We start from the raw sequence: 57,503 nt of genomic DNA on the forward strand, positions 1-57,503 counted from the left end.
CCCGAGGCCACGTCCACCGCGTGCGGTGTGTGATGCTCCGCCTGCCGCACCACATACACCTGCAGCCCCGGCACGTTGCCGAATGCCACCGCGCCCCAGACCAGTACCGTGGCCAGTGCCAGCCATGGATTGCCGGCGGTGAAGGTCAGCACGAACAGCACTGCCGCGAGCAGGGCGAAGATGATTTTCAGCGCGCTGATCGGCCCGCGTCTGTCCGCCAGTTTGCCACCCCAGATGTTGCCGACCGCCACCGACACGCCGTACACCAGCAGCACCAGGCTGACGGTGCTGGCGCTGAAGCCGGAGATGTCCTGCAGGATCGGCGCGAGGAAGGTAAAGGCGATGAACGAGCCGCCGTAGCCGATGGCGGTCATTGCGTACACCAGCAACAGGCGCGGTTGTTTCAGCACTTGCAGTTGCTGCAGCAACGACGCCGGTTTGCTGTGGGCAATGGTGTTCGGCACGTACAGCAGGCTGCCGATAAAGGCGATCACACCCAGCGCCGAGACGGCAAGGAAGGTTTCCCGCCAGCCGAAATGCTGACCGATAAACGTGCCCAGCGGTACGCCGGTGACCAAGGCCACGGTGAGACCGGTGAACATGATCGCAATCGCACTGGCGGCTTTTTCCTTGGGCACCAGGCTGGTGGCGATGGTCGAGCCGATGGAGAAAAACACCCCATGCGCCAGACCCGTGACGATCCGCGCCAGCACCAGTGATTCATAACTCGGCGCCAGCCACGCCAACAGGTTGCCGAGGGTGAACAGCACCATCAGCGACAGCAGCAACAGTTTGCGCGGGACCTTGCCGGTGAGGGCGGTCAGCACCGGCGCGCCAACGGCAACGCCCAGCGCGTACAGACTGACCAGCAGCCCGGCGGACGGCAGACTGACGCCGAGATCGGCGCCGATGGTGGGGAGCAGGCCGACGATGACGAACTCGGTCGTCCCGATGGCGAATGCGCTGAGGGTCAGCGCGAGCAAGGCAATGGGCATGACAGCACTCCGGTAGTGGTTTGGATGGAGCGCAGTGTCGGGGTTTGGCAGGGGCGGAAAAATACGTTGGCGGGCATTTGATATTTGCTGCCTACGCAAATATGCCTCTGTGGCGAGGGAGCTTGTTGTGGCGAGGGGGCTCGCCCCCGTTCGACTGCGCAGCAGTCGTCAATCCAAATACCCTGGTGTCTCCGTAAATACGGGGCGCGGCTGGCTTGGGGCTGCTTTGCAGCCCAACGGGGGCAAGCCCCCTCGCCACAGCAAGCCCCCTCCCCATAAAGGTAGGTTCATTCAGGGGAATTCAGAGGGAGTTGATTCAGAGCAAAAACCGAACTTGTCCGCCATTCACCGATCAGTTCCTTACAGGTTCAGCCAACGGAGAGCGGAGTTTTGGTCAAGTTCAGGATCGCCATGCTGCTGGGAGCACTGTTGTTCCTCGGTGCCAGTGAAATCGACGCCGCTGCGCTGCCGGGTGTTCCGGCGGCCAGCGAAGAGGCGGCCAAACCTGAACCGATCGTGCAGGGCGGTCTGCTCGGCGCAATCAGTACCAGCATCGACGACGTGCAGGACAAGCTCGATCTCAACGAGCATCTGGTCGACGCCTGGCGCCTGCGGGCCGACCGTGCGGCGGATGAAGTCGACAGGCTGGTCAATCAGCCGTCGAATCGCTCGGGCTGGAGCGTCGCCGGGGATTTCCTCATGCTGTCCGGAGTGTGGCTTGGCGCCTTCGCCCTGCTGACGGTGCTCGGCGGCCTGCTCGCCGGGCGTCTCCGTGAGGGCCGCTGGCTGCGTACTCGCCAGCGCAGTCAGGACCTGCTCGGTTATGTGCTGCCGTACACGCTGCCGGCGCTGATCTGTCTGCCGCTGACGCTGTACGTCAGCCACTTTCTGCAGGCTTCGGTGGGCCGCGCGCTGGCGCTGTGTCTGGCGTATGCCACCAGCAGCGGCATTTTCTCCACCTCGATGTTGTTGTGCGTGGTGGTGATGTTCAATGTCGGACACAAACGGCCTGCGGCGCGGATCATCCGCGACTACTGCCCGAAACCGCTGTTTCTGATCGGCTTCCTCGCGGCCCTGAGTGACGCGCTGACCAGCCCGCAGATCGCCCGGCAACTGGGCGGCAACATCACCAGCAGCGTCGCGGTGTTCACCGGGTTGATCGCCTCGATCATTTTCGGTCTGCTGGTGATTCGCTTGCGTCGGCCGGTGGCGCACCTGATCCGCAATCGACCGCTGGCGCAGCGCTTGAAGCAGCCGTCGTTGCAAGAGTCGCTGCGGATTTTTTCCGGACTCTGGTACTGGCCGATCGTGTTGATGGTGCTGGTTTCGGCGGTCAATCTGATCGGCATTGGCGAGGACAATCAGAAAGCCCTGCGTTGCGCCTTGCTCACCACGGTGTTGCTGATCGGCACGGTGTTTCTCAGCACGATCCTGCAGCATTTGTTCAAGTCGCGAAAAGCCGCCGCGATCCAGCGCAGCAGCGCCTACAAGGAACGCTTTCTCAGCCTGTTGCACGCCTTGCTGCGGATTGTCATGGCGATTGTCTTTATCGATATTCTCGGGCGCATCTGGGGCGTGTCGCTGCTCGATTTTGCCCAGAGCAGCACGATCGGCCGGGCGATCAGCAATGCCTTGAGCAGCATCGGCCTGATCTTCCTGGTGACGTGGCTGTTGTGGGTGGTGCTCGACACGGCCATTCAGGAAGCGTTGAAACCACCGGTCAACAAACGCTCGTCGCGCCAGCCCAGCACCCGGGTGAAAACCATCCTGCCGCTGCTGCGCAACGCGATCAAAATCATCCTGGTGGTGATCTGCGCGATCACCACCATGGCCAACCTCGGGATCAATGTCGCGCCCTTGCTGGCCGGTGCCGGGGTGGTCGGTCTGGCCATCGGTTTCGGTTCGCAGCAACTGGTGCAGGACGTGATCACCGGGCTGTTCATCATCATCGAGGACACCCTGTCGATCGGCGACTGGGTGGTGCTCGACTCCGGGCACGCCGGCACGGTCGAGGGCCTGACCATTCGTACCCTGCGCCTGCGTGACGGCAAGGGCTTCGTGCACTCGGTGCCGTTCGGCCAGATCAAGGCCGTCACCAACCAGTCGCGGCAGTTCGCCTTTGCGTTTTTCTCGGTGCAGTTCACCTACGACACGGATGTCGACAAGGCCATCGAGCTGATCCGCGAGACTGGCGATTCGATCCGCGAAGACCCGTTCCTCAAATACAACCTGCAAGGGCCGCTGGATGTTTTCGGGGTGGACAAAATGGACCTGAATGGCGTGGTGCTGACGGCGCAATTCCGTACTGTGTCGGGCGGGCAGTATGCGGTGAGCCGGGCGTTCAACCAGCGTTTGAAAAAGCTTGTGGATAACAGCCCGGTGGTGCATTTCGCGCAGACTTATCCACAGCAGGTTTTGTTGCCCAAACGGCAGGAAGAACCCCCAGCCGAGCACTCGGCAGTGGTATTGCCGCAGGAGTCTCGGACTTAGCGCCGACGTGTGCTGGGTCCACCGGCCTCATCGCGAGCAGGCTCACTCCTACAGTTGGAATGCGTTCCCCTTGTAGGAGTGAGCCCTGCTCGCGATAGCGCCAGTGCGGACGACATCAATGCCGGATCAGCTTGCCACGCACCTGTTCCATGCCGACCTGATCCATCTCCGCCCACAACACCTGCTTGCCAGCCACTTCGGCCGCCACCGGCAAACCATCGCGATACACCAGCCGATTACTCGCCAGCGCCGGCACCTTCGCCCCCGGCAACAACGTCCCCGCCAGATTCAGCGGATCGACCCCACACACCGCGATCAGGCTGCCGTCATGCGGCCGGCGCCGAACTTCGCGCAGCAACGGAATCGCCTCGGGCAAGGCAAACTGTTCGCCCGCCAGACCGCTGACAAAACGTCCGCCGCGAATCTCGCCACGGGCCTCCAGTCGATGAAAGGTGCGCAGCAACTCGCGCCAGCTCGGCAGCCAGTCCGCTTCGCGTTCCAGCAGACGCCAGAACACCACGCCGTAGCGCCGCAGCAAAGTCATGGCCACGTGTTCGAGGGTTTCCGGCGCGGGCGTCTGGCCGCTTTCGCCCGGCGGCCCGCGGCGCAACAAGGCCCAGCGCCCGGCATCGTCCATGCCGCCGATAAATGCGCCGCGCCCGCGTCGGCTGCTGCGTTGCTGGCGCTTGCTGGCCGGAGTGATCAGCGCGCGCAGGCCGGCGAAGCTGTCGGCGTTCACCAGGCCGGCGCCGACCAGTTCCTGCAGGGCAATTTCCAGTTCGCTGCGCAGCAGGCGCGCCTCGTGAATCAGTTCATCGAAAAACAGCGCGCCATGCTGACTCAGCGCCTCATGGACCTTCTGCGTTTTCGGCGACAGTTCGCTGACCGGCGTCTGCTCGGCCAGCGCGCTCCACAACCCCACCTGACTGCGCGGCAGCAGCACAATCGGCGTGCTGCGCAGGGCGCTGCCGCTGACTTTCTGCCGGGCGCTGAGCCGCGTCCATACCAGTTTGCCGTTGCGGCACAGGTCATCCAGCCAGCTCGGCGAATAGTCCTTGATCCGCGCCGGGAGGATCTCGCTGTCCCACGCCGAAGCCGCCGCCGGGTAACCCTCGAACTGGCCGACAATCGCCGGCAACACCGCGCTGCCCTGACCGCGGGTGGTGCTGGACAAATGCTGCCAGTCGAACAGAAAACGCATGAAGTCCTGCAACGCCACCGGCTCGATTTCCCGGCGCAAACGCTTGACCGTGTAACGATGGATCCGCGCCAGCAGATGCCGCTCGCACCATTCCTCCACCGTCGCGCCCGGAGTGAATTGCCCGCGCAACACATAGCCTTCGCGCTCCAGTTGCGCGAGGGCTTGTGCGACTTGCGCAGTGGGCAGCGCCAGCGGTTCGGCAATCGCCGGTAACGGCAGCGGGCCAAACGCGCCGAGCCGTGCGCGGATCACTTCGACCAGCGCTTCCTCATACGTCCACGGTTCATCGAAACCGGGCAAGGCCGCCTGCGGCGGTTGCAGCGTGGCCTGTGGATAAAGGGTCAACAGACAGATCAGGCGTTCGCGCGCCAGCCACACGCAATGGTGTGCACCGATCAGCAGACGACAGGCGCGGCCACTGGCAGTCAAGGTGTCCAGCCATCCGCGCCACGCTGCGTTGGCCTGCACTTCGGCCTCGCTGACGCAGGCCAGGCTCATCAGCGCCTCGTGCATTTCGTCGACGTTGGCCGGCGTCGGCCATGCTTCCGCACGCACCGCGTTGATGGCGTCGACGTCCAGTGCGCCGAGATCATCGGTGGATTGCGGATCGCTCCAGCGCCGGTTGATTACCGCTTGCGTACGACGTTCTTCCAGCGGCGCATCGTCGAGAAAGGCGTACGGCTTGGCACTGAGAATTTCTGCCGCCAACGGTGACGGCGCCGGCAGATCGCGGCTGAGCAGACGCACCTCGCCACGCTCCATGCGCCGCAGCAGATTGAGCCAGCCTTCGCTGTCCATGGCCTCGTGCAGGCAGTCGTCGAGGGTTTGTTCCACCAGCGGGTGTTCGGGGATTTCGCGTTCGCCGGCGAGGTTTTCCAGGCAGGCGATCTGGTCCGGAAACACGCTGGCGATCAGGTCTTCGCTTTTCATCCGCTGCAACTGCGGCGCGACTTTGCGCCCGCCGGTAAAGCGTGGCAGTGCCAGTGCGACCCCGGCATTCCAGCGCCAGCGCACGCCGAACAGCGGCGCGTCGAGAATCGCCTGGATCAGAATGTGTTCGGCGCTGTTGCTGTGCAGGTAACGCCAGACCTCGTCCAGCTCAAAGCTGTGGCTGGTGGACAGCGACAGAACGATCGCGTCTTCGCTGGCGGCAGCCTGCAACTCGAAATTGAAGGTGCGACAGAAACGCTTGCGCAGCGCCAGACCCCAGGCGCGGTTGATGCGGCTGCCGAATGGCGAATGGATGATCAGTTGAGTGCCGCCGGACTCGTCGAAAAACCGCTCCATCAGCAGCGTGTCCTGCGAGGGCAGGGCGCCAAGGGTCAGGCGTGCGCGGGCGAGGTATTCCACCAGTTGTTCGGCGCTGGCGTGGTTCAGTCCGAGGGTCGTGGTCAGCCAGTCGAGCGCCGGTTGCAGATTGCCGGGGCTGACGCTGAGCAGTTCGTCGAGGGTCGCTTGCAGGCGTGCCACCGCCGAGGACAGTTCATCGCTGCGCCCCGGTGCTTCGCCGAGCCAGAACGGAATGGTCGGCGGCTGGCCCTGGGCATCCTCGACCCGCACCTTGCCGGCTTCCACGCGCAGGATCCGATACGACGTGTTGCCGAGCTGGAACACATCGCCGGCGATGCTTTCCACAGCAAAGTCTTCGTTGACGCTGCCGATGTTCAGGCCCTGCGGTTCCAGCAGCACGCTGTAATCGGCGTTGTCCGGGATGGTGCCGCCGCTGGTCACCGCGGTCAGTTGCGCGCCGCGGCGGCCACGCAGTGTGCGGCTGACGGCGTCGCGGTGCAGGTAGGCGCTGCGGATGCCCTGGCGACCGTTGTAGCCTTCGGCGAGCGTGGTCAGCAGCGCCTGATAGTGTTTTTCGTCGAGGTCGCGATAGGGCGAGGCTTTGCGGAAAATGGCCAGTAGCGCGTCCTCCGCCCATTCCTGGCAACTGACTTCGGCGATGATCTGCTGCGCCAGCACGTCCAGCGGCGCTTCGGGAATGTGCAGGGTGTCGAGCTCGCCCCGGCGCACGCAGTCGAGCAGGGCGGCGCATTCGATCAGGTCGTCGCGGGTGGTGGCGAACAAACGACCTTTGGGTGTGCCACCGACCTGGTGCCCGGAACGACCGACGCGTTGCAGAAAACCGGCAATCGAACGCGGCGAGGCGATCTGGCAGACCAGATCGACTTCGCCGATATCGATGCCCAACTCCAGCGAGGCGGTGGCGATCAGCACTTGCAACTCGCCACGCTTGAGTCGCTGTTCGGCGTCGAGGCGGAATTCCTTGGCCAGACTGCCGTGGTGCGCGGCGACGGCCTGTTTGCCGAGGCGTTCGCTGAGGTGGCGGCTCAAGCGTTCGGCCAGACGCCGGGTGTTGACGAAAATCAGCGTGGTGCGGTGTTCGCGGGCCAACTCGGCGAGGCGATCGTAGACCAGCTCCCAGACATCGTTGGCCATCACCGCCGACAACGGCACTGGCGGCACTTCAATGCCCAGATCTCGCGGACGGGCGTGGCCGATGTCGATGATCTCGCACGGCCGCTCGGTGCCGACCAGAAACCGCGCCACGGCATCGATGGGTTTTTGTGTGGCAGACAGACCGATGCGCGTCAGCGGTTCGGCGCACAGCGCCTGCAGGCGTTCGAGGCTCAGCGCCAGATGGCTGCCGCGCTTGCCGGCGGCGATCGCATGGATTTCGTCGATGATCACCGTGCGCGTGGTGCCGAGCATTTTGCGCCCGGATTCGGAACCGAGCAGCACGTACAGCGACTCCGGTGTGGTCACCAGAATGTGCGGCGCGCTTTTGCGCATCGCGGCGCGGTCTTTTTGTGGGGTGTCGCCGGTGCGCACCGCGGTGGTGATCTGCAATTCGGGCAGGCCCCGCTGGCGCAACTGCTCGGTGATCCCCGCCAGCGGATTTTGCAGGTTGATGCGGATGTCGTTAGACAGCGCCTTGAGCGGCGAAACGTAGACCACCAGGGTTTCGTCCGGCAGGCCTTCAGGGTTTTCCAGGCCACGGTGGACCAGATCATCAAGCACCGCGAGAAACGCGGTGAGGGTTTTGCCGGAACCGGTGGGCGCGGCAATCAGCGTCGAGCGGCGCTGACGGATCAACGGCCACGCGCGGGCCTGGGCGGCGGTGACCGTCGGGAACGTGCTGCTGAACCAGGCGCTGACGGCGGGGTGAAAGCCTGCCAGTGCGGCGTCCTTGGGGATGGGCAGATTCATGGCTTAAGTTATGCGGGTGGGGGCGGCAAGATGCAAGTACCGCTGAGGATCTCCGCTGTTCAGCAGGGCCTCATCGCTGGCAAGCCAGCTCCCACAGTGATTTTTGTTGTTCACAAATTTTGCAATCCACACTGAGCCTTGTGGGAGCTGGCTTGCCAGCGAAGAGGCCAGTGGTCATGGCACAAATCCCGGGGAGGTACACTTTACGGATGACGGTTGCGCACTAAACCCGCAAAATGCAACGATTCCGGCAATTATCGACGACGGCGCCACACCGGCCGTCGCTAAAGCCATCGTTCCAATCAGACTGGGCCTGCTGACTCTATGCGAATGCGCCTTATGTTACTGGGCGGCGGAAATGCCCTTGGGCAGGCGCTGATTCGCCTCGGTGCGGAGGAAGACATCGGTTTCCTCGCCCCCCGCCCGCCAGAAGACGGCTGGGATGCCGCGAGCCTCACGCAACTGCTGGACGACACCCGGCCGGATGCGTTGATCAACCTCGCCTACTATTTCGACTGGTTTCAGGCCGAAACTGTCAGCGAAAGCCGTCTGGCCGGCCAAGAACGCGCCATCGAGCGCCTGGCCGAACTGTGTCAGCACCACAACATCATCCTCGTGCAGCCCTCCAGTTACCGGGTGTTCGACGGTTCGCGGGCGACCGCCTACAGCGAGAAAGACGAGCCGGTGCCGCTGGGCCTGCGCGGTCAGGCGCTGTGGCGCATCGAACAAAGTGTGCGCGCGACCTGCCCGCAACATGTACTGGTGCGCTTCGGCTGGCTGCTCGATGACAGCCCTGATGGCACCCTCGGGCGCTTCCTGGCCCGCGCCGAACAGCCGGATGAATTGCTGATGGCCGATGATCGGCGGGGCAATCCCACTCCGGTGGATGACGCCGCGCGAGTGATCATTTCGGTACTCAAACAACTCGATTGCGCGGCGCCACTGTGGGGCACTTATCACTATGCCGGCCACGAGGCGACCACCCCGCTGGCGCTGGGCCAGGCGATTCTGACCGAGGCGCGCAGCCTGCATCCGCTGGCAATCGAAGCGCCGACCGCTCAGGCGCATGCCGCACGACCGGACGCCGCCGAGGAGCCGCAACACGCGGTGCTCGCCTGCAAGAAAATTCTGCACACGTTCGGAATCAAGCCCCGCGCCTGGCGCGCGGCGCTCCCGGCTTTACTGGATAGGTTTTATCGTCATGGCTGAAGGCCCTGTTTTAATCACCGGCGGCGCCGGTTTCATCGGCTCGCACCTGACGGATGCGTTGCTCGCCGCAGGCCATTCGGTACGGATCCTCGATGATCTGTCGACCGGCAAGCGCGCCAACCTGCCGCTGGACAATCCCAAGGTCGAGCTGATCGTCGGAGACGTCGCCGATGCCGCGCTGGTTGCGCAGGCAATGCAAGGCTGCAGCGCGGTGGCCCATCTGGCGGCGGTGGCCTCGGTGCAGGCGTCGGTGGACGATCCGGTGAAGACCCACCAGAGCAATTTCATCGGCACCCTGAATGTCTGCGAGGCCATGCGCCAGGCCGGGGTCAAACGTGTGCTGTTCGCTTCCAGTGCCGCGGTGTACGGCAACAACGGCGAAGGCCAGTCGATCGACGAGGAAACGCCCAAAGCGCCACTGACGCCTTACGCCTCGGACAAACTGGCGGGTGAATACTACTTCGACTTCTACCGCCGCCAGCACGGTCTGGAACCGGTGATCTTCCGTTTTTTCAACATCTTCGGCCCACGCCAGGATCCGTCCTCGCCGTACTCCGGGGTCATCAGCATCTTCAGCGAGCGGGCGCAGAAAGGCCTGCCGATCACCGTGTTCGGCGACGGCGAGCAGACCCGCGATTTCCTTTACGTTGAAGACCTGGTGGACCTGCTGGTGCAGGCCATCGAGAAACCGGAAGTGGCCGTCGGCGCGGTGAACGTCGGCTGGAATCAGGCGACCAATCTCAAGCAGATGCTGGCTGAACTGGAAGCGGTCGTCGGCGAGCTGCCACCGATCAGCTACGGCCCGGCACGCTCCGGCGACATCCGCCATTCGCGGGCGAATAACGCGCGTCTGCTGGAGCGCTTCAAGCTGCCGCAGCAGACGCCGATGCGCGTGGGGCTGGCGCGGTTGCTGGGACAATAATTTCTTATTGCCACAAAAAAAGGCGTCCAGAGCGGACGCCTTTTTTTGTGGCCGGAAATCGCTCTGATGGCGACATACTTCCTGCAGATAAGAAATTTGTGGCGAGGGGGCTTGCCCCCGTTGGGTTGCGAAGCAGCCCTGAAAAATGACGTAGAGAACGCCTACTCCGATTTTACGACTGCTGCGCAGCCGAACGGGGGCAAGCCCCCTCACCACAGTTATCTACTCTCACTGCAAAAGCCAGGTTCACCACCACGTGAACGTTCTTTTCAATCGAGGCTTAGAACTTGTAGCCCAGACCCACCATGTACACAAACGGATCGACATCCACATTCACCTTGGCCCGGGTGCCCGGCGCCACGGCGTTGTTCTCCACAGTGGCGCGGGTGTCGATGTCGATGTAGCGCACCTGGGCGTTGAGCATGATGTTGTCGGTCAGCATGTAGTCGGCGCCGACCTGCCAGGCCAGACCCCAGGAGTTTTTCGCCTTGAAGTTGCTGAAGCCGTTGGACTGGGCTTCGCTGCCGACGTGCTCGTCGTAGATCCAGGTGTAGTTGATGCCGCCACCGATGTACGGCTGGAATGGCGATTTCGCGTCCAGCGGGTAGTAGACGACGCTGAGGGTCGGCGGCAAGTGTTTCAGGGTGCCGAGTTTGCCGTTGGCGGCTGGCAGCGCGGTGCCTTTGATTTTCACGTCATGCTCGAACGGCGAGGCGGCCAGCAACTCGATACCGATGTTGTTGGTCAGCATGTACGCAAAGTTCAGACCCAGTTGGGTGTCGCTGCTCATGGTCGCCTTGCCACCCAGGTTGGCGCCGCTCAACGGACCCTGATCGACCTTGACGCTGGAGCTGTCGGCCTTCGGGTTGACGGTGATCGCACCGGCGCGAACGATGATGTCGCCAGCTTCGTGGGCGTGGGCGAGCGGGGCTGCGAGCGCGAATGCAAACAGCGAAGCGCTGAGCAAGGACTTGTTCATGGGAGCTCCAAAAGGACGTTAAAAATGTTTATGTCCTAATGGTACGAAGCCAACTGATACGGTCTTTTGACTCAGCTCAATGAAACAGTGAAGGGGTGGTTTTTTGTGCAACCTTCGCGCACGCCTTCGCGAGCAAGCTCGCTCCCACATTCGAACTCGGTCAACTGTGGGAGCGGGCTTGCTCGCGAAGGGGCCATTTAAAACAACACAGAACGGCCGGATTCACTCCGGCAGCTCATACACATAAATCTTGTCCGCCGCCATCTGATACCCGGCATCCGCCAGTTCGCTGGTAGACGCCTTGACCTGCAACGGCCCCTCGACCCAGTACGGCTGATACAGCTCGTCGAGCTTCACCCCCAGCTCGCTTTTTACATGCACGATCTGGTTCGACGGCGGTGGCGGTACGTGGATGCAGGCGCCGAAATACGGCACCAACAAAAAGTCCGTGGTACGCCCCTCTTCGTTGACCTCCAGCGGCACGATATAGCCCGGCAGACGAATGTTCTGGCCGTCGAGGCTCTGTACCACCGGGGCATTCGGCATGTCCTGTTTCGCCGCTGGCGCGGACTCCGCCGAAAGCGCGTCGCCCATCTTCGACATGTCGTGCAACGGCGTCATGTTCGGCACTTCCGGCGCGGCGTCCGGCGGGATCATCTCCGACCAGGTCAGGTCTTTCGGCGCCGCTGCCCACACGGGCAGGGCAACCAGCAGCAACAGCGCGAGAACGGCGCGGGGCATGGTGAACATCCTCATAAACGGATCGACAGGCCATCGGCCAATGATTGGCGATACGCGCGCCAGGCCGGCACGCTGCCCATCAGCAGCGCGGCGGCCAGAATGCCACCGAGCAGCGTCCATTCATACTCGCTCGGCCACGCCAGTGGCAGATACAGCCCGTAATTGGCCTGCACATAACCCTGCGCCGCAGCGATGCCGATGTACAGCAATGCCAGCCCGGCGATCACTCCGGTCAGCGCCAGAGCGAACGCCTCCAGCACCAACAGGCTTGCGATGTGCCACGGCCGCGCACCGACCGAACGCAGAATCGCCATCTCCCGACGACGCTCGTTGAGGCTGGTGAGAATCGCCGTGAGCATGCCGATCAAACCGGTCAGCACCACGAACAGCGAGACCACGAACAACGCTTTTTCCGCGGTGCTCATCAGGCTCCACAATTCCTGCAAGGCCACGCCCGGCAGGATTGCCAGCATCGGTTCGCCACGGTATTCGTTGATTTCGCGTTGCAGGGCGAAGGTGGAAATCTTGCTGTTGAGGCCGAGCATGAACGCGGTGATCGCTTGCGGGGTCAGGTCCATGTTGCGCGCCTGATCGGCGCTGATCCGCCCGTTGCCGCGCGCCGGCACGCCGTTGTGCCAGTCGATGTGGATCGCCTCCATGCCGCCGAGGCTGATGTGCAGCGTGCGGTCCACCGGGGTGCCGGTGCGCTTGAGAATGCCGACCACGGTGAACGGTTTGTCGTCGTGCTTGACCAGACTGATCGCCGCCACGCCGTGGGCCAGCACCAGTTTGTCACCGAGTTTGTAATGCAGTGCTTCGGCCACTTCGGCACCGAGCACCACTTCGAACGGATCGGTGGCGAACGCCCGGCCATCGGCCAGTTCCAGATGCTGCTGGCGGCCGTACTGGTAATGCTCGAAATACGCTTCGGTGGTGCCCATCACCCGGTAGCCGCGATGCGAGTCGCCGAGGGACATGGGGATCGCCCACTTCACTTTCGGGTTGCTGGCGAAGTGTTCGAAGCTGTCCCAGCGGATGTTGTTGGTGGCGTTGCCGATGCGGAATACCGAGTACAGCAGCAGGTTCACCGAGCCCGAGCGGGCGCCGACGATCAGGTCGGTGCCGCTGATGGTGCTAGCGAAACTGGCTTTGGCCTCGGTGCGCACCCGCTCGACGGCGAGCAGCAGGCACACCGACAGGGCGATGGCGAATGCGGTGAGCAGGGCGGTGAAGCGGCGGTTGGCCAGGCTGGCCATGGCCAGACGAAACAGATACATCTCAGACCTCGGCAGACGTGGCGGCGCGATTGAGCTCGGCCAGGGACAGGTGACGGTCGAACAGCGGCGCCAGACTCTGGTCGTGACTGACGAACAACAGGCTCGAACCGGCCTCGCGGCATTCGGCGAACAACAGGCGAATGAAGTTTTCCCGGGCGTCGTAATCCAGCGCCGAAGTCGGTTCGTCGGCGATCACCAGTTCCGGTTGGCCAATCAACGCGCGCGCGGCGGCGACCCGTTGTTGCTGGCCGATCGACAGCGAGTCGGCTCGCCGGCTGAGGATGCTTTCATCCTTCAGGCCCAGGTGAGCGAGCAACGTCGCGGCGGCCTGATCGACACTGCCGTGACGCTGTTTCGCCCGCTCGGCCCGCAGCTTGGAGAAGTGGCACGGCAGTTCGACGTTCTCGCGGACCGAGAGAAACGGCAGCAGGTTGAACTGCTGGAAGATGTAGCCGGTGTGATCGACACGAAAACGGTCGCGGGCGCCGGCACCGAGTTCGGTCAGCTCCTGGCCGAGCAGGCGAATGCTGCCGCGTCCGGGTTTCTGCACGCCACCGAGCAGGCCGAGCAGGGTGGTCTTGCCACTGCCGCTGGGGCCTTTGAGAAACAGGGTTTCGCCGGGCTCCAGGCGAAACGCCGGGATGTCCAGCAACGGCGGGTGACCGGGCCAGTTGAAGCCCAGGTCGGACAGTTCGATGAGTGCTTGGGTCATGGCACCAGTTTCATGGTTGTACACAGGCTTTTCTGTAGGAGCTGCCGAAGGCTGCGATCTTTTGATCCTGGTCTTTTACAAGCAAGATCAAAAGATCGCAGCCTTCGGCAGCTCCTACAGGGATTTTTCAGGCCATCAGAAATTCAGGGCAGGGGCCTTGGCCGTCACTTCCGTCCCTTGCTGCCCGCTCGGGCTGATCAGTTGTACCTGAATTTTCTGGGTCGCCGGGAATGTATTGAAGAGCGTCGCCAGATCCAGGGTTTTCAGCGCACCCGGTGCAGCGCAGGTGAACTGGTAGTGCGCGTGGATTTCGCTGTGATCGTGGTGATGCGCTTCGCCGCCCTTGGCATCTTCGTCGTGATCATCATCGTCATGCTCGTCGGCATCCGGCTTGTCGCCGAACAGCGGACTCTCCAGCTCCTGGCTGGCCACTTTGCACCCGGCGGCGGCTGGCAGATTGAACAGCGCCAGCGGGTTTTCCAGTTTGGCGCGAGCGGCGGCGACTTTGGCCTTGTCAGCGTCGCTGGTGGCGGCATGTTCGAAGCCGACCAGGTTCATCGCCGGGCTTTCCAGTTCCAGCTCCAGGGTCTGCCCGTCGAGTGCAGCGTTCAAGCGGCCGACACCATGTTCATGCGCGCCGAGGCTGCCGTGTTCATGATCGTGATCGTGCTCATCGGCAGCAAAGGCGACGGCCAGCGGCAACAGGGCAAACGGCAAAGCGAGCAGCAGACGACGCATGGCGGGTCTCCGGAAAGTAAAGTGAAGAGTTTGTTATGTAATCTTATAACGAAAGCCCGCAGAGTTTGCCCGTGCGCTTGGCGTTGCACAAGTCCCGTGGGAGCATGCAGGTCAGAAATGTGCAGGAGCGAAGCAGATGTTGCGGATACGCGGAACCGTCGGCGCGATGCCGGTGGATTTGACGGTGGAGCTGGATGACAGCGATTGGGCGAAGCTCGGTTCGGCGCTGAATGTGCAATCGCCGACTCAGCCGGAGATGGCGGCGCCAGTCGCCAAGGCGCAGAACCAGGACGATGCGTTGTGGCAGGTGGCGAAAGATCTGCTGCGCAAGGCCGGGCGGCTCAGCGGGCCGGATCTGCTCGATCAGCTTGAGGGTTTGACCGGCAGCGCGGCGGCGGGCAAGCGCTTGCTGGTGCGGCTGCGCCATAGTTCACAGGTGAAAGTGGTGAGTGGTGGGGATACGCCGCTCTATAGCTGGATCGAGTAAGCCGCAAAAGATCGCAGCCTTCGGCAGCTCCTACAGGTCTACCGCGCATTGCGGATGAACGACTGTAGGAGCTGCCGCAGGCTGCGATCTTTTGATCTTAATAAAGCGCAGCGAACACCTTACGGCGGTACATGGTCACCAGCGGATGATCATTACCCAGCAGTTCAAACACCTGCAGCAACGTCTTGTGCGGCAGACCTTCGCCATAGCTGCGGTTGCGGATGAACAGCTTGAGCAAAGCCTCTAGCGCCGCTTCGTATTGCTGGCGTGCCAGTTGCTGGATCGCCAATTGATACACCGCCTCATCGTCCTGCGGATCTTTCGCCAGGCGTGCTTTCAGATCGGCGGCATCCGGCAAGTCGCGCGCCAGACCAAGGAACTTGATCTGCGCCTTGGCCCCGGCCAGTGCGGCTTTGTGCTCATCACTCTTGACCGCATCAAGCACGGTCTGAGCTTCGTCTAGTTCGCCGCGCTCGGCCAGGCAGCGTGCATAGAGAATCAGCGCTTTGGCATTGCTGTTGTCTTCATTGAGCATCACCACCAGCGCGGCTTCGGCATCGGCGAAGCGTCCTTCATCGAACAGCGCCTGAGCCTGTTCGAACGGATCGGCTGCAGCCGGCGGCGGCATCTGCACATGCGGTTCGAGCAGGGCGCGTACGGCGGATTCCGGTTGCGCACCGGCAAAGCCGTCGACCGGTTGCCCGTCCTTGAACAGCACCACGGTCGGCAGGCTGCGAATGCCGAAGCGGGCGACGATGTCCTGCTCGATGTCGCAGTTGACCTTGGCCAGCAGCAGTTCGCCCTGATAGCTCTCGGCAATGCCCTGCAGCATCGGCATCAACGCCTTGCACGGCGCACACCACTCGGCCCAGAAATCCACCAGCACCGGTTTGTTGAAGGAAGCCTCGATCACCGACTGGTCGAAATCGGCAGTCGTGGCGTCGAAGATGTACGGCGTTTGCTGACTCATGGGGGATCTCGTAAAAGCGTGGATGGGGCAACTATACGGCTTGGCGGGGTGTGGCCGGAAGCGGGGGCAGATTTTAGCTAAGTGTCGTTCTGGAGGACGCCTTCGCGGGCAAGCCCGCTCCCACAGGGTTGCGTGTCGTACACAAGAAATCGGCTCGACGCGGCTACTGTAGGAGCTGCCGAAGGCTACGATCTTTTACCCGTTTCAATCACGCCGGGCGTGATACAGGCTCACATGCCGAAATTCTTCCGGCTCCGCCAGATCCGGCAAGGTCATGGCTTCAAGCATTTCGATCCGCTGATACAACGGATGACGGAAATCCCGCACCCGCGAATCCGCCACCAGCGCTTCCCGCCCGCGGCTGAGAAACGCATCGAGCAGCGGCAGGTTCTCGCGGTCGTAGAGCACGTCCGCCACCAGAATCAGATCGAATCGATCAGCCTCGGCAAAGAAGTCCGTCGAATAACTCATCTGCACATTATTCAGTTGGGCGTTGGCCCGGCACGCGGCGATCGCCAGTGGATCAAGGTCACAGGCCACCACTTCCAGCGCCCCGGCCTTGACGGCGGCGATCCCGGCAATCCCGGATCCGGCGCCGAAATCCAGCACGCGCTTGCCGCGCACCCATTCCGGGAACTCGGCCAGATAACGCGCCACCGCCAGACCGCTGGCCCAGCAAAAGCTCCAGTACGGCGGCTCATGCAGGATGCGTCGGGTTTCGTCGGGGCTGAATTCGCGGTGCATGTTGTCGCCGTCGATCAACCACAGCTGCAAGTCGGTCCCCGGCAATGCACAGGCCTTGAGCCGCGCATCGCCGAGCAATTCACCTAACGCCTGTTGCAGGTCGAGCGGTGCGGTCATGGTGCTTTGACAAATTGCAGCTGGCCCAGCGCCTGCGTGGTCGGCTGAGTGATGGTCTGCGCCGGCAGGTGCAGGATCAACTGGCCCGACTGCGTGGCACGCCCGCGCAACTCAACCCGGGCTCCGGCTGGAAAGGCTTCCGGATTGAAGCGCAGGCGGAACGGCAAAGCCTGGTTGTTGCCGATCAGGCTGGAACTGGCGAGCAGTTGCTGCGGACGCGACTTGTCGTCGATCACCAGCAGCGCCAGTTCGACTTCGGCACCGGCCGGCACACCTTGCAAGGTACCGCTCAGTTCCCTTTGATAAGCGGGCAGCGGACCCAGATCGGCGGCCTCGCGGGCTTTTTTCTGCGCCTGTTGCGGCGCCGGGCCTGGGGTGGGCGGTTGCGGTTGTGGCTTGGGCTTGTCGCTGCCGCAAGCCACCAGCAGGGCGAAAAGACTGAGCAAAACGAGCGGACGTAGCGGCATTGGCAGCTCCAGAAAATGAAATCCGTGGATCAAACGATCATGGCAGTCTGTATACCGCAAAGCCTATGGCTTGTCTTGCCACCGGGATGCGCTACCATGGCCCTCCCTTTTTTTGTTGCCAGCCACCATGCACTGTCCCTTCTGCGGTGCCAACGACACCAAGGTCATCGACTCGCGTCTGGTCGCCGAGGGCGAACAGGTGCGCCGCCGGCGTGAATGCCTGGCCTGCGGCGAACGTTTCACGACGTTCGAGACGGCCGAACTGGTGTTGCCGCGCCTGATCAAAACCGACGGCAGCCGCCAACCGTTCGACGAAGAAAAACTCCGCGCCGGCATGCAACGCGCCCTGGAGAAACGTCCGGTGAGCGTCGAGCGCCTCGAATCCTCTCTGGTCCACATCAAGCACAAGCTGCGCGCCACCGGCGAGCGCGAGGTCAAATCCCTCGTGGTCGGCGAACTGGTGATGGCCGAACTGCAAAAGCTCGATGAAGTGGCCTACATCCGTTTCGCCTCCGTGTACCGGCGCTTCCAGGATCTCAACGAGTTCCGCGAAGAGATCGACCGCCTCGCCCGCGAACCGGTGAAAGAATGACTCACGCCGCCGAGCAGGCCATCCTCGACGCGCACTTCATGGCGCGCGCGCTGCAACTGGCGCGTAAAGGCCACTACACCACGCACCCCAACCCACGGGTTGGCTGCGTGATCGTGCGCGACGGGCAGATTGTCGGCGAAGGCTTTCACGAGCGTGCCGGCGAACCTCACGCTGAAGTCCACGCGCTGCGCGCCGCCGGTGAACTGGCTCGTGGCGCGACGGCTTACGTCACCCTGGAACCGTGCAGCCACCATGGGCGCACGCCGCCTTGCGCCGATGCGCTGGTGAATGCCGGGGTGGGCCGGGTGGTTGCGGCGATGCGTGATCCGAATCCGCAGGTCGCGGGGCGTGGCTTGCAGCGGCTGACCGATGCCGGCATCGCCACGCAAAGCGGTGTGCTCGAAGCCGAAGCGCGCCAACTCAATCAAGGCTTTTTGAAACGCATGGAACACGGCCTGCCGTTCGTGCGGGTCAAATTGGCGATGAGTCTCGACGGGCGCACGGCGATGGACAGTGGCGAGAGCCAATGGATCACCGGCCCGGCCGCGCGCTCGGCGGTGCAGCGTTTGCGCGCGCAGGCCAGCGTGGTGCTGACCGGCGCCGACACCGTTTTGGCCGATGGCGCACGCCTGACCGTGCGCGCCGATGAACTGGGTCTGGACGCCGAACAAACCGCGTTGGCCATGAGCCGCCAACCGCTGCGCGTGCTGATCGACGGGCGCCTGCGGGTGCCGCTGGATGCGCCCTTCTTCAAGGCCGGGCCGGCGCTGGTCGCCACCTGCATGGCGGTCGAAGAGCAATACGCCAACGGCCCGGAATGCCTGATCGTGCCGGGCGATGACGGTCAGGTCGATCTGCATCAACTGCTCATCGAACTGGCCAGGCGTGGTGTCAACGAGGTGCTGGTCGAGGCCGGCCCGCGTCTTGCCGGCGCGTTTGCCCGGCTTGGTCTGGTTGACGAATTCGTGATCTTCATCGCCGGCAAGTTCCTCGGCTCCACAGCGCGTCCATTGCTGGACTGGCCGCTGGCCTACATGAAAGACGCGCCTGAACTGAAAATCACTGAAATCCGCGCGGTTGGCGATGACTGGCGAGTCACTGCGACGCCGGTCGTTTCGGCGAGCGTATAATTCCCGGCCATCGCCTCAGCGCTGGCTTCGTTCTCAAGGAGAACCGCATGTTTACCGGCATCATCGAATCCATCGGCAGTATCCGTGCACTGACCCCCAAGGGCGGTGATGTACGGGTGCACGTCGACACCGGCAAGCTCGACCTGAGCGACGTCAAACTCGGCGACAGCATCGCAGTCAACGGCGTGTGCCTGACCGCGGTTGAACTGCCGGGCAATGGCTTTGCCGCCGACGTCAGCCGCGAAACCCTCGATTGCACCGCCATGAATGACCTGAAAAGCGGCAGCCCGGTCAATCTGGAAAAAGCCCTGACCCCGACCACCCGTCTCGGCGGGCATCTGGTCAGCGGTCACGTCGACGGTGTCGGCGAAGTGGTGTCGCGCAGCGACAATGCCCGCGCCGTGGAATTTCGTATCCGCGCGCCGAAGGAACTGGCCAAGTACATCGCCCATAAAGGCTCGATCACCGTCGACGGCACCAGTCTCACCGTGAACGCAGTCGATGGCGCCGAATTCCTGCTGACGATCATTCCGCACACTCTGAGCGAAACCATCATGGCTTCCTACAAGCCGGGCCGCCGGGTGAACCTGGAAGTCGACTTGCTGGCGCGTTATCTGGAGCGCCTGTTGCTGGGTGACAAGGCCGCAGAGCCTGCATCCGGCGGCACGATCACTGAAAGCTTTCTGGCCGCCAATGGCTACCTCAAATCCTGACTGAAGGGGGTGCCTTGTGGCGCTCAATAGCATCGAAGAACTGGTTGAAGACATCCGCCAAGGCAAGATGGTCATCCTCATGGATGACGAAGACCGCGAGAACGAGGGCGACCTGATCATGGCCGCCGAATGCTGCCAGGCCGAGCACATCAACTTCATGGCCAAGCACGCCCGCGGCCTGATCTGCATGCCGATGAGCCGCGAGCGCTGCGAACTGTTGAAGCTGCCACTGATGGCCCCGCGCAACGGTTCCGGTTTCGGCACCAAATTCACCGTATCGATTGAAGCGGCCGAAGGCGTCACCACCGGCATCTCCGCCGCCGACCGCGCGCGCACCGTGCAAGCGGCCGCCGCCAAAGATGCCAAGGCTGAAGACATCGTCAGCCCTGGCCATATCTTCCCGCTGATGGCCCAGGCCGGCGGCACCCTGGCCCGTGCCGGCCACACCGAAGCCGCCTGCGACTTGGCGCGCATGGCCGGTTTCGAGCCGAGCGGGGTGATCTGCGAAGTGATGAACGATGACGGCACCATGTCCCGTCGTGCCGAACTGGAAGCCTTCGCCGCCGAACACAACATCAAGATCGGCACCATCGCCGACCTGATTCACTACCGGATGATCCACGAACGTACCGTTCAGCGGATTGCCGAGCAGCCGCTGGACAGCGAACTGGGCCAATTCAACCTGGTGACCTATCGTGATTCGGTGGAAGGCGACGTGCACATGGCCCTCACGCTGGGCACCGTTTGCGCCGAAGAACCGACCCTGGTTCGCGTGCACAACATGGACCCGCTGCGCGACCTGCTGATGGTCAAGCAACCGGGCCGCTGGAGCCTGCGCGCAGCGATGGCCGCGGTGGCCGAGGCCGGCAGCGGTGTGGTGCTGTTGCTCGGGCACCCGCTGGATGGCGACGTGTTGCTGGCGCATATCCGCGAAACCGGTGAGCAGGCCGCGCCGAAAAAACCGACCACCTACAGCATCGTCGGTGCCGGTTCGCAGATCCTGCGCGACCTCGGTGTACGCAAAATGCGCCTGATGTCGGCACCAATGAAATTTAATGCGATATCCGGTTTCGATCTGGAAGTTGTAGAATACGTGCCCTCCGAATAATGACCCGGTGAATCGTATTGCTGGTGTGTACCTTTGTGGTGAGGGGATTTATCCCCGATGGACTGCGCAGCAGTCCCAAAAACCGGGGCCGCTGCGCGGCCCGTCGGGGATAAATCCCCTCACCACTGGTTCTGATCAGGCAGCAATGCGGATTTTTCCGGCCATGTATTCGTGGCTAATATCACTGAGGGATGCGTACACGACGCGTCCCGGCTCTTTAAGAGAACTGACGAATGACCCTGAAGACCATCGAAGGTACCTTCATCGCCCCAAAAGGCCGCTACGCTCTGGTAGTGGGCCGTTTCAACAGCTTCGTGGTTGAAAGCCTGGTCAGCGGTGCAGTGGATGCCCTGGTTCGCCACGGCGTGAGCGAAAGCGACATCACCATCATCCGCGCACCTGGCGCCTTCGAAATCCCGCTGGTTGCGCAGAAAGTCGCCCAGAAAGGCGAGTTCGCAGCCATCATCGCCCTCGGCGCGGTCATTCGTGGCGGCACCCCGCACTTCGAATACGTCGCAGGCGAGTGCACCAAGGGCCTGGCCCAGGTGTCCATGGAATTCGGCGTGCCGGTCGCGTTCGGCGTCCTGACCGTTGACTCCATCGAGCAAGCCATCGAACGTTCCGGCACCAAGGCCGGCAACAAAGGTGCCGAAGCTGCCCTGTCCGCTCTGGAAATGGTCAGCCTGCTGGCGCAGTTGGAGGCCAAGTGATTAGCGACGATAGCGATCGTTTCAACCCGCGCGATCCAAAACCTGCGGATGCCGGCAAGCCCTCGAAAAGCGTCAAGCGTCGCGAAGCCCGTCAGCTCGCGACTCAAGCGCTGTACCAGTGGCACATGGCCAAGCAATCGCTGAACGAGATCGAAGCGCAGTTTCGCGTTGATAACGATTTCACTGATGTCGATGGCGCCTACTTCCGCGAGATCCTGCACGGGGTTCCGCAGTTCAAGACTGAAATCGACAGCGCGCTCAAGCCTTGCCTGGACATCGAAATCGAAGAGCTGGACCCGGTAGAACTGGCGGTTCTGCGCCTGTCCACCTGGGAACTGCTCAAGCGCGTCGACGTGCCGTACCGCGTGGTGATCAACGAAGGTATCGAGCTGGCGAAAGTCTTCGGTTCGACCGACGGCCACAAGTTCGTCAACGGCGTGCTCGACAAGTTGGCTCCGCGCCTGCGTGAAGCTGAAGTGAAGGCGTTCAAGCGCTGAAACGCGCTTGAAACCTCAATGGGCGAGTTCGAGCTGATCCGCAATTTCTTCGCCGCCGCGCCTTGTGCGCAGGGCGGCGAGGGCGTTGCCCTGGGGATCGGCGACGATTGCGCCTTGCTCGCGGTGCCCCCCGGGGAACAGCTGGCGATCTCCACCGATACGCTGGTGGCCGGCGTGCATTTCGCCGACCCCTGCGATCCGTTTCTGCTCGGTCAGCGCTCGCTGGCCGTCGCGGTCAGTGACCTGGCCGCCATGGGCGCCACGCCCGTTGCCTTTACCCTTGCCCTGACTGTGCCGACGGTGACCGCCGATTGGCTGCAAGCCTATGCCCGCGGTTTGAACCGCATGGCGCAGAGCTGCGGCGTGGCGCTGATCGGCGGCGACACCACCCGTGGGCCGTTGAGCCTGACCGTCACGGTGTTCGGTCGGGTGCCGGCCGGTCAGGCATTGACTCGCAGCGGCGCGCAACCGGGGGATCTGCTGTGTGTCGGCGGTGAACTGGGCAATGCCGCCGGGGCCTTGCCTTTGGTGCTTGGCCAGCGCGAGGCCGACGCGCCGATCGCCCAGCCATTGCTTGATCATTACTGGTCGCCGCAACCGCAACTGGCGCTCGGTCAGGCATTGCGTGGCAAAGCCACCGCGGCGCTGGACATCTCCGACGGCCTGCTCGCCGACTGCGGGCACATCGCCCTGGCGTCGCAGGTGCGACTGGAAGTTGAACGCGAGCGCGTACCGTTGTCCGATGCTTTAGTGGCGTTTCTCGGCCAGCGCGGTGCGGAGCGGGCAGCATTGAGCGGCGGCGATGACTACGTGTTGGCCTTCACCCTGCCGTCCATCGAGTTGTCGGCATTGCTTGCCGATGGCTGGCCGATCCATGTGATCGGGCGCGTGGCGCAAGGGCAGGGGGTGGTGCTGCTGGATCGCGAAGGCCGTGACATCACCCCGCAAATTCGCGGGTATCAACATTTTCAGGAGACACCGTGACAGATCACCCGAAACAGGTTCCGGCCGAATTCGTTCCGCCGTCGGTCTGGCGCAATCCCTGGCATTTCCTCGCGTTCGGCTTCGGTTCCGGCACCTTGCCGAAAGCGCCGGGCACATGGGGTTCGTTAGTTGCGCTACCGTTTATTCCGTTGTGGCAGATGCTGCCCGACTGGGGCTACTGGCTGATGCTCGGGATCACCATGCTGTTCGGCTTCTGGCTGTGCGGCAAGGTTGCCGATGATCTGCGGGTCCACGACCACGAAGGCATCGTCTGGGACGAAATGGTCGGGATGTGGATCACCCTGTGGCTGGTGCCGGAAGGCTGGTACTGGTTGCTCGCCGGGTTCCTGGTGTTCCGTTTCTTCGACATTCTCAAACCGTGGCCGATTCGCTGGATCGACCGGCATGTCCACGGTGGTGTCGGCATCATGCTGGATGACGTGCTGGCTGGTGTGTTCGCCTGGCTGGCGATGCAGGGGCTGGTGTGGATTTTCGCCTGATCCGCCGGGTTCGGGTTCAGTGAGGAGGCTGGGGATGGCTCGACGCTGGCTGGCGTTGATGTTTTTGACCTTGCTGGGCACTGTCGCCAGTGCGCAGGAGGCTGCGCATGCGCCGTCGGTGATCCATCTGGCCAGCGAAGACTGGGCAGACTACACCGGCGCCGATGGCAAGGGGCTGGGCTGGGACGTGCTGCGCAAGGTGTTCGAGCCGGCCGGGGTGAAGCTCGATATTCGCAGCGAGCCGTACACCCGTGCGGTTGGTCTGGCAGCGCGTGGCGAAATCGATGCTTGCGTCGGTTCCTACCGTGACGAAGCCAGCAATGTGCTGTATCCGCGCTGGAACTTCGACACCGACCACGTTTACGCCCTAGGCCTGGCGAGCAATCCGCCACCGACCGCAGAGACCCTCGGCAACTATCGACTGGCGTGGGTGCGCGGTTACGACTATCAGAAATACCTGCCCAATGTGCGCAACTATAACGAAGTCATTCGGCGCACCGGGATCCTGTCAATGCTCACCCACAATCGCGCCGACTATTACATCGATGCGCTGACTGAAGTCGATTACGTGCTGGGCCGGGCCAGGGAACCGGAGCAGTTCCGCAAGACGCATATCGCCGAATTGCCGCTGTACCTGTGCTTCGCCGACACCCCGCAGGCGCGGACGTTGATGGCGATTTTCGACAAGCGCATGGAGCAGTTGGTGAAGAGTGGCGAGCTGAAGCCGATCTTCGAGAAGTGGAAGCAGCCGTATCCGTTTGCCCCCGGCGCAACAAGTCCCCTGTAGGAGCTGCGGCACGCTGCGATCTTTTGATCTTGATTCTAAAAGCCAGATCAAAAGATCGCAGCCTCGTTTCACTCGACAGCTCCTACAGGGATCGCGATGGTCCGGGGTGTGATCAAACTTTTTGATCGTTATGCCCGACAATTCAGCCTAAGCGTCTGCAACAGCGTGCTGCTACAATGCCGGCCTGCGAATCTTCAGACTTTTTTAGATCAGGAGCACACCGGTGCCTGTCGTTTTTGTCGCCGCTTCCAAGCTGCCAACGCCTTTTGCGCAATTCACCATGCACGGTTTTCTCGATGAGGCCACGGGCCGCGAGCACGTTGTGCTGAGCCTCGGTGAAATCGACGACGGTGCCCCGGTCCTCGGCCGTCTGCATTCCGAATGCCTGACCGGTGACGCGTTGTTCAGCCAGCGCTGCGACTGTGGCTCGCAACTCGAAGCGGCACTCAAGGCCATCGCCCGTGAAGGCCGTGGCGTGTTGCTCTATCTGCGCCAGGAAGGGCGCGGCATCGGTCTGCTGAACAAGATCCGCGCCTACGAGTTGCAGGACGGCGGCGCCGACACCGTTGAAGCCAACGAGCGTCTGGGTTTCGCTGCCGACCAGCGCGACTACGCCATGTGCCTGCCGATGCTTGAGCACCTGGGCGTGAAGTCCCTGCGCCTGATGACCAACAACCCGCGCAAGGTCAAAGCCCTGACCGACATGAACATCGTCGTCGCCGAGCGCGTGCCGCTGCACACCGGCCACAACCCGCACAACAAACTGTACCTGGCGACCAAGGCCAGCAAGCTCGACCACATGATGGGCAACGAGCACCAGGGTGAGGTCGACCGCGCGTGACTCGCGGTCAGGTGCGCCGCCGACTGGCCATCGCCTGGTGGAAATACCTGGCGCTGGCGCTGGTACCGTTGTTTGTCCTTAACGGCCTGTTCGGCCAGGGCGAAGGCCTACTGCCGGTGCTGGCCATGCCGTTGTTCATCGCTGGCGTGGCCTCGATGTTTGTCAGCCTGAAGTTTTTCGGCCGCTACAAACACGCGCTGATCGCCACCCAGAAAGCTCTCGATACCCCGGATGAGGCGGCAGCCTGGATTGCCTTGGCGGCCCGGCGTCGCAGTGCCTTTCTCGCCGCCGCGTTGCCGGCGTGGATCGGTGCGCTGGCGGTGTTCGTCGGCCTCGAAGCGGTGCCGTTGATGTTGCTGGCGCTGTCCACCGCCGTGCTGTTCTACCTCTATCGCATCCCGCGTCAACTCGGCTGATGCGTCGCCTGTGGCTGGCGATTCTGCTGCTGGCCTGCGCCGCCCCGGCGCTGGCCAGCCTGCGGGTGGTCAGCCTCGCGCCTTCGCTGTCTGAAATCGTCGTTGAGCTGGATTCGGCTGACCTGTTGGTCGGCGTACTCGATGCGGGCGAGCGTCCTGCCGCCATTGCCGATATTCCCTCGGTCGGGCGCTATGGCCAACTCGACATGGAGCGCCTGCTCAGCCTCAAACCCGATTTGTTGCTGCTGTGGCCCGGCAGTGTCGGCCCGGCGCAACGTGATCAGCTCAAACACCTGAATATTCCGGTTTACCTGGCCGAGCCACACAATCTCGAACAGCTGGCTGCGCAGATTGCTGCGATTGCCACGCAATTGGGGCGACCTGAGCGCGGTCTGAAACGGGCGGCGGAGTTGCGCCAGAAACTTGATGACTTGCGCCAGCGCTATCGCCGGGAGACGCCGCTGAAGGTGTTCTACCAGGTCTGGGATAGACCGCTGTACACCGTCGGTGGCGGGCAGATCATCAGCGATGCGCTCGAGGTGTGCGGCGCGCGCAACGTGTTTGCCGACCTGCACCTGCCGGCGCCGCAGGTCAGCATCGAGGCGGTATTGCAGCGCAATCCCGAGCTGATTCTGGCCGGTGATCAGGCGCAGCTAGATGCGTGGAAGGCCTGGCCGCAGGTGGCGGCGGTGAAACAGGGGAAATTACTGCTGGTCAGCGACAAAGGCCTGGAGCGCCCGAGCGGACAAATGATCGAGGCTACCGCCAAGCTTTGCCAACTGATCGCGCCGGACAGATAACCTGTAGGAGCTGCCGCAGGCTGCGATCTTTTGACTTTGTTTTTTGACGAAATTGAGACCGCTGAAGAGCAAGACCAAAAGATCGCAGCCTTCGGCAGCTCCTACAGGGGATCTCAGTGGGTGTCGGGAGTCCAGGTCACTCCGAACATCCACGCCCGACCTTCCTCGCGATAGCCATACTGGCTGCCGTCATAGCTGTACAGCGCACGGCTGTAACCCTTGTCCAGCAGATTATCCAGTTTCAGCTCCAGCTTGACCTCACGGTTCAGCGCCCAGCTGCTGCGCAAGCCGAGCGTGCCGTAGCCGGGCAACGATTGAGTGTTGTTCAAGTCGTCGTAACTGCTGCTGACCAGTTGCCAACTGGCGCCCAGCCCCAATCGGTCAAACTGGCGATCCAGATCCCAACTGGCCGTGCGTCGGGCGCGACGCGCGAGGGTATGTCCGCTGTCGCGATCACGCGGGTCAATAATGGCCACACCGAGGTTGCTCTGCCAGCCGAACAGTTCCTGTTTCAGTGCCGCTTCGAAACCGTTGATCCGCGCCGAAGCAACGTTCTCCGGGCGCGAGTTGCTGCCGAAGATGATCGCGTCTTCCAGATCAGTACGGTAAATCGACGCTTCCAGACGGCTGCTATTGCTCAACTGGCTGCGCCATTGCAGTTCGTAGCTTTTCGAGGTTTCCGGCTTCAGGTCCGGGTTACTGAAGTCCGGGTAGTAGAGGTCGTTGAAGGTTGGTGCGCGGAAGCCTTCGCTGTAGCTCAGCAGCAGATCGTTGTCCGGGTTCAGCGGCAGGGTGAAGGTGCCGCTCCAGGTGTTCTGGCTACCGAACTGCTGATTGTCGTCGTGGCGCAGGCCGAGTTCCGTGGAGAAGCTGTCGGCCTGATAACGGTGCTGGATAAACGCGGCGCGGTTCCAGCGGCTGTCTTCGTTGAACGCGGTGCTGCTGTTGACCCGGTCCTGGTACCAGTCGCCGCCGAGGATCAAGCTGTTGCGCGCATCCAGGGTCAGGTCGTTCTGCCAGTTCACGGAGTCGCGGTAGGTGTTGAACACCGTGCGCTCGTCGCTGAGCTTGTCGAAGGTTTTCTCGCGGTTCTCGCTGTGGCCAAGCTCGACGCGGGTTTTCCAGATGTCGTTGACCCGTGCATCGACATAGCTGCTGAGACTGCTGACGTTGAAGTCGCTATAGGGCTGCTGCTGCACCGACTCGAAGGTGTTCGTGTCGAAGCGGCCGAACGGGTTGTCGAATTCGCTCTTGCCACGGTTATCCAGCAGATTGGCGCCGACTTCGATGTCATCGGTCAGCGCATGGCTGAGGCTCAGACTGATGGATTTGTTGCGGTAGGCATCGTGATCGCCGTCGCTGGGGTAGGACTGGTGAGTACGGTCGAGACCGGCGGTGTCATCGAGGCTGGCGCCGAGGTTGAAGCGGGTTCTGTCATCGCCACCCGACAAGCCGAGGCTGCGCTCCCAGGTCTGATTGCTGCCGAAACCAACGTGCAGGCGTGGCTGCAGGCCTTGCTCGTTGCCGCGTCGGGTGAAGATCTGGATCACCCCGCCAATCGCATCGCTGCCGTAAATCACCGAACGCGATCCGCGCAGTACTTCCACGCGCTCGATCTGATCGATGTTCAGGTGCTGCAGGTTGCTGTCGCCCGAGGTCGAGCTGCCGATGCGTTGCCCATCAACCAGCACCAGACTTTGCGCCGACTGCGTGCCACGAATGTAGATCCCCGGCAGACTGCCGCGCCCACCGGCCTGCGCCACTTGCACGCCGGGCACCCGTTGCAGCAGATCGGTGACGCTATTGGGTTGCAGGCGGTCGATGTCTTCGCGGGTGAACACGGTGTTGGCGGCGCTGCTGTCGTTGCGCGCTTCGATCTGGCGGTTGGCGCTGATCAGCGTGTCCGGCAGCTTCAGCGCGGCGTCGCGTTCGAAGGTGTCGGCGAGGGTGCCGGCAGCGGGAAGTAGAAGGAAGGGCAGGGCGAAGCGCGGGAGGTTCATGAACAGTCCATCGGGAGTTTCAGGTGTACACAAATTTTGGGCGTTCCACAAAACACTGTGGGAGCGGGCTTGCCCGCGAAAGGGCCGGCACATCCAACATTGATGTTGAATTTGCCGACGCCTTCGCGGGCAAGCCCGCTCCCACAGGGATTGTGTGTTTTGCGATTAGCGGTTGAGCAGTTCCAGCCGCTGGCGAATCGACGCCTCGATCCCGGCCTCGTCCAGCCCGCATTCGGCCAGCATCTGCGCCGGCTTGGCGTGCTCGACGTAAACGTCCGGCAGGCCCAGGTGCAACATCGACTTGAGGATGTTCTCCCGCGCCAGGAATTCGCTGACCGCACCGCCGGCGCCGCCCATGATCGCGTTTTCTTCGATGGTCACCAGCAACTCGTGGCTGCCGGCGATCTCGCGCACCAGCTGTTCATCCAGCGGTTTGACGAAGCGCATGTCGACCACCGTTGCATCGAGCTTCTCGGCGACTTTCAGCGCTTCGCTCAGTTGTACGCCGAACACCAGCATGGCGACGTTGCTGCCCTGACGACGGACGATGCCCTTGCCGATCTCGATTGGCTCGAGGTCTTTGTCGATGGTCGCGTTCGGCCCGGTACCGCGCGGGTAACGCACCGCCGCCGGGCCGTTGTACAGGTGGCCGGTGGTGAGCATCTTGCGCAGTTCGTTTTCATCGCTCGGGGTCATGATGACCATGCCCGGGATGCAACGCAGGTACGACAGATCGAAGCTGCCGGCGTGGGTCGGGCCGTCTTCGCCCACCAGGCCGGCGCGGTCGATGGCGAACAGCACGTCGAGGTTCTGCACCGCAACGTCGTGTACCAACTGGTCGTAGCCGCGTTGCAGGAATGTCGAGTAGATCGCCACCACCGGTTTGGCGCCTTCGCAGGCCATGCCGGCAGCGAACGTCACCGCGTGCTGCTCTGCAATCGCCACGTCGAAGTAACGCAGCGGGAAGCGTTCGCTGAACGCCACCAGGTCCGAGCCTTCCTTCATCGCCGGGGTGATCCCGACCAGACGCGGATCAGCCGCAGCCATGTCGCACAGCCATTCGCCAAACACCGCCGAATACTTCGGCCCGCCAGCCTTCTTCGGCGCAGCGGCCGGGGCATCCAGCGGTTCGAGTTTGGTGATCGCGTGGTAACCGATCGGGTCGACTTCCGCCGGAGCGAAACCTTTGCCTTTCTTGGTGACAATGTGCAGGAACTGCGGACCTTTCAGATCGCGCATGTTGCGCAGGGTGGCGATCAGGGTTGGCAGGTCGTGACCATCGATCGGGCCGATGTAGTTCCAGCCCAGCTCTTCGAACAGGGTGCCGGGCACCAGCATGCCCTTGGCGTATTCTTCGGTGCGGCGGGCGATTTCCCAGGCGCCGGGCAGGCGCGACAGGACTTTCTTGCTGCCCTCACGCATGCTCGCGTAAGTGCGGCTGGAAAGGATCTTCGCCAGATAATTCGACAGGCCACCGACGTTGCGCGAGATCGACATGTCGTTGTCGTTGAGGATCACCAGCATGTTGGCATCCACTTCCGGCGCGTGGTTCAGCGCCTCGAACGCCATGCCGGCGGTCAGCGCGCCGTCACCGATCACGGCAATCGCCTTGCGATCGCTGTTTTGCAGACGGGCGGCAATCGCCATGCCCAGTGCTGCACTGATCGAGGTGCTGGAGTGGCCGACGCCGAAGGTGTCGTACTCGCTCTCGGAGCGCCGCGGGAAGGCAGCGACGCCGTCCTTCTGGCGCAGGGTTTCCATGCGCTGGCGACGACCGGTGAGGATCTTGTGCGGATACGCCTGATGACCGACGTCCCACACCAGCCGGTCATCCGGGGTGTCGAAGACGTAATGCAACGCGATGGTCAGCTCGATGACGCCCAGACCGGCACCGAAATGCCCACCGGTCTGGCCGACCGTGTAGAGCAATTCCAGGCGCAACTCATCGGCCAGGGTTTCCAGCTCGGCTTCGCCTAACCGGCGCAGGCCGTCCGGCGTGTTCGCGCGGTCGAGCAGGGGCGTGGTCGGGCGCTTGCGGGGAATCTCATGAAACGTCGTGGGCATCAGGCGAATCGTTATAGGTATAAAAGATGCGGCAGTTTACCTGATGCATCGCCCCCTGCCCACGCGTTGGTCTTTTTTGGCAGGTTGGCGATCAGTTACGCCGCTCGACGATATACCGGGCCAGGTCGCGCAAAGGCTCGGCGGCCGCGTCAAACGGTCGCAGCGCCTGCAGCGCCTGATCGCGCAGTTCCAGGGCGTAGGCCTTGGCCGCGTCCAGCCCGAGCAGGGCCGGGTAGGTCGGCTTGTCGCGAGCGATGTCGGCGCCCTGGCGTTTGCCGAGGGTTTCGGTATCGCTTTCCACGTCGAGGATGTCGTCCTGAACCTGAAAGGCCAGACCAATGGCCTGGGCATAGGTCTGCAGGGCCGCCAGCTGATCCGCCTTGGCACGACCGCTGGCCAGGGCGCCGAGCTTGACGCTGACTTCGATCAGCGCGCCGGTCTTGTGCCGATGCATCTGCTCCAGCGCCTGCTGATCCAGCTTCAGACCGACCGAGCCGAGGTCGATGGCCTGTCCGCCGACCATGCCCGCCGGGCCTGCCGCGTGCGCCAGCGCCGTGACCTGTTGCAGACGGATATCCGCGCTCAGGTCGCTCAGGCGCGGATCGAGCAGGGCGCTGAACGCCAGACTCTGCAAGCCGTCACCGGCCAGAATCGCGCAGGCCTCGTCGAATTTCTTGTGGGTGGTGGGCTGGCCGCGACGCAGATCGTCGTCGTCCATCGCCGGCAAATCGTCGTGCACCAGCGAATAAGCGTGAATCAGCTCGACCGCGCACGCCGCGCCGTTCGCTTGCTCAGCCTTGCCGCCAAGTGCTTCGCATGCCGCGTAGGCCAGCAGGGGACGCACGCGTTTGCCGCCGATCATCACGCTGTAGTGCATCGCCTCATACAGACGCGACAACTCCGGAAGCGGCGCTTTGAAGAGAACTTCCAGCGCCGCATTGACCCGCGCCTGACTGGCCGCCGAATACGCGGCAATCATTCTGGCTGATCCGCGTCGAAGGGTTCCTCGGCGAGTTCGCCGTCGCGCTCCAACAGCACCTGCACTTTCTGCTCGGCCTGGGCCAGCGCTGCCTGGCAGTCACGGGTCAGCCCGATGCCCTGCTCGAAAGCGGTCAGCGAGTCTTCCAGCGACAACTCACCGTTCTCCAGACGCTCGACCAGTGTTTGCAGGTCGGCGAGGGACTGTTCGAAATCCAGTGCAGCTTTTTTGCGGGCCATGGCGGCGATTTCCGGTAGACGTTAAACCGGCGCGACACTAGCAGATAGGGGGTTTATGGGCAAATGAGCGGGGCTTTGACGATCCGTCGCCACGACGCCAGCCGTTCAGTTTGATGAGTTGTCCGGGTAATTGATTTTGTAGCGCGTGCTGCGTCCGCCGCCGGGTAACCGCTGCAGGCAACCCTTTTCCAGCAGCTCTGCCAGATGTCGCGTCGCCGTGGCTTTGGAGACCTTGGCCACCGCCTGATACTGCGCCGCACTGATCCCGTGTTCGAACCCGCGTTCGCCTCCTTCGAGCAGGCGATTGAGCACTTTGCTCTGCTCCACTGAAAGCTCGGACTCACGGTGTGCCTGCCAGAAGCGGGTTTTTCCCAACACGCTTTCGATCCGTGCAATGGCTTGCTGCAGACTGCGTAAAAGCGTCTGCAGAAACCAGGTGAGCCATTGGGTGAGGTCCAGTGTGGCTTTCTGGCTGGCCTCAAGCACTCGGTAATAGCCGCTTCGGTCATCGAGGATGCTGGCGGACATGGCGTAAAACCGGATGGCCTGCGCCTCGCCCTGTGCCAACGCCAGATCGGTGAGGGTACGAGTCAGACGACCGTTGCCGTCATCAAACGGATGCAGCGTGACAAACCAGAAGTGGGCAATGCCGGCCCGTAACAGTGGGTCCAAAGTTGTCTGTTGCCGACTGACCTCGAACCAGGCAAGAAACCTGTCGAGCTGTCGTTCGAGGCCTTGGCGTGGTGGAGCCTCGAAATGCACGGTCGGGCGGTCCAGGCGACCGGAAACCACCTGCATCGGTTCGTCACCGCGAAGCGCGCCGACGTGCATCGACCGTGCGGTGAAGTCACTTTCCTGATCCGGAAACAGCCAGCGGTGCCATTCCAGCAATCGCTCCAGCGTCAGAGGTTCAGCAAAGCGCCGGGTGGCATCGAGCATCAGTTGCGCCAGGCCTTCGCTGCGTTGGCTGACTTTTTCGCCGTCGGGCGATTCCAGCCCGAGGCGTCGCGCCAACGACGAGCGTACTGAGCCGACATTCAACTGCTCGCCCTCAATGGCTGAGGAAGTCACGATGTTTTGCAGCAATGCATCGAGTTCGGTCTGAGCGCTCAGGGAGTTGCCCACGGATCCGGCCATGCCCATCAACTGACCCTGAGCCTGAACACACTCGCGCAACAGCGGCGCCAAGCGATCGGTCTGCCAATTAAAATCAGGCCAGTCGGGTTGTTGCCAGATCCACTGAGTTGTCATCGTTGAATGCCTTTAATGAAAGCGTGAGCCGAATAAAAATGCTATTCGGCTCATTTTGTGAGCCGAATATGACGGCTATTCGGCTCACCGTCCACTTTCAGGCGTGATTTTCACCGCAAATCCAGATGTATCCGATTGTTAAAAAACTGCCGAATCGCTAATCTTCGCGCCTTCTACGACCCGCTGGTCAGGGTCATTCAGACGAAACGCAGTGACCGCCGCTGCGAAGTACCGAGGATCGGGTGCAAGGTTTCGTTCAGGCATGGCAGGAGGCATTACATGCGGTCATTTCTTTTGCTGCTGATCGGCCTGGCGAGCGCGTCTGCGCTGCTGGCGGCGCCGAGCGCGGAGCTGGCCGAACCGTCGGGCGGCTGGCGTTATCACGGCCTGCTCGATCGCAGTGAAAATCCGCAGGTCGCCTATCCGACGCCGCCGATCGATCGTGGTATCCAGCGCAATCGCACGATGATCGAGGGCCAGCTCAAGGCCATCGGCAATCAGCGCGGGCCGCACACCTTGGCGGTCAACGGCAATCCCTTGAATCTGTATACCGACGATGACGGACGATTTGCCCGGCCATATGCGTTCGGCGCCGGCTCCAACAGTGTCGAAGTGCGCAGTGCCGAGGGCCAGTCGCTCAAGCGTGTGCAGTTTTATGAAGCGAACAATCTGCGTACCCCGGCGAAGATTCGCGTGGTGCTCGGCTGGGACGATCCCAAGGCCGAGCTCGACCTGCACATTATTACGCCGGACGGCCAGCATGCGTTTTTCGCCCACACGGCGCTGACCAATGGCGGCGGGCTGGACCCGGATGGCGTCGATGGCCCCGGCCCGGAAATGTTCACCATGACCGCGCCGCTGCATGGCACTTATCTGGTTTACGTCAACTATTGGGGCAACTTCGGCGACGGCGGCTATAACTTCGAGGAGGCCAGCAATCAGAACGAGGTCATCACCTCGCAAATCACGCTGGTGCTCAACGAAAACACGGTCGACGAAAAACGCGAAACATTCATCGTGCCCCTGCGGGCGATCGGTGATCTGCTGCTGGTCAAGACTTTCAACTATTAAGCATCCCGCACCACGGATGAATTTCGGGTTTTGTGAATATGAGTGATAACGCTGCTTCTCCGACCGTCCCGACACCTGCCGGCCAACCTTCCCGGCGCTGGCCGGCGCTGCTGATCGGCCTGGCCCTGGTGGCCGGTGTCGCCGGTGGTCTCGGCTGGCTGCTGCACAAGCCCAAGGTGCCGGCAGCGGCCCTGGCCAGTGACAAACTCGGCCTGAGCCGTCCGGACGCGCTGCTGGAAACCCGCTCCCTGAGCCAGTTGCCCAAGGACTTGCTGACGGTGCCGTTCCTCAAGGCCACGCTGACCGAGGATTTCGTCTTCTATTACGAAACCCACGCTGACCGTCTGGGCCTGATCGGCAGCCTGCGGCGGATCATTTACGAGCACGACCTGAAGCTGCAGGACAGCCTGATCGAGCAGCTTTTCGATCAACCGGCCGACGTTGCGCTGTGGCGCGGTGCGGATGGCCGGCTCAAGGATTTCCTGCTGGTGATGGATCGTGGCGGGCTGGCAAAACTGCTCGAACCGCTGGCGAAAGTCGCGCTGGACGATGCGCAGCTCAGCGTGTTCGGCAGCCTCAAGGTTGGCAGCGACGAGGTGCCGCTGTACCAGCTCAGCTACAACGCCAGCAAATCGCTGCTGTTCGCTTCGCGCGGCGACAAACTGGTGGTGCTGTCCAACCCGAACAAGTACTACGACCCGGCCAACGGCGAGTCCGAAGAATCCGGGCATGTCTCGCCGCAAGCGCTGGCGGCGCTGCTCAACGGCGACAAATTGTTCCCCGAGGCCTTTGGGCTGCAGGCCAAGGCGCCGGAGATCAAACAGCGTCTGTCGGTCAATTCCAGCGTGCTCGCCATGGGCTACCAGCGCTTCATCCCGAACTTCGCCGGGCTGCGCTTCGACATGGACGACAAGGGCTGGCACAGCTTCCTCGCCATGGATGAACTGGATAACCAGCCGGACTTCGACTTCAAACCGGTGTGGCAAGCCATGCCGCTGGGCGCCAGTGCCTGTGTGACCTTGCCGGTGGCGGCCGAACCGCAGAAACCGTTGCTGGTGAAACTCGGCGCCGACGAAGCCGTGGCGCAGAAACTCACCGAACACGTCGCCGGTGCCGCAGGCCTGTGCTGGTACGCCGATTCGCGGCTGTACACGCCGTTGCTGGTCGCCAGCCTGAAGGACGAGGACAGCAGCAAGCTTGATGGCGATCTGGGTACCTTGTTCGGCTCAATGGTTGGCGCCTATGAGTCGAATGTCGACGAACACGCGTTCCCGGTGGTCGAAAAGCAGCAAGGCCAGAGCCATGTCTGGCAGCGTCAGGTCAGCTCCAACTTCGGCCCGTACGCGGCCAAGACTGCCGAGAACCCGGACGCCATCAGCGGCCGCGCGTTCATGAAAGTCAGTCTCGCGCGACACGGTTCGACGCTGCTGTTTTCCCTCGACGACAAACTGGTCGACAAGGCCCTCGGCACCCTCGACAAACGCTTCCCGCCGATGGCCGACGTGCTGCCGAAAGATGTGCTGATGCCGATCTACTTCGGCCCGGATTCGATGGCGCAACTGATGCAGCAGGAAACCCTCGACAGCCTGCCGCAGGACATGGAGCCGGTGTTCTACAACGCCGCGCAAACCTACCTGATCCCGAAACTGCGCACCCTCGGCGGTTACGGCAAATACGCCGTGACCCTGCCCGAGGGCAGCGAGCCTGACGGCCACTGGCAGTGGCTGCCGCTGGAATGGAAAGCGCTGTGAGCGCACTGATCCGCTGCCTCGGCCTGTTCGCGCTGTTGCTCAGTGCGGGCGCGCGAGCCATCGAAGCGGTTCCCGAGACAGCGCCGACGCTCGATCCGGTGCAGTCCCAGGTGTTCCGCGCCTGGTTCGTGCGCATCGCTCAGGAGCAGTTGAGCCAAGGGCCGAGCCCGCGCTGGTACCAGCAGGACTGTGCCGGGCTGGTGCGTTTCGCTGCCAATGAAGCGCTGAAAGTCCACGACGACAAGTGGCTGCGCAGCAATGGCCTGTCCAATCGTTACCTGCCGCCGGAGCTGACGCTCAGCGATGCGCAGCGCAAGCTCGCCCAGCAATGGCAGCAGGGCGGCGGCAAGGTCGGGCCGTATGTCAACGCGATCAAACTGATTCAGTTCAACAGCCATCTGGTTGGCCGCGACGTGTCCCAGGCACGCCCCGGCGACCTGATGTTTTTCGATCAGGGCGACGACCAGCACCTGATGATCTGGATGGGCCGCTACATCGCCTATCACACCGGCACGACCACCCCCACTGACAATGGCATGCGTTCGGCAAGCCTGCAGCAACTCATGACATGGAAGGACACCCGATGGATACCCGACGCAGCCAACCCCAACTTCATCGGCGTCTATCGACTGAACTTTCTCTCCCAATGACCGGTGCCCGCATGTTGCGACTCTGCGCTCGAATTCCCCTGCTGCTGGCGCTGTTGCTGCCACTGGCGACCGTCAACGCTGAAGATTCGGTGGAGCCGAGCGGCTACACGCCGGTCTCCGGTGAAAGCTTTTTCCTGCTGGCCGACAGCAGTTTCGCGGCGGACGAGCAGGCGATGGTCCGGCTCGAAGCACCGGGTCGCGATTACCGGCGTTTCCGCATGGAACCCTATGGCGGCGCCGACATCCGCGTGTACCGCATCGACAAGCCGCTGGACTTCCTCAAGCGCCAGAAGAACCTGCACCGCGTGGTCAGCGACGGTCAGTTCAAGGGCGAAGGCCTGTCCAACACCCTCGCGTATCTGTGGGACAACTGGTACCGCAAATCGCGGCGAGTGATGCAGCGCGCGTTCTCCTATGAGTCGCGCAAACAGGTCACCGAGGAAGTGCCGGAACTGAAGATGGGCACCGCCATCGCCGCGCCGACTCCGTATGACGCGCCGCCGCAATTTGCGCTGATCCCGGGTCTGCCGGTGGTCAGCCAGTTCCGCTATCCGCTATGGCAGGCCAAACCGATCCAGCCACCGGCCGGGGTCAATCTGGCCGGCTCTTCCAGCGAGTTCGTCAGCGTCGCACCGGGCAACGTCTACATCCCGTTAGGCAACCTGAAACCGGGGCTGTACCTGGTTGAAGCGCTGATCGGCAAGTACCGCGCGACCACCATGGTCTTCGTCTCCAACACCGTGGCGGTGAGCAAGATTGCCGGTGATGAATTGCTGGTCTGGGCCGCGCGCAAACACGAGGGCAGTTCGGTGCCGAAGGTCAATGTGCTGTGGACCGACGGCCTCGGCGTGATGAGCAGCGGCGCCACCGACGCCGACGGTCTGCTGCGCCTGAAACACGTCAGCCCCGAGCGTTCGTTCGTCATCGGCGAGGACGAAGAGGGCGGGGTGTTCGTCTCCGAGAACTTCTATTACGACAGCGAAATCTACGACACCAAACTGTATGCGTTCACCGACCGGCCGCTGTATCGCCCGGGGGATTGGGTGTCGCTGAAGATCGTCGGTCGCGAATTCAAGAACGCGCGGGATTCGGTGTTGCCAGGCGCGGCGGACGTCACCGTCAGCGTGCTCGACGCCACTGGCACCGAGCTGCAACACCTCGACCTGAAACTTGATTCCAAGGCCGGCACGCAGGGCCGCTTCCAGTTGCCGGACAACGCCGTGGCCGGTGGTTACGAAATCCGTTTCAACTACAAGGATCAGGCTTACAGCAGCGCATTCCGCGTCGCCGAGTACATCAAACCGCACTTCGAGATTTCGCTGAACCTGGCCAAGCAGGATTACCGCACGGGCGAGCCGGTCAAAGGCAGCCTGGTGCTGCTCTACCCGGACGGCAAACCGGTGGCCAACGCCAAGCTGAGCCTGAGCCTGCGTGCCCAGCAACTGTCGATGGTCGACAACGAGCTGCAATACCTCGGGCAATTCCCGGTTGAGCTGACCAGCACCGAACTGACCACTGACAGCAAGGGCAATGCGACCCTCGATCTGCCGGCCGCCGACAAACCGAGCCGCTACATGCTCACCGTGTTTGCCAGCGACGGCGCGGCGTATCGGGTCAAGACCACCAAGGAAATCCTTATCGACCGTGGCGCCGCGAGCTACCGCCTGAGCGCACCGCAACGCTTCAGCGCGGTCAAGGACAAGGTCGCGTTCAGCTACGCCAACGAGAGTGGCAGCGAGCAGAGCAAGGCCATCACCCCGAGCAGCTACAGCTGGGTGCGTCTGGAAGATCAGAGCACCGGCGAAGGCAAGCTCGCGGCGACGGACAAGGGCTTCAGCATCGCCTTCGAGCGTCCGGGAACTTACAACCTGACGCTCAAAGATCAGCACGGTCGCGTCCTCGGCGCCACCGGTCATTCGGTCACCGGCGAAGGCGTCAAAGCCGTGCCGGGCACCGTGGAAATCGTCCTCGACAAGCCTGAGTACAAGGCTGGCGATGAAGCGCTGGCGCTGATCACCTTCCCCGAGCCGGTCAGCGATGCCCTGCTGTCGCTGGAGCGCGACAAGGTTGAAGCCACCGCGCTGCTGGGCAAGGGCGGCGACTGGCTGAAACTGGAAAAACTCAGCGACACCCAATACCGCGCGCGCATCCCGGTGAAGGACAACTTCGCGCCGAACCTGACCTTCTCCGTGCTGTACACCAAGGGTGGTCAGTACAGCTTCCAGAACGCCGGGATCAAGGTTGTCGCGCCGCAAATCGACGTGGCGATCAGCACCGACAAACCGGTGTATCAACCGGGCGATACCGTCACCGTCGACCTGACTACCCAGTTCGCCGGCAAAGCGGTACCGGCGCACCTGACCGTCAGCGTGGTCGATGAAATGGTCTACGCGCTGCAGCCGGAAGTGGCGCCGAGCATCGACCAGTTCTTTTACCACCCACGGCGCAACAACGTGCGCACCAGCGCCAGCCTGTCGTTTATCAGTTATGACGTGGCGCTGCCGGGCAGCCCCGGCGCGCCGGGCAAGGCCAACCGCAGCGAGCGCGGGGTGAAGGTGCTGGAGCGTCCGCGTCGTGAAGACGTCGACACCGCCGCCTGGCAGCCGGAACTGCTCACCGGTACCGACGGCAAGACCCGTTTCACCTTCAAGATGCCGGACTCGCTGACCCGCTGGCGCATCACCGCGCGGGCCATCGCCGATGACGGTCAGGTCGGGCAAAAGAAGCAGTTTGTGCGTTCGGAAAAACCGCTGTACCTGAAGTGGAGCGGGCCGAGCAAATTCCGCAAGGGCGATCAGCCGCAGCTCGGTGTGTTCGCCTTCAGTCAGGCCGAAAAACCGGTGAAAGCCGAATTGGTCACTCACTACGCCGACGCCGAACAACGCCTGCCGGTGACCCTGAACAACGGCATCAACTATGTGCCGCTGCCAGCGTTCGCCCTGGCCTCGGGTGAGTGGACCGCCGAACTGGTGCAGGACGGCAAAACCGCTGATTCCCTCGCGGTACGCCTGAGCGCCACCGGTGAGGGCTGGCAAGTCACGCAAACCCAGAGCCTCGATGTCGCCAGCGGCGACACCCCGTTGAGCCTGCCGGCGGACGCCACCGACATTCGCCTGCGTCTGGATGACAGCCCGCAAGCGCTGTTCCGTTCGGCCCTCGACGACTTGCTGAGCTACCCGTACGGCGGCGTCGAGCAGACCGCCAGCCGCTTGCTGCCGCTGAGCATCGCTTATCCGTCGCTGGCGTCGAGCCCGCAGATCCGCGATCGCCTGCGTTTGATCATGCAGAACAGCCGTCTGCGTCTGGTGCAGATGGCCGGGCCATCGGCGAGCTTCACTTGGTGGGGCTTCGACGGTGAGCCGGATGCGTTCCTCACCGCTTACGCCTACTACGCCGACTGGAACGCCAGTCAGGTGCTGGAGCTGACCTTGCCGCCGGAACACTGGCAGCGTGTGCTGGAGGTCTACGCCAAACAGGCGCCGAACACGCCGCTGCTGCAGCGGGCGCTGATTCTGTCGTTCGCCAAGCATATGCACCTGCCGGTGAACACCTTGCTCAGCGGTCTGATGGACGATCTGGCCAAGGCCGGTGAAGGCAACGCCGAAACCCTGATGGACGGCGGCGAAGACAGTCTGGTGATGAGCGATCCGGATTCGGCGCTCGGTCTGGCGGCGGCGCGGGTCTTGACCGCATCGCTGGCGACTCAGGCGAAAGTCACCTTGCCGGAAGCGTTCAATCGTCAAGTGGGCGCGGCGCAACAGCGGCTGGCGGTCAGTTCACAGCCGTTTGCCGAGGCGCTGAACCTGTCGCTGCAGCCATTCGATCAGGCGCGGGCGACGGCGCTGCTGCAACGTCTGCTGCCACAGCAATCGACCCTTGAACGCGCCCTGGCGCTGAGCTGGTTGCAACGCAGCATCGCCCAGGCCTCGCCGACCATCGCACTGATGCCGGGTGAAGGCTGGAAGAAGAACTACGGCGCCACCGGCGAAATGTTCTGGACCTGGCAGGGCGCGACGCCGGTGCCGAGCGTGCTGTCGGTATCCGGCACGCAGGAGCGTCCGCTGCGCGCGGCGCTGAGCTTCCAGACCCAACAACCGGCGGTCGATCCAATGGCCGTGAGCATTACCCGTCGCCTGTCGCGACTGGTGCCGGGCGACGAAGCGTTCACCTTCAAACTCGAGCCGGTCGGTACCAAGCCGCTGTCCAGCGACAGCCTGTACCTGGACGAAGTGATCCTCACCAGCAAGGCGCCGAAACCGCTGCGCTACGGCATGCTCGAAGTGCCGCTGCCACCGGGCGCCGATGTCGAGCGCACCACCTGGGGCATCAAGTTGCAGGGCAAGGACGGCACCGAGCCGACCGCGCTGGAGAAGGCGCGTTTCGAGCCGGGACAACTGGCCTACGCGGTGCCGGTGGATGCGCTGAGCGGCGAACTGCGCCTGCGGCATCTGGTGCGCTTCTCGCAGAAAGGCCAGTTCAACCTGCCGCCGGTGCGTTTCACTCAAGTCTACGCGCCACAGCATCAGGCCCAGGAAGCGAAAGCCGCCCTCGGTCAGGTCACGGTCAACTGACATGAACCGGCCGCTGCTGTGGCTGCTGATGTGTGTGCTTCCTGCGCTGGCGACCGCGCAGGATGAACCACTGCGGCTGGCGTACAAGGGCGAGTTGCTGGCGCTGAATCACACGCAACTGCTCGCCCGCGAGCCGTTGCCGCCGACGCTGGATACGCCGCTGGGCAGCCTGTGGAAAGTGTTCGTCTACGCGTGGCTGGTGGATACCGCTGCGCGCGAGCCGGCGTATGAATGTCGCGGGCAGTCCAAGGAAGAGGTTTATTGCTGCTCGGCGGGCGGCAAGATCGAGCGCGATCAGGCGTTGGTGAAATCCTGCGGCTTGTACTTCGAGCCGGCGCGGCTGGGCATCGCCGCTGCCGAGTGGCGCGCCTATTGGCAGGCGCGGCAGGCGCCGGCGTGGTTGCTGGATTTGCCATCGGTTCAACCGGCGACCCGGGTTTCCGTGGCGGACTTGCTGAAGGTGTTGTCGTTGCTGCCGGCGCAGGAGCAAATGCGTCGGGTGTTGCTCGACGTGGTGCTGAATGCGGCGGATGGCAATCTCGTCGGTGAGCTGGGCGGGCGCTTGCGGGTGAAGACCTGGAGCTGGCTCGGCGATCAGGATCCGCAGTCGCGCCAAGGCGGTTTTGCCGGTTGGACGGCGGACGGTTCGCCGGTCTGGGCCGGTGGGCGGGGTACCAGTCAGATGGTTCTGCGCCACTACGGCCAGGCCTTGTCGACGGCGTTGCCTGCGACGTGGCCGGCGGAGGCGGGACGTTGTGTTGAAGTCGGACTGTTCTCGCGTTATCCGGTTTCGCGAGTGCTGGCGGGTGAGCGGGTGGTGACGTCTGGTCCGTTGCTGGGCGATTACCGCGTCGAGTTCGCCAACGGCAATGCGCTGGATATCCACAGTGCCGGCGAACTGTTTCTGCTCAACGGCAAGCTGGTCGCCAGACTGGATCGCGAAGAGTACGTCGCCCGCGTGCTGGAGCGCGAAGCCAAGCCGGAACCTGCCGAAGCGGCCAAGGCACTGGCCGTGGCCATCCGCACCTACCTGCTGCAAAACGCCACGCGCAACGGCGATTGCCTGAGCATCGACGACAGCAGCAACCGCCAACGCGTCGCTCCACGGCCGGCCTCGGCCGAGTCGCGCAACATCGCCGCATGGACAGCGGATCTGGTCCTGGCCGGCAGCACCGTCACCTATCACTCCGATCAACCCGGTCCGGACAAACTGGCGTGGCAACAAGCCGTCGAACAAGCGAACGCCGGCCAGCGCTACGACGCGATTCTGCTGCACGCCTATCCGCGCGCCAGCCTCAGCCGTTGGGACAATCCGGTGGCGTCCTGCGAAGCGCTGCCCGCCGCGCAAGACTGGCTGCAAAAACAGCGTCGCGGCTGGCGTCCGACGCTGGAGAGCGAAACCGGCTACAACGAAGTCAGCACCTTCGCCGTGTGCAAACTTGCGTTCGGCCGCCCGTTTGTCGACCGCGAACGCCAGCGCATCTACGTGCGCGGCGTGCTGACCTTGCAGGACCGCCTCGACCTGACTCACGAATACCTGCACCTGGCCTTTGAAGCACATCCCAATGGCCAGGATGAAACCTACATCGAAGGGCTCGCCCGTCACCTCTTGCTGGAATAGACCATGACACTCCGTTATCCACAGGTCTTACTGTTGCTCTGCGCGCTCAATGCATTGCCGATGGCAATCGCCGCCGACAGCGTCAAACTCGACACCCCGGTCGGCGGCTGGCGCACTGGCGCGGCCGAGGGCGAAGGCGAAAACTTCCGCCAGACCGTCAACTACCCGGCCTCCTCGGTCAACACCCCGGTCGGCCAAGCCAACACCGCACGCATCAGCGGCGAAATCAAGGCCACACCCAAAAGCAAAGAACCGGGCCGCCTGATCGTCAACGGCGTCAGCATGCCGCTGAAAATCGACGACAGCGGCCGCTTCGACCGCCCGTTCTCCTTCCCCAACGGCAGCAACAGCGTCGAAGTACGCAGCCCCGACGGCCAGCAACGCCACCGCACCCAATTCCTCAACGCCAGCGGCGGCGCCACCCCGGCCAAACTGCGCGTGCTGCTGTCCTGGGACAGCGACGGCACCGACCTCGACCTGCACCTGATCACCCCCGACGGCGCCCACATCTGGTACGGCGACCGCGTCGCCCCCAACGGCGCAGCTCTCGACGTCGACGTCACCACCGGCTACGGCCCGGAAATCTTCGCCATGCCGGCGCCGATCAAAGGCCAGTATCTGGTGTATGTGAATTATTTCGGTGGCGGGTATCGCGGGGGTGACGAGGGTGGCGAAGAGGCGGTGCAGCCACTGACCACGGCGCAGGTGACGGTGATTACCGAAGAGGGCACGCCGAGCGAGAAGATGGAGACGTTTGTGGTGCCGATGCGGGCGGTGGGGGAGTTGACGTTGGTTAAGGCGTTTAGTTATCCGTGAGTCATCCGATCAGTTAGGAAAAACACCGCACAGTGCATTGCCTTCGTAACCGTGGACGATCGGCCCCAGTACCATGAGTGGGCCACAGGCGTAGAGCGGGGATGGCACGGTTTGTTTCGTGTTGAGTAGAACGGTCTCTCTCCCGAATTCGTCACGGCCGAAGGACTGCTCGGAGTACGAATGGCAGACCGGCAGCTTCAGCGGCACCGGGATAATCAGCGCCCAGACAGTGATCCCACACCATTCACGGGTGGGTGTTGATTGTTCTGTTCTGGTGATTTGTGGAGTGATTGAAGGGTCGCTCTGCGCTTTGTAGGCGTCAGTTTTCACTGTGACTTTTTCTGGGAGGGAGATGCCTACACCGACGCATGCAGACAGGCAGAGGCATAACGTTGTTGCGGTGGCGGATTTCAGGAGTGGACTCGGAATGCGGGGGATCAAATTTCAACTTCCTTTTGGAGTCAGTCTTGGGCTTACAGCTTGGCTGACTTTGGATTTCGGTTAGCTTTGGGCACCCGTACTGCTTTGCCGTTGACCTATCCGTGAGTGCAGATTGGGCAGCAGGCTGCTGCCAATTTAAAGCGATTCAGGGTTGGGCAATAACCGGTCCTGTGCCGCCTCATAAGCAGCCTCTCGCTCTCGTTTGCCGATAGCGACAACGAACACCACGATCTCTTGATCAAGCACTTGATAGATCAAGCGATAGCCGGCACTTTTCAGCTTCACTTTGTAGCAATCCGGCAGCTCGCGAAGTCGATTGGCCTCTATTCGAGGATTTTCCAATACCTCTACGAGCTTCTTTTTAAATTGTTGGCGAATCGTATCGCCCAGTTTGTTCCACTCCTTCAAAGCACGACGATCAAATTCAAGGTTATAGGTCATCCAGACTTACCTTGACTCGTTGGGGTGCGGCGAGACGTTCGCTAACTACGGCGATGAGAGCTTCATCTTCTTCGCTGACGAGTGCGGTCTTGAAAGGAAGCTTGCCTCGCTCTGCAACGTATTGAAGCGTTTGCCGCAGTAGCTCCGAGGGCGTGACACCGAGCTTTTCCAACTCAGCGAAGGAGCGTTGTTTCAGCTCGTCATCGATGCGGATGTTGATGGATGCCATGAGTTGATACCTGTAATGACGTTTGTCGTTACGGTAGCAATGAGGGATGCAGGCGACAAGCAGGAATTCAGGTTTCAGACCGTCGGCTTGGCTTTCTTTCAGGCATTAAAAAGCCGGCTTGTGGCCGGCTTCTCGGGGACTGGCTTGGCTTATTTTTGGTAAGCCTTGCCAGCCTTCAAAACGTACACCCGGATCTGCGTCCGGCTGTGGGACTTGGTCAGACGTTGGTCTGCCGCGTCGGGCGTCATCTGGGCCGCGGGAGCGGGTGATGCGCGAATGTGGGGCGCAGGATACTGAGTTTTTTCGGGGATTCCCAGTCTCAACGGCGGAATAGAGCCATTGCGGTGGTAGAAATTCGGGATTTGTACTGACTATCAGGGCCTCTTCGCGGGCAAGCCCGCTCCCGCAGGGTTCTGTGTTGGGGGCCGGGATCAAGGTCGGAATCAGAGAAACGGCACCACCGGGCGGCGTTTGCCCAGGGTCGACCACCAGAATACCCAGCCCAATATATGAATTCGCTGCTCATCGATCTGCGCCGCGCGGAAGATTTCGTCCGGGTGTTCGGCGCTGTTGTGGCTGCGCAGGCGCAGGCCGTTGCCGGGCGTGCGGTGCAGGTATTTGATGCGCAGCATGCCGTCGTGTTCGATGGCGTAGATTTCGCCGTCAACCACCTGGGTCAGGCCGCGGTCGATGCCGACGATGGAGCCGTCTTCGATGCGTTCCCCCATACTGTTGCCGATCATGTGCGCGCAGATGGCGTCGCTGTGGCGGATTTCCAGTTGGTCGAGGTGCGCGCGGGAAAAGCGCATGGTCTGTTCGGGATCGAGGATGACGTGGGTCTTGCCGGCGCCGTCGGGGATCGGCGTTTCCTTGAAAAACGGCAGTTCGATGTCCTTGGGATCGATGACCGTGTAGACGCCGCGGATGGCTTCGGCATCGAAGGTGTCGCCGTTGCTGGCAGGCGTTTGCAGGTGCGGTGACTCTTTGCTGCCTTCGCCGGTTTTCAGCCACTCGCTGTTGACCGACAGCAGGCGTGCGACTTCCTCCATGCGATACGCCGGGACGCCCCGGGTGTACCAGTTATGAATGTTTTGGGCTTCCGTGCCCCAGAACTTTGCGAATCCCGTGGTGGTGATGTTCGCTGCTTCCAGGAGTGCCTTGAATCTTGGACCGCTCGTGTTCTTTCTCATAAACACCGAGTCTACGGCCGGGCCAGAGCGGTTTGAATAAACCGGGCGTTCAAAAAAGCGCTGTATTTTGCGACTGGATGTAAGACAGGCTTGTGGGAAATTACACTCCTTCAAACTTTTCTGTAGTCCCATGTAAACAAGCTGTTTAAGCCGGTTTTTCGGGGCGAAAAAAAACCCGGAGCAACCGGGTTTTTTTCCAGCGTATCCCAGGTCGTGCAGCTTAGCCCTTGTAGGCAGCAACCGACTTGGTGATCGCGTCGCGAGCGGCGTCAGCGCCAGCCCAGCCTTCGATCTTGACCCACTTGCCTTTTTCGAGATCCTTGTAGTTCGCGAAGAAGTGCTCGATCTGCTGGATCAGCAGCGGTGGCAGGTCGGTGTATTCCTTCACGTCGACGTACAGCTGGGACAGCTTGTCGTGCGGTACTGCGATGACTTTGGCATCGCCGCCGCCGTCGTCGGTCATGTTCAGGATGCCGACTGGACGCGCGCGGATCACCGAGCCTGGAGCAACCGGGTAAGGGGTCACAACCAGCACGTCGAGGGGATCACCGTCGTCTGCCAGGGTGTTCGGGATGTAACCGTAGTTGGCCGGGTAGAACATTGGGGTGGCCATGAAACGGTCAACGAACAGGCAATCGCTGTCTTTGTCGATTTCGTATTTGATCGGCGCGTGGTTGGCCGGGATCTCGATCGCGACGTAGATGTCGTTCGGCAGGTCTTTGCCAGCCGGAATCTTGCTGTAGCTCATTGGGCGTTGCCCCCGTAGTTGACCAAAAACACTTGGCCGGATTGACCAAAAAGTGGCGGCGATTATAGGCACATTCCTACGCCGACGCCACGTACCAGAAGTCGTGCAGACCTTAGTCGTGCGCCTGATAGACCGGGTCTGTGGCCTGAAGTTGCCGCAGCCTGCCCAACGGATCCTGCCGGTAGAAAAGCTGCAGTTGCAAGTAGACCTGTGGATAAGCCTCGTGGAGCAGATCCGGGGCGCTGAAGAAGTATTCGCTGGTGACGGCGAAGAACTCGGCGGGGTTTTCCGCGGCGTACGGGTCGATGGCGGTTTCGACGTCGGGATCGCGGTCAAGTTGGCGGTTGAGGTCATCGTAGGCGTGTTGCATGACCTCGGCCCAGTCGCTGACGCGCATGTCGGCGTGCAGCGGCGGCAGGCCGTTGGCGTCGCCGTTGAGCATGTCGAGTTTGTGCGCCAGCTCGTGGATCACCAGGTTGTAGCCTTCCCAGCCACCACTGGCCATCACCCCCGGCCAGGCGAGGATCACCGGCCCCTGTTGCCAGGCTTCGCCGCTGTGCTCGCCGTCCCACTCGTGTTCGATGCCGCTGGCGTCGCGATGGCGCTGCGGGCTGAGGAAGTCGTCGGGGTAAAGGATGATTTCGTGAAAGCCCTGATACCAGTTCAGGTCGCCCAGATTGAGCAGCGGCAACTGTGCCTGCGCGGCGAGCAGCAGGCGCTGTTCCTGATGCAGTTCGACGCCGGGCAGGGCGGTCAGGTGTTTGTCTTCGAGAAACAGCACGCTGGCTTCACGCAGCCACTGGTCCTCGGCGGCGCTGATGCCGTCGAGGAAGCTCAGATGGTGGCGCACCCGTTGCCACAGGTCGTCGGCAATCGGGTGCCTGGCCAGGATGCGCCGGCGACGCCAGGCGCTCAGGGACCACATCGGCTCAGCGGGTTTCGACTTTGGCGCCGCCGAAACGGCTGCGCACTACACCGATGATCATCGGGATCAGCGACAGCAGAATGATCCCGACCACCAGTAGCGACAGGTTCTTCTTGATAAAGGGCACGTTGCCGAAGAAGTAACCCAGGGTCACCAGACCGCCGACCCAGAGGATGGTGCCGAGTACGCTGAAGGCGAAGAAACGCGGGTAAGGCATTCTGCCGACACCGGCGACGAACGGCGCAAACGTGCGGATGATCGGCAGGAAACGCGCCAGCGTCACAGTTTTGCCGCCGTGCTTGTCGTAGAAATCGTGGGTCTTCTGCAGGTAGTCGCGGCGGAAGATTTTTGAATTCGGGTTACTGAAGAGTTTTTCCCCCGCGGTTCGCCCGATCACGTAGTTGGTGCTGTCGCCGAGGATGGCCGCGAGCATCAGCAGGCCGCCCAGCAGCACCGGGTCCATGCCACCGCCCGCCGCCACGGCACCGGCGATGAACAGCAGCGAGTCGCCCGGCAGGAACGGCATCACCACCAGACCGGTTTCACAGAAGATGACAGCGAACAGAATCGCGTAGATCCACGGCCCGTAGTTGGTGACCAGCAAATCGAGGTACACGTCGAGATGCAGAATAAGGTCGAGCGGGTTGAAATCCATGGAGGCACCTGTGGTGACGGCCCGACTCGGCAGGCCTGTGCGAATGATTTGGGCGTAAGCCTACAGCGGGGTGTAGTTTTTCTTACAAGCCGGAAAGCTCGGGATTATACGGTCTGAGAGGTGAAAAGCGCGTTGGTTTTGTAGCGGGGGATGTCGGGGTGTGAAGATTTGTCAGGTGGGTGTTGAGTTGGTTGTTACAGGTAGAGCACCAGGCAAAAGTCAAAAGATCGCAGCCTTCGGCAGCTCCTACAGGGGGGAACGTATTCCAGTGCAGGAGCTGCCGAAGGCTGCGATCTTTTGATTCAGAGCTCTTCGCTGATCGGCAACACGTAGTTCTTGAACTCGGTGTCTTCCTTGAAGCCGATGGATTCGTAGGTCTTCTGCGCCACTTCGTTATCGGCACTGGTGGAGACGCGCATGCGCACGGCCTGGGTTTCCTTGGCCATTTTCTTCGCGGTGCGGATCAGGTTGTCGGCCACCAGCTGGCGGCGGGCGTCTTCGGCGACATAGATGTCGTTGAGGATCCACACGCGCTTGAGCGACAGCGAGGAGAAGCTTGGATACAGCTGGCAGAAGCCCATCAGCTTCTTGTCGTCATCGTCGGCCAAGGCCAGATAGATCACCGATTCCTTGCGGCGCAGGCGTTTTTCCAGGAACGCCCGGGAGGAATCCGGGTAAGGCAGGGAGCCGTAGAACTCGCGATATTTGACGAACAACGGGGTCAGCAAATCCAGGTGTTCGAGGGTCGCTTGAATAATCCGCATGATAGGTCTCGTCTTCAAGTGGCTGTCTTCAACTGCTCTGACGGCGATGGGAAACCCTGGCGGCCGTGCGTCGATCCTGCCTGAAAGCAGCGCAGAAACGCAATGCGGAACCGGTTCAGGTGGTGGACGGGCCCAGCAGGAAATTTCCCTTCATGTCCGTAGCGGCGTCCGACTCCAGGGTCTGCACCTGTGCCTCATCCTTCAGATTGACCCCCGACAATTGCCGGCGGCAGGCCTCGCGCATCAGATACAGCAGGCGATGCGCCGCCATGCCGTAGCTCAAGCCTTCAAGCCGCACGTTGGAGATGCAATTGCGGTAGGCATCGGTCAACCCGACCTTGGGATTGTAGGTGAAATACAAACCCAGACTGTCGGGCGAGCTGAGGCCCGGGCGCTCGCCGATCAGCATCACCACCATTTTGGCCCCGAGCAACTGGCCGATTTCGTCACCGACGGCGACCCGGCCCTGTTCCACCAGCACCACCGGGGCCAGTGACCAGCCATCGGCGCTCATCTGTTCTTCCAGGCGGGTCAGAAACGGCAAGGTATGCCGATGCACCGCCAGCGCCGACAGGCCGTCCGCCACCACAATCACCAGATCGACGCCACCCGGATGCGCTTGCGCGTACTCACGCAGGCGCTGCGCCGACTTCTCGCTGAGCTTGCGCCCCAGATCCGGCCTTTGCAGGTAGCTGTTGCGATCGGTCGCCGCGCTGTGCAGCAACAGGCTCTCGCGTCCGCGTTCGCTGAGTTGCGCGCTGAGCCCGGCATGATCGAACGGAAGATGCACCGCATCCCGTGCTTGCGCATGAGCGAACTGGAAATCCAGCTGCGCGCTGGTCGGCAGGCTGGTGCCGGTGCGGCCGAGGGCGATACGCGCCGGGGTCAGGCGACGCAGTTCCAGCCACGGGTTTTGCGGATCGACAGGTAGTTTTTCCATCACACTCCTCCCAGTTGCGCCAATGCCTGGCGGAAGGCCGGCGGCAGGTTGTTGCCAAAGCGAACCTTGCCGTCCGCCTGGGTGAAGATGCCCATGTTCGCCAGCCACTGCTCGAACTCCGGCGCCGGTTTCAGGCCCAGGGTCTGGCGCGCGTAGAGCGCATCGTGGAACGAGGTGGTCTGGTAATTGAGCATGATGTCGTCGGAACCGGGGATGCCCATGATGAAGTTGATCCCGGCAACCCCCAGAAGGGTCAGCAGGGTGTCCATGTCATCCTGATCGGCTTCGGCGTGGTTGGTGTAGCAGATGTCGCAGCCCATCGGCACGCCGAGCAACTTGCCGCAAAAATGGTCTTCGAGCCCGGCGCGGATGATCTGTTTGCCGTTGTACAGGTATTCCGGGCCGATGAAGCCGACCACGGTGTTCACCAGAAACGGCTTGAAATGCCGCGCCACGGCGTAAGCGCGGGTTTCGCAGGTCTGCTGATCGACACCGTGATGGGCGTTGGCCGACAGCGCGCTGCCCTGACCGGTCTCGAAATACATCAGGTTCTGCCCGAGCGTGCCGCGCTTGAGGCTCAGCCCGGCGTCGTAACCTTCCTGCAGCACATTGAGGTTGATGCCGAAACTGGCGTTGGCCGCTTCGGTGCCGGCGATCGACTGAAACACCAGATCCAGCGGCACGCCACGGTTGATTGCCTCGATCGAGGTGGTGACGTGGGTCAGCACGCAGGCCTGGGTCGGGATGTCGTAGCGCTGGATGATCGCATCGAGCATTTCCAGCATCGCGCAGATCGAGGCGATGCTGTCAGTGGCCGGGTTGATGCCGATCATCGCGTCGCCGTTGCCGTACAGCAGGCCGTCGAGAATGCTCGCGGCGATGCCGGACGGCTCGTCGGTCGGATGGTTCGGTTGCAGGCGGGTCGACAGGCGCCCGCGCAGACCGAGGGTGCCGCGAAATTTCGTCACCACGCGGATCTTCTGCGCCACCAACACCAGATCCTGCACGCGCATGATCTTCGACACGGCGGCGACCATTTCCGGGGTCAGGCCCGGGGCGAGGGCGCGCAGGCTGGTTTCATCGGCGGCGTCGCTGAGCAACCAGTCGCGGAAACCACCGACGGTGAGGTGGCTGACCACGGCGAAGGCCTGTTTGTCGTGGGTGTCGATGATGAGTCGGGTGACTTCATCGGCTTCGTAGGGAATCAGCGCCTCCTGCAGAAAGTGCGTCAGCGGGATGTCGGCCAAGGCCATTTGCGCGGCCACGCGTTCGCCGTCATTGAGCGCGGCGACGCCGGCCAGAAAATCCCCGGAGCGCGCCGGGCTGGCCTTGGCCATGACGTCCTTGAGGCTGTCGAAGCGATAGGTCTGGGCGCCGACGGAATGGGCAAATGCGGCCATGGGGCGGTGTCCTCCTGATTCTGTGGATAACTCGGTCCTTTGTGGGAGCGGGCTTGCTCGCGAAGGCGTCGTGCCAAACGACATGGTTGTTGGATGACACACCGCATTCGCGAGCAAGCCCGCTCCCACACGGGATCTTCATGCACTTCTATATAGCGGGCACCGGGCGACAGGCCCAGTGCCGGTGCAACTAGATACCTTCGAGCATAGCGTCTGCCGGGGCTTCGGCGCGTTGCTTGGCGGTCAGCTGGAAGTACAGGTAGCCAGCCGCCATGAAGCCCAGGAATACACAGCCGATCAGCGTGTTGAACCACGCCATCGCCACCAGGCACACCAGCGCCAGGAAAAGTGCAATCGCCGGCACCACCGGGTAGCCCGGGGCGCGGAAGGTGCGTTCCAGCTTCGGTTCGGTTTTGCGCAGTTTGAACAGGCTGAGCATGCTGATGATGTACATCACGATTGCACCGAACACCGACATGGTGATCATCGCCGCGGTCAGGGTCATGCCCTGCAGATTGACCAGGCCGTCGCTGTAGATCGCCGCGATGCCGATCACCCCACCGGCCAGAATCGCCCGGTGCGGGGTGTGGAAGCGCGACAGCTTGGCCAGGCTTTTCGGCAGGTAACCGGCGCGGGCGAGGGCGAAGAACTGCCGCGAGTAACCGAGGATGATCCCGTGGAAACTCGCCACCAGACCGAACAGGCCGATCCACACCAGCATGTGCATCCACGTCGAGTTGTGGCCGACCACGGCTTTCATCGCCTGTGGCAGCGGGTCATTGATGTTCGACAGCTGGCGCCAGTCGCCGACGCCGCCGGCCATGACCATCACGCCGATGGCGAGGAACACCAGGGTCAGAATGCCGCTGACGTAGGCTCGGGGAATCGTGCGTTTCGGGTCCTTGGCTTCTTCGGCCGCCATGGCCGCGCCTTCGATGGCGAGGAAGAACCAGATCGCGAACGGAATTGCCGCGAAGATTCCGGGGATCGAACCCAGGGTGAATTCGTTGGAGCCCGACCAGCCGTTGAGCACGAAGTTGCTGAAGCTGAAGCCCGGTGCGACCACGCCCATGAACACCAGCAGTTCGGCGACTGCCAGCACGGTGACCACCAGTTCAAAAGTCGCGGCGATGCTGACGCCGAGGATGTTCAGGGTCATGAACACGAAATACGCGCCGACCGCCGCGATCTTCGGATCAAGTTCCGGGTATTGCACGTTGAGATAGGCACCGATCGCCATGGCGATGGCCGGCGGGGCGAACACGAATTCGATCAGGGTGGCGATGCCGGCAATCAGCCCGCCTTTCTCGCCGAACGCCCGCCGGCTGTAGGCAAACGGCCCGCCCGCGTGAGGAATCGCGGTGGTCAGTTCGGTGAAACTGAAGATGAAGCAGGTGTACATGGTCGCGACCATCAGCGCCGTGACCAGAAAACCGAGGGTGCCGGCAGTGCCCCAGCCGTAACTCCAGCCGAAGTATTCGCCGGAAATCACCAGGCCGACGGCAATGCCCCAGAGGTGCAGGGTGCCGAGTGTGGGTTTGAGCTGTGTGGTGGAAGTCATAAGTCCTCGCTGTTTTTTATTGTTCGATCTGTTGGACTTTCGGGTGCACGGGTTGGGTGGATGGATGCTGTTCACGCAGCGGCAGTGTTCGTGCAAAACCTGAATGACGGGTACGCAAGGGCCGTGCCAGAGCGGCCAGGCCTATGAGTTGTGTCATTGAGGACGCCTTCGCGAGCAAGCCCGCTCCCACATTGGATTTGTGCTGTATCCAACAGTGTGGGCCGACGCACGTCCCCTGTGGGAGCTGGCTTGCCAGCGATAGCTATTTGGAGGGCAACACAGAATCGTCTGTGTCGCCCAGGGTTTTAGAAGAAACCCAACGGATTGATGTCGTAGCTGACCAGCAGGTTTTTGGTCTGTTGATAGTGATCGAGCATCATCTTGTGAGTCTCACGGCCGACGCCGGACTTTTTGTATCCGCCGAACGCAGCGTGCGCCGGGTACAGGTGATAGCAGTTGGTCCAGACGCGACCGGCCTTGATCGCGCGGCCCATGCGGTAGGCGCGGTTGATGTCGCGGGTCCACAGGCCGGCGCCGAGGCCGAACTCGGTGTCGTTGGCGATCGCCAGAGCTTCGGCTTCGTCCTTGAAGGTGGTGATGCTCACTACCGGGCCAAAGATTTCTTCCTGGAACACGCGCATCTTGTTGGTGCCCTTGAGCAGGGTCGGCTGGATGTAATACCCGGTCGCCAGACTGCCCTCGAGTTTTTCCACCTTGCCGCCGGTCAGCAGCTCGGCGCCTTCGCCCTTGGCGATTTCCAGGTACGAAAGGATCTTGTCGAATTGCTGCTCGGATGCCTGCGCGCCGACCATGGTGTCGGTGTCCAGCGGATCGCCGCGTTTGATCTGGCTGACTTTCTTCATCACCGCTTGCATGAATTCGTCGTAGATCGATTCCTGTACCAGCGCCCGCGATGGGCAGGTGCACACTTCGCCCTGGTTGAAGAACGCCAGCACCAGACCTTCAGCGGCTTTTTCGATGAAGCTTGGCTCGGCCTGCATGATGTCCTCGAAGAAGATGTTCGGCGATTTGCCGCCCAGTTCCACGGTGGACGGAATGATGTTTTCAGCCGCGCATTTCATGATGTGCGAACCGACCGGGGTCGAGCCGGTAAACGCGATCTTGGCAATGCGCTTGCTGGTGGCCAGCGCTTCGCCGGCCTCTTTGCCGAAACCTTGCACGACGTTGAGCACGCCCGGCGGCAGCAGATCACCGATCAGCTCCATCAGCACGCAGATGCCCAGCGGCGTCTGCTCGGCAGGTTTGAGCACCACGCAGTTGCCGGCGGCCAGCGCCGGGGCGAGTTTCCATGCGGCCATCAGCAGCGGGAAGTTCCACGGAATGATCTGGCCGACCACGCCCAGCGGTTCATGGATGTGATAGGCCACGGTGTTGCCGTCGATCTCGGCAGCGCTGCCTTCCTGGGCACGCAGGCACCCGGCGAAGTAGCGGAAATGGTCGGCGGCCAGCGGAATGTCGGCGTTAAGGGTTTCGCGGATGGCTTTGCCGTTGTCCCAGGTTTCGGTGATCGCCAGCAGTTCGAGGTTCTGTTCGATGCGGTCGGCGATTTTCAGCAGGATCAGCGAGCGCGCCTGCACCGAGGTCGCGCCCCACGCGTCGGCAGCGGCGTGGGCGGCGTCCAGGGCTTTGTCGATGTCTTCGGCAGTGGAGCGGGGGAATTCGGCAATCGGCTGGCCATTCACTGGCGAGGTATTGGTGAAGTACTGACCTTTGACAGGCGCGACAAACTCGCCGCCGATGTAGTTACCGTACTTGCTCTTGAACGAGACTTTGGCGCCTTCAGTACCGGGGTGAGCGTAACGCATGATGATGTTCTCCTTGGCTTTGTACTTATTAGAGAAACGCGCAAGTGCGCTTGGTATAAGCGTAGAGCAAAGGTCGGGCCACTGCCGTGCAGGGCTGGCAAATCAAGGCCTTGCGGATTTTTGGTCTGACCGGCGGGCAATGCCTGTGATGGTTGCGGTACAGCGGGGGTGACAGTGTGTACCGCTTTTGGCACAGCCCGTGACCGGCCAGTCTTGCCAGCATTGCAATGGCCGTGCGGCTGGAGGATGCTGACTGCAAATCGCCCAGATGCACCTTTGTGGCGAGGGGATTTATCCCCGATGGGTTGCGAAGCGACCCCGATCAAAACACCAGAGATTCACCGCATACACCGGATTCACGACTGCTGCGCAGCCGATCGGGGATAAATCCCCTCACCACAAGGTATGTGCCCGCCAATAAAAGAGGCGGCACTGATCTCGGGGAGAATAATAAGAAATGCACGACAACCATTTGAGTCGCCATGCCCAACAGGTGCTAACAGTGACCCAGGGCAAGCCGCACCTGCACGGGCCCGGTGCCGATCCGTCGATTGCCCGCTCGTGGCTGCGCTGTCTTGAGGACTATCACCTGGACCCGGCCCTGGCCATGGCGCCCACCGTGCTGGAACACGGGCGCGTGTTGGAAAGCCGCGAGCGCCTGCAACAGGTGTTGCAGATCGCCGGCAATGAAATGAGCAGCCTGCATCAACAACTGTCCGGCGCTGGCCACGCGGTGCTGCTAACCGATGCGCGCGGGGTGATCCTCAACTGCGTCACCGCTCCCGCCGAACGCAAGATTTTCGAACGCGCCGGTCTCTGGCTCGGCGCCGACTGGAGCGAAGCCTGCGAAGGCACTAACGGCATCGGTACCTGCCTGGTCGAGCGTCAGGCGCTGACCATTCACCAGGACGAACACTTTCGCGGGCGCCACACCGGCCTGACCTGCTCGGCGAGTCCGGTGTTCGATCCGCACGGCGAATTGCTCGCAGTGCTCGACGTGTCCTCGGCGCGCCACGACGTATCGCGACAAAGCCAGTTCCACACCATGGCGCTGGTCAACCTCTCGGCGAAGATGATCGAGAGCTGCTATTTCCTGCGTTGCTTCGATAACCAATGGTTGCTGCGTTTTCATCTGCAGGCCGAATCGGTCGGCCTGTTCAGCGAAGGTCTGCTGGCATTTGACGGCGAAGGGCGGATCAGTGCGGTCAACCAGAGTGCGCTGAACCTGCTGGGACAGGTTCGCGGTGGCTTGCTCGGCAAACCGGTGGAAACGTTCTTCGATTGCTCGCTGGATGAACTGCTTGGTCGCGCCAGCGCCAATGCCAGCGCCAGTTGGCCACTGCGCACCCGCGATGGCCGGCACCTGTTTGCCCTGTTGCGCGGCGAATCGCGCAAACCGCTGCCAAGCACACCGGCCCCGGTGGTGACCAAGGCGCAACCGTTGGCGGGCATTTGCCTTGGTGACGCGGCACTGCAAGCGGATTTTCGCAAGGCGCTGCGGGTGTTCGAGCGTGACGTGCCGCTGCTGATCAACGGCGAAACCGGTTCCGGCAAAGAAGCCTTCGCCAAGGCGGTGCATCACGCCAGCCAGCGTGCCAGCAAAGCCTTCGTCGCCCTTAACTGCGCGGCGATTCCTGAAAGCCTGATCGAGAGCGAACTGTTCGGCTATCGCGGCGGCAGTTTTACCGGCGCGCGCAAGGATGGCATGCGCGGCAAGTTGCAACAGGCCGATGGCGGCACGCTGTTTCTCGATGAAATCGGCGACATGCCGCTGGCGCTGCAGACCCGTTTGCTGCGGGTGCTGGAAGACCGCCAAGTGGTGCCGATTGGCGGCGAGCCTGAGGCGGTCAACGTGCGGATCATCAGCGCCACCCACCGCAATCTGCTGGAACGGGTCGAAGACGGCAGTTTCCGCGAAGACCTGTATTACCGGCTCAACGGCCTCGAAGTCGCGCTGCCGGCGTTGCGCGAGCGCAGCGACAAGGCGCAATTGCTGGATTTCCTGCTGGCCGAGGAGGCAGCCGGGGAAGTGATCGTGATCGACGAACCGGCGCGCCAGGCGTTACTGGCCTTCAACTGGCCGGGCAACGTGCGCCAGTTGCGCAATGTCCTGCGTACGCTGGCGGCGTTGTGCGATGACGGGCGGATCGGGCTGGAGGATTTGCCGGCGATGATTCGGCAGGCACAGCCGGCGCAGGAGCCGATGCCCTCCGAGTCCGAACATCCACTGGCGGACGCCGAACGTCTGGCGTTGCTCGGTGTGCTGGAGCAGACCCGCTGGCACATGACCCACACCGCCGAGCAGCTCGGCATCAGCCGCAATACGCTCTATAGAAAGCTGCGCAAACATGGAATTGAGCGCCGTGCCAGCTAGAAGCCCCTCACCCTAACCCTCTCCCCGAGGGAGAGGGGACTGACCGCGGTGATCTGGATATTTACGCCGACCTGAGTTGTCGAGTCGAACTCAGGCTTTGCAAGCGGCCGAAGTCGGCTCCCTCTCCCTCGGGAGAGGGCTGGGGTGAGGGGCCGCAATCCACAGGCGAGCCAAAATGCCAGGTCCACCCAGCCCCGCCCCTCACCTAAAGAGTGCGATTTTTCCCACCCTACGCTAACCTGCGGCCATGTTTTACGAGGTCGACTATGCACATTCATATTCTGGGTATCTGCGGGACTTTCATGGGCTCGATGGCGGTTCTGGCCAAAGAGCTGGGGCATCACGTGACGGGCTCCGATGCCAACGTCTATCCGCCGATGAGCACGCAGCTTGAGGCCCAGGGCATTCAACTGACTCAAGGCTACGACCCGGCCCAGCTCGATCCGGCGCCGGATCTGGTAGTGATCGGCAACGCCATGTCCCGCGGCAACCCGGCGGTGGAATATGTGCTGAACAAGGGCCTGCCGTATGTCTCCGGCCCGCAATGGCTGGCTGATCATGTGCTGCAAGGTCGCTGGGTGCTGGCGGTTGCCGGTACGCACGGCAAGACCACCACCAGCAGCATGCTCGCCTGGGTCCTGGAGCACGCCGGG

The 57,503-nt window shown here is 62.4% G+C and carries 51 protein-coding genes (2 of these 51 cut by a window edge); 24 read left to right on the forward strand and 27 right to left on the reverse strand.

Annotation, left to right across the window (positions count from 1 at the left end):
• Positions 1–995, reverse strand: partial view of an MFS transporter gene (locus ACXR0M_RS22615; protein ID WP_458833907.1) — the 5' portion only. 211 nt of this gene lie to the left of the window's left edge; the window shows 995 of its 1,206 coding nt (coding positions 1–995); it begins with the start codon at positions 993–995; its stop codon lies beyond the left edge, outside the window.
• A 390-nt stretch (positions 996–1,385) separates the two neighbouring features.
• Between ACXR0M_RS22615 and ACXR0M_RS22620 the strand changes: the two genes are divergently transcribed.
• The gene (locus ACXR0M_RS22620; protein WP_458833908.1) at positions 1,386–3,485 is read left to right on the forward strand and encodes a mechanosensitive ion channel family protein; all 2,100 of its coding nucleotides are present in this window, start codon (positions 1,386–1,388) and stop codon (positions 3,483–3,485) included.
• A gap of 115 nt (positions 3,486–3,600) precedes the next feature.
• Here the strand turns inward: ACXR0M_RS22620 and ACXR0M_RS22625 are convergent, their stop codons facing one another.
• The gene (locus ACXR0M_RS22625; RefSeq protein WP_458833909.1) at positions 3,601–7,902 is read right to left on the reverse strand and encodes a DEAD/DEAH box helicase; all 4,302 of its coding nucleotides are present in this window, start codon (positions 7,900–7,902) and stop codon (positions 3,601–3,603) included.
• Positions 7,903–8,226: 324 nt separating this feature from the next.
• Between ACXR0M_RS22625 and ACXR0M_RS22630 the strand changes: the two genes are divergently transcribed.
• Together ACXR0M_RS22630 and ACXR0M_RS22635 are read left to right on the forward strand one after the other, a co-directional pair.
• On the forward strand, positions 8,227–9,111 hold the full coding sequence (locus ACXR0M_RS22630; protein ID WP_458833910.1) for a sugar nucleotide-binding protein: 885 nt from the start codon (positions 8,227–8,229) through the stop codon (positions 9,109–9,111).
• Entirely contained in the window at positions 9,104–10,033 is a 930-nt protein-coding gene (locus ACXR0M_RS22635; RefSeq protein ID WP_458833911.1) for an NAD-dependent epimerase/dehydratase family protein, read from the forward strand. The genes ACXR0M_RS22630 and ACXR0M_RS22635 overlap by 8 nt, the downstream gene beginning before the upstream one ends.
• A 280-nt stretch (positions 10,034–10,313) precedes the next feature.
• Here ACXR0M_RS22635 and ACXR0M_RS22640 read toward each other — a convergent pair whose 3' ends face one another.
• From ACXR0M_RS22640 to ACXR0M_RS22660, 5 genes are all read right to left on the reverse strand, one after another.
• A complete protein-coding gene (locus ACXR0M_RS22640; protein ID WP_458833912.1) occupies positions 10,314–11,012 on the reverse strand; it encodes an OmpW/AlkL family protein in 699 nt (232 codons plus the stop codon).
• A gap of 222 nt (positions 11,013–11,234) precedes the next feature.
• Entirely contained in the window at positions 11,235–11,753 is a 519-nt protein-coding gene (locus ACXR0M_RS22645) for a DUF3299 domain-containing protein (protein ID WP_007966123.1), read from the reverse strand.
• Positions 11,754–11,764: 11 nt separating this feature from the next.
• Positions 11,765–13,030 carry an ABC transporter permease gene (locus tag ACXR0M_RS22650; RefSeq protein ID WP_458833913.1) on the reverse strand — a complete coding sequence of 422 codons (1,266 nt, stop codon included), beginning with the start codon at positions 13,028–13,030 and terminating at the stop codon, positions 11,765–11,767.
• Between the two features lies 1 nt (position 13,031).
• The gene (locus ACXR0M_RS22655; RefSeq protein ID WP_127651247.1) at positions 13,032–13,742 is read right to left on the reverse strand and encodes an ABC transporter ATP-binding protein; all 711 of its coding nucleotides are present in this window, start codon (positions 13,740–13,742) and stop codon (positions 13,032–13,034) included.
• Positions 13,743–13,877: 135 nt separating this feature from the next.
• On the reverse strand, positions 13,878–14,480 hold the full coding sequence (locus tag ACXR0M_RS22660) for a DUF2796 domain-containing protein (protein WP_458833914.1): 603 nt from the start codon (positions 14,478–14,480) through the stop codon (positions 13,878–13,880).
• A 136-nt stretch (positions 14,481–14,616) separates the two neighbouring features.
• On the opposite strand from ACXR0M_RS22660, the gene ACXR0M_RS22665 reads away from it, so the two are divergent.
• Positions 14,617–14,967 carry a hypothetical protein gene (locus ACXR0M_RS22665; protein ID WP_458833915.1) on the forward strand — a complete coding sequence of 117 codons (351 nt, stop codon included), beginning with the start codon at positions 14,617–14,619 and terminating at the stop codon, positions 14,965–14,967.
• A 97-nt stretch (positions 14,968–15,064) separates the two neighbouring features.
• On the opposite strand, the gene trxA is transcribed toward ACXR0M_RS22665, so the two are convergent.
• The 3 genes from trxA to ACXR0M_RS22680 form a co-directional block, all read right to left on the reverse strand.
• Positions 15,065–15,937, reverse strand: a complete 873-nt coding sequence (gene trxA / locus ACXR0M_RS22670; protein WP_458833916.1) for a thioredoxin — start codon at positions 15,935–15,937, stop codon at positions 15,065–15,067.
• A 204-nt stretch (positions 15,938–16,141) separates the two neighbouring features.
• Positions 16,142–16,798 carry a class I SAM-dependent methyltransferase gene (locus ACXR0M_RS22675; protein ID WP_458833917.1) on the reverse strand — a complete coding sequence of 219 codons (657 nt, stop codon included), beginning with the start codon at positions 16,796–16,798 and terminating at the stop codon, positions 16,142–16,144.
• The gene (locus ACXR0M_RS22680; RefSeq protein ID WP_458833918.1) at positions 16,795–17,265 is read right to left on the reverse strand and encodes a YbaY family lipoprotein; all 471 of its coding nucleotides are present in this window, start codon (positions 17,263–17,265) and stop codon (positions 16,795–16,797) included. Before ACXR0M_RS22680 ends, ACXR0M_RS22675 begins: the two co-directional genes overlap by 4 nt.
• A gap of 127 nt (positions 17,266–17,392) precedes the next feature.
• Between ACXR0M_RS22680 and nrdR the strand changes: the two genes are divergently transcribed.
• From nrdR to ACXR0M_RS22740, 12 genes are all read left to right on the forward strand, one after another.
• Positions 17,393–17,857, forward strand: coding sequence for a transcriptional regulator NrdR (nrdR, locus tag ACXR0M_RS22685; RefSeq protein WP_003228656.1), 465 nt, complete (start codon positions 17,393–17,395; stop codon positions 17,855–17,857).
• Entirely contained in the window at positions 17,854–18,987 is a 1,134-nt protein-coding gene (gene ribD / locus ACXR0M_RS22690; protein WP_458833919.1) for a bifunctional diaminohydroxyphosphoribosylaminopyrimidine deaminase/5-amino-6-(5-phosphoribosylamino)uracil reductase RibD, read from the forward strand. Before nrdR ends, ribD begins: the two co-directional genes overlap by 4 nt.
• Positions 18,988–19,034: 47 nt before the next feature.
• Positions 19,035–19,700, forward strand: a complete 666-nt coding sequence (locus tag ACXR0M_RS22695; RefSeq protein ID WP_458833920.1) for a riboflavin synthase — start codon at positions 19,035–19,037, stop codon at positions 19,698–19,700.
• Positions 19,701–19,716: 16 nt separating this feature from the next.
• Complete coding sequence (gene ribBA / locus ACXR0M_RS22700; RefSeq protein WP_039761895.1) at positions 19,717–20,808, forward strand: bifunctional 3,4-dihydroxy-2-butanone-4-phosphate synthase/GTP cyclohydrolase II; 1,092 nt, start codon at positions 19,717–19,719, stop codon at positions 20,806–20,808.
• A gap of 233 nt (positions 20,809–21,041) precedes the next feature.
• Entirely contained in the window at positions 21,042–21,518 is a 477-nt protein-coding gene (gene ribH / locus ACXR0M_RS22705) for a 6,7-dimethyl-8-ribityllumazine synthase (RefSeq protein WP_003228649.1), read from the forward strand.
• Positions 21,515–22,015, forward strand: a complete 501-nt coding sequence (gene nusB / locus ACXR0M_RS22710) for a transcription antitermination factor NusB (RefSeq protein WP_458833921.1) — start codon at positions 21,515–21,517, stop codon at positions 22,013–22,015. Before ribH ends, nusB begins: the two co-directional genes overlap by 4 nt.
• Positions 22,016–22,033: 18 nt before the next feature.
• Complete coding sequence (gene thiL, locus ACXR0M_RS22715; protein ID WP_458833922.1) at positions 22,034–22,999, forward strand: thiamine-phosphate kinase; 966 nt, start codon at positions 22,034–22,036, stop codon at positions 22,997–22,999.
• The gene (locus ACXR0M_RS22720; RefSeq protein WP_007910933.1) at positions 22,996–23,499 is read left to right on the forward strand and encodes a phosphatidylglycerophosphatase A family protein; all 504 of its coding nucleotides are present in this window, start codon (positions 22,996–22,998) and stop codon (positions 23,497–23,499) included. Before thiL ends, ACXR0M_RS22720 begins: the two co-directional genes overlap by 4 nt.
• 34 nt (positions 23,500–23,533) lie before the next feature.
• Positions 23,534–24,286, forward strand: a complete 753-nt coding sequence (locus ACXR0M_RS22725) for a substrate-binding periplasmic protein (protein ID WP_458833923.1) — start codon at positions 23,534–23,536, stop codon at positions 24,284–24,286.
• A 223-nt stretch (positions 24,287–24,509) separates the two neighbouring features.
• Positions 24,510–25,127: a GTP cyclohydrolase II gene (gene ribA, locus ACXR0M_RS22730; protein WP_007968177.1), complete on the forward strand. Its 618-nt coding sequence runs from the start codon at positions 24,510–24,512 to the stop codon at positions 25,125–25,127.
• Positions 25,124–25,543, forward strand: coding sequence for an MFS transporter (locus ACXR0M_RS22735; RefSeq protein ID WP_458833924.1), 420 nt, complete (start codon positions 25,124–25,126; stop codon positions 25,541–25,543). The genes ribA and ACXR0M_RS22735 overlap by 4 nt, the downstream gene beginning before the upstream one ends.
• Complete coding sequence (locus ACXR0M_RS22740) at positions 25,543–26,343, forward strand: helical backbone metal receptor (protein WP_458833925.1); 801 nt, start codon at positions 25,543–25,545, stop codon at positions 26,341–26,343. Before ACXR0M_RS22735 ends, ACXR0M_RS22740 begins: the two co-directional genes overlap by 1 nt.
• A gap of 113 nt (positions 26,344–26,456) precedes the next feature.
• On the opposite strand, the gene ACXR0M_RS22745 is transcribed toward ACXR0M_RS22740, so the two are convergent.
• The 5 genes from ACXR0M_RS22745 to ACXR0M_RS22765 all read right to left on the reverse strand — a co-directional run bounded on the left by ACXR0M_RS22745 (position 26,457) and on the right by ACXR0M_RS22765 (position 32,876).
• The gene (locus ACXR0M_RS22745) at positions 26,457–28,343 is read right to left on the reverse strand and encodes a TonB-dependent receptor domain-containing protein (RefSeq protein ID WP_458833926.1); all 1,887 of its coding nucleotides are present in this window, start codon (positions 28,341–28,343) and stop codon (positions 26,457–26,459) included.
• 165 nt (positions 28,344–28,508) lie between these two features.
• Positions 28,509–30,407 (reverse strand): 1-deoxy-D-xylulose-5-phosphate synthase, encoded by a 1,899-nt coding sequence (gene dxs, locus ACXR0M_RS22750; protein ID WP_458833927.1) that lies wholly within the window; start codon positions 30,405–30,407, stop codon positions 28,509–28,511.
• Positions 30,408–30,498: 91 nt separating this feature from the next.
• Positions 30,499–31,386, reverse strand: a complete 888-nt coding sequence (gene ispA / locus ACXR0M_RS22755; protein WP_458833928.1) for a (2E,6E)-farnesyl diphosphate synthase — start codon at positions 31,384–31,386, stop codon at positions 30,499–30,501.
• A complete protein-coding gene (locus ACXR0M_RS22760) occupies positions 31,383–31,625 on the reverse strand; it encodes an exodeoxyribonuclease VII small subunit (RefSeq protein WP_007894317.1) in 243 nt (80 codons plus the stop codon). Before ACXR0M_RS22760 ends, ispA begins: the two co-directional genes overlap by 4 nt.
• A 105-nt stretch (positions 31,626–31,730) precedes the next feature.
• Positions 31,731–32,876 (reverse strand): Fic family protein, encoded by a 1,146-nt coding sequence (locus ACXR0M_RS22765; RefSeq protein WP_458833929.1) that lies wholly within the window; start codon positions 32,874–32,876, stop codon positions 31,731–31,733.
• 279 nt (positions 32,877–33,155) lie between these two features.
• On the opposite strand from ACXR0M_RS22765, the gene ACXR0M_RS22770 reads away from it, so the two are divergent.
• Genes ACXR0M_RS22770 through ACXR0M_RS22795 form a run of 6 tightly spaced genes read left to right on the forward strand, consistent with a single transcriptional unit; the run spans position 33,156 to position 43,356 of the window.
• Positions 33,156–33,947 (forward strand): YfaP family protein, encoded by a 792-nt coding sequence (locus ACXR0M_RS22770; protein ID WP_458833930.1) that lies wholly within the window; start codon positions 33,156–33,158, stop codon positions 33,945–33,947.
• A gap of 38 nt (positions 33,948–33,985) precedes the next feature.
• Positions 33,986–35,698, forward strand: coding sequence for a DUF2138 domain-containing protein (locus ACXR0M_RS22775; RefSeq protein ID WP_458833931.1), 1,713 nt, complete (start codon positions 33,986–33,988; stop codon positions 35,696–35,698).
• Positions 35,683–36,348 carry a DUF1175 domain-containing protein gene (locus ACXR0M_RS22780; protein ID WP_458833932.1) on the forward strand — a complete coding sequence of 222 codons (666 nt, stop codon included), beginning with the start codon at positions 35,683–35,685 and terminating at the stop codon, positions 36,346–36,348. Before ACXR0M_RS22775 ends, ACXR0M_RS22780 begins: the two co-directional genes overlap by 16 nt.
• On the forward strand, positions 36,345–40,919 hold the full coding sequence (locus ACXR0M_RS22785; protein ID WP_458833933.1) for an alpha-2-macroglobulin family protein: 4,575 nt from the start codon (positions 36,345–36,347) through the stop codon (positions 40,917–40,919). Before ACXR0M_RS22780 ends, ACXR0M_RS22785 begins: the two co-directional genes overlap by 4 nt.
• 1 nt (position 40,920) lies before the next feature.
• Entirely contained in the window at positions 40,921–42,540 is a 1,620-nt protein-coding gene (locus ACXR0M_RS22790) for a DUF2300 domain-containing protein (protein ID WP_458833934.1), read from the forward strand.
• A gap of 3 nt (positions 42,541–42,543) precedes the next feature.
• The gene (locus ACXR0M_RS22795) at positions 42,544–43,356 is read left to right on the forward strand and encodes a YfaP family protein (protein WP_458833935.1); all 813 of its coding nucleotides are present in this window, start codon (positions 42,544–42,546) and stop codon (positions 43,354–43,356) included.
• 9 nt (positions 43,357–43,365) lie between these two features.
• Here the strand turns inward: ACXR0M_RS22795 and ACXR0M_RS22800 are convergent, their stop codons facing one another.
• The 12 genes from ACXR0M_RS22800 to exaC all read right to left on the reverse strand — a co-directional run bounded on the left by ACXR0M_RS22800 (position 43,366) and on the right by exaC (position 54,476).
• Positions 43,366–43,686, reverse strand: a complete 321-nt coding sequence (locus ACXR0M_RS22800; protein ID WP_458833936.1) for a hypothetical protein — start codon at positions 43,684–43,686, stop codon at positions 43,366–43,368.
• Between the two features lie 246 nt (positions 43,687–43,932).
• Positions 43,933–44,238, reverse strand: a complete 306-nt coding sequence (locus tag ACXR0M_RS22805; protein WP_458833937.1) for a type II toxin-antitoxin system RelE family toxin — start codon at positions 44,236–44,238, stop codon at positions 43,933–43,935.
• Entirely contained in the window at positions 44,228–44,467 is a 240-nt protein-coding gene (locus tag ACXR0M_RS22810; protein WP_458833938.1) for a type II toxin-antitoxin system RelB/DinJ family antitoxin, read from the reverse strand. Before ACXR0M_RS22810 ends, ACXR0M_RS22805 begins: the two co-directional genes overlap by 11 nt.
• Before the next feature lie 443 nt (positions 44,468–44,910).
• Complete coding sequence (locus ACXR0M_RS22815; protein WP_458833939.1) at positions 44,911–45,657, reverse strand: S24 family peptidase; 747 nt, start codon at positions 45,655–45,657, stop codon at positions 44,911–44,913.
• Positions 45,658–45,877: 220 nt separating this feature from the next.
• Positions 45,878–46,405, reverse strand: a complete 528-nt coding sequence (gene ppa / locus ACXR0M_RS22820; RefSeq protein ID WP_008052339.1) for an inorganic diphosphatase — start codon at positions 46,403–46,405, stop codon at positions 45,878–45,880.
• Positions 46,406–46,517: 112 nt separating this feature from the next.
• Positions 46,518–47,330, reverse strand: a complete 813-nt coding sequence (locus ACXR0M_RS22825; protein ID WP_458833940.1) for a M90 family metallopeptidase — start codon at positions 47,328–47,330, stop codon at positions 46,518–46,520.
• Positions 47,331–47,334: 4 nt separating this feature from the next.
• Positions 47,335–47,985 (reverse strand): DedA family protein, encoded by a 651-nt coding sequence (locus ACXR0M_RS22830; RefSeq protein ID WP_458833941.1) that lies wholly within the window; start codon positions 47,983–47,985, stop codon positions 47,335–47,337.
• A 302-nt stretch (positions 47,986–48,287) separates the two neighbouring features.
• On the reverse strand, positions 48,288–48,749 hold the full coding sequence (locus tag ACXR0M_RS22835) for a GNAT family N-acetyltransferase (RefSeq protein WP_074691599.1): 462 nt from the start codon (positions 48,747–48,749) through the stop codon (positions 48,288–48,290).
• Between the two features lie 115 nt (positions 48,750–48,864).
• Positions 48,865–49,689 carry an ethanolamine ammonia-lyase subunit EutC gene (eutC, locus tag ACXR0M_RS22840; RefSeq protein ID WP_458833942.1) on the reverse strand — a complete coding sequence of 275 codons (825 nt, stop codon included), beginning with the start codon at positions 49,687–49,689 and terminating at the stop codon, positions 48,865–48,867.
• Entirely contained in the window at positions 49,689–51,089 is a 1,401-nt protein-coding gene (locus ACXR0M_RS22845) for an ethanolamine ammonia-lyase subunit EutB (protein WP_458833944.1), read from the reverse strand. Before ACXR0M_RS22845 ends, eutC begins: the two co-directional genes overlap by 1 nt.
• Before the next feature lie 190 nt (positions 51,090–51,279).
• Positions 51,280–52,650 carry an ethanolamine permease gene (gene eat, locus ACXR0M_RS22850; RefSeq protein ID WP_458833945.1) on the reverse strand — a complete coding sequence of 457 codons (1,371 nt, stop codon included), beginning with the start codon at positions 52,648–52,650 and terminating at the stop codon, positions 51,280–51,282.
• A gap of 305 nt (positions 52,651–52,955) precedes the next feature.
• The gene (exaC, locus tag ACXR0M_RS22855) at positions 52,956–54,476 is read right to left on the reverse strand and encodes an acetaldehyde dehydrogenase ExaC (protein ID WP_095048794.1); all 1,521 of its coding nucleotides are present in this window, start codon (positions 54,474–54,476) and stop codon (positions 52,956–52,958) included.
• Positions 54,477–54,933: 457 nt separating this feature from the next.
• Between exaC and ACXR0M_RS22860 the strand changes: the two genes are divergently transcribed.
• Positions 54,934–56,850 carry a sigma-54-dependent Fis family transcriptional regulator gene (locus ACXR0M_RS22860; RefSeq protein WP_458833946.1) on the forward strand — a complete coding sequence of 639 codons (1,917 nt, stop codon included), beginning with the start codon at positions 54,934–54,936 and terminating at the stop codon, positions 56,848–56,850.
• Positions 56,851–57,116: 266 nt separating this feature from the next.
• Positions 57,117–57,503, forward strand: the start of a protein-coding gene (gene mpl / locus ACXR0M_RS22865) for a UDP-N-acetylmuramate:L-alanyl-gamma-D-glutamyl-meso-diaminopimelate ligase (RefSeq protein WP_458833947.1). It continues 963 nt past the right edge of the window; only the first 387 of its 1,350 coding nucleotides appear in the window; it begins with the start codon at positions 57,117–57,119; its stop codon lies beyond the right edge, outside the window.

This window comes from Pseudomonas sp. Eth.TT006 (genome assembly GCF_054456575.1).

Coding starts and splice junctions, on each gene's coding strand:
- ACXR0M_RS22860 (WP_458833946.1), top strand. CDS start 54,934: ATGCACGACAACCATTTGAGTCGCCATGCCCAACAGGTGCTAACAGTG.
- ACXR0M_RS22805 (WP_458833937.1), bottom strand. CDS start 44,238: ATGACCTATAACCTTGAATTTGATCGTCGTGCTTTGAAGGAGTGGAAC.
- ACXR0M_RS22650 (WP_458833913.1), bottom strand. CDS start 13,030: ATGTATCTGTTTCGTCTGGCCATGGCCAGCCTGGCCAACCGCCGCTTC.
- ACXR0M_RS22765 (WP_458833929.1), bottom strand. CDS start 32,876: ATGACAACTCAGTGGATCTGGCAACAACCCGACTGGCCTGATTTTAAT.
- trxA (WP_458833916.1), bottom strand. CDS start 15,937: ATGAGTCAGCAAACGCCGTACATCTTCGACGCCACGACTGCCGATTTC.
- exaC (WP_095048794.1), bottom strand. CDS start 54,476: ATGCGTTACGCTCACCCCGGTACTGAAGGCGCCAAAGTCTCGTTCAAG.
- ACXR0M_RS22845 (WP_458833944.1), bottom strand. CDS start 51,089: ATGGCCGCATTTGCCCATTCCGTCGGCGCCCAGACCTATCGCTTCGAC.
- ACXR0M_RS22815 (WP_458833939.1), bottom strand. CDS start 45,657: ATGAGAAAGAACACGAGCGGTCCAAGATTCAAGGCACTCCTGGAAGCA.
- ppa (WP_008052339.1), bottom strand. CDS start 46,405: ATGAGCTACAGCAAGATTCCGGCTGGCAAAGACCTGCCGAACGACATC.
- ACXR0M_RS22740 (WP_458833925.1), top strand. CDS start 25,543: ATGCGTCGCCTGTGGCTGGCGATTCTGCTGCTGGCCTGCGCCGCCCCG.
- ACXR0M_RS22835 (WP_074691599.1), bottom strand. CDS start 48,749: ATGCGGATTATTCAAGCGACCCTCGAACACCTGGATTTGCTGACCCCG.
- ACXR0M_RS22785 (WP_458833933.1), top strand. CDS start 36,345: ATGACCGGTGCCCGCATGTTGCGACTCTGCGCTCGAATTCCCCTGCTG.
- ACXR0M_RS22725 (WP_458833923.1), top strand. CDS start 23,534: ATGGCTCGACGCTGGCTGGCGTTGATGTTTTTGACCTTGCTGGGCACT.
- ACXR0M_RS22790 (WP_458833934.1), top strand. CDS start 40,921: ATGAACCGGCCGCTGCTGTGGCTGCTGATGTGTGTGCTTCCTGCGCTG.
- ACXR0M_RS22795 (WP_458833935.1), top strand. CDS start 42,544: ATGACACTCCGTTATCCACAGGTCTTACTGTTGCTCTGCGCGCTCAAT.
- ACXR0M_RS22830 (WP_458833941.1), bottom strand. CDS start 47,985: ATGGATTTCAACCCGCTCGACCTTATTCTGCATCTCGACGTGTACCTC.
- ribH (WP_003228649.1), top strand. CDS start 21,042: ATGACCCTGAAGACCATCGAAGGTACCTTCATCGCCCCAAAAGGCCGC.
- eat (WP_458833945.1), bottom strand. CDS start 52,650: ATGACTTCCACCACACAGCTCAAACCCACACTCGGCACCCTGCACCTC.
- ACXR0M_RS22640 (WP_458833912.1), bottom strand. CDS start 11,012: ATGAACAAGTCCTTGCTCAGCGCTTCGCTGTTTGCATTCGCGCTCGCA.
- ACXR0M_RS22780 (WP_458833932.1), top strand. CDS start 35,683: ATGGAAAGCGCTGTGAGCGCACTGATCCGCTGCCTCGGCCTGTTCGCG.
- ACXR0M_RS22760 (WP_007894317.1), bottom strand. CDS start 31,625: ATGGCCCGCAAAAAAGCTGCACTGGATTTCGAACAGTCCCTCGCCGAC.
- ACXR0M_RS22625 (WP_458833909.1), bottom strand. CDS start 7,902: ATGAATCTGCCCATCCCCAAGGACGCCGCACTGGCAGGCTTTCACCCC.
- ACXR0M_RS22675 (WP_458833917.1), bottom strand. CDS start 16,798: ATGACCGCACCGCTCGACCTGCAACAGGCGTTAGGTGAATTGCTCGGC.
- ispA (WP_458833928.1), bottom strand. CDS start 31,386: ATGATTGCCGCGTATTCGGCGGCCAGTCAGGCGCGGGTCAATGCGGCG.
- ACXR0M_RS22630 (WP_458833910.1), top strand. CDS start 8,227: ATGCGAATGCGCCTTATGTTACTGGGCGGCGGAAATGCCCTTGGGCAG.
- ACXR0M_RS22655 (WP_127651247.1), bottom strand. CDS start 13,742: ATGACCCAAGCACTCATCGAACTGTCCGACCTGGGCTTCAACTGGCCC.
- ACXR0M_RS22695 (WP_458833920.1), top strand. CDS start 19,035: ATGTTTACCGGCATCATCGAATCCATCGGCAGTATCCGTGCACTGACC.
- ACXR0M_RS22745 (WP_458833926.1), bottom strand. CDS start 28,343: ATGAACCTCCCGCGCTTCGCCCTGCCCTTCCTTCTACTTCCCGCTGCC.
- eutC (WP_458833942.1), bottom strand. CDS start 49,689: ATGGAAAAACTACCTGTCGATCCGCAAAACCCGTGGCTGGAACTGCGT.
- dxs (WP_458833927.1), bottom strand. CDS start 30,407: ATGCCCACGACGTTTCATGAGATTCCCCGCAAGCGCCCGACCACGCCC.
- ACXR0M_RS22770 (WP_458833930.1), top strand. CDS start 33,156: ATGCGGTCATTTCTTTTGCTGCTGATCGGCCTGGCGAGCGCGTCTGCG.
- ACXR0M_RS22810 (WP_458833938.1), bottom strand. CDS start 44,467: ATGGCATCCATCAACATCCGCATCGATGACGAGCTGAAACAACGCTCC.
- ribD (WP_458833919.1), top strand. CDS start 17,854: ATGACTCACGCCGCCGAGCAGGCCATCCTCGACGCGCACTTCATGGCG.
- ACXR0M_RS22825 (WP_458833940.1), bottom strand. CDS start 47,330: ATGTGGTCCCTGAGCGCCTGGCGTCGCCGGCGCATCCTGGCCAGGCAC.
- ACXR0M_RS22635 (WP_458833911.1), top strand. CDS start 9,104: ATGGCTGAAGGCCCTGTTTTAATCACCGGCGGCGCCGGTTTCATCGGC.
- ACXR0M_RS22645 (WP_007966123.1), bottom strand. CDS start 11,753: ATGCCCCGCGCCGTTCTCGCGCTGTTGCTGCTGGTTGCCCTGCCCGTG.
- ACXR0M_RS22660 (WP_458833914.1), bottom strand. CDS start 14,480: ATGCGTCGTCTGCTGCTCGCTTTGCCGTTTGCCCTGTTGCCGCTGGCC.
- ACXR0M_RS22665 (WP_458833915.1), top strand. CDS start 14,617: ATGTTGCGGATACGCGGAACCGTCGGCGCGATGCCGGTGGATTTGACG.
- ACXR0M_RS22680 (WP_458833918.1), bottom strand. CDS start 17,265: ATGCCGCTACGTCCGCTCGTTTTGCTCAGTCTTTTCGCCCTGCTGGTG.
- ACXR0M_RS22775 (WP_458833931.1), top strand. CDS start 33,986: ATGAGTGATAACGCTGCTTCTCCGACCGTCCCGACACCTGCCGGCCAA.
- nrdR (WP_003228656.1), top strand. CDS start 17,393: ATGCACTGTCCCTTCTGCGGTGCCAACGACACCAAGGTCATCGACTCG.
- thiL (WP_458833922.1), top strand. CDS start 22,034: ATGGGCGAGTTCGAGCTGATCCGCAATTTCTTCGCCGCCGCGCCTTGT.